This window comes from Roseobacter sp. HKCCA0882 (genome assembly GCF_037805225.1).
Classification (GTDB): domain Bacteria; phylum Pseudomonadota; class Alphaproteobacteria; order Rhodobacterales; family Rhodobacteraceae; genus M30B80.
This window is the reverse complement of the sequence record NZ_JBBLYI010000002.1, coordinates 601257-658057: the sequence shown is the minus strand read 5'-3', so window position 1 is coordinate 658057 and position 56801 is coordinate 601257. Positions and strand designations below refer to the sequence as shown.

Genomic DNA, 56801 nt, shown 5'->3' with positions numbered 1-56801 from the left:
GCAAAGGCCCTGCGCGGTCGCGGTGTTCCCGCGATTGTCATCGACACGGGGCAACGCCCAACGCGAGGGCTGGATGATCTGGCCAAGGTGATGGGCGCGGCCTATGTGCCGCTTCCGCGCGCAGATGCCAAATCCCTCAGCGCCGCTGTCGAGGCGGCACTGCCAAGCGCATGAGCGGGCTTGCGGATATTCCAAGCAACTGGCCATGGCGCGCCCATAGCCAAATCATCGCGTCACATCCGCATCGGTGGCATGTGCAGATTATGGGCACAGGCCCTGATCTGGTTTTGATCCATGGTGCAGGCGCATCTACGCATTCTTGGCGGGCCATGATGCCACTTTTGGCACAAACTCATCGCGTCATTGCGTTTGATCTGCCAGGTCAGGGCTTTAGCCGTTCTGGCACCCGCAGTCGGTCATCCCTGTCCTTGATGACGCAAGACGTTTTGCGGCTTTTGCAGGGCCAAGACATCACGCCTGAGGTGATTATTGGCCATTCTGCGGGGGCCGCGATTTCCTTGCAACTGATGCTGCTTGCGCCTGATACTGCACAAGGGGTCGTGGCGATCAACGGGGCGCTTGAGAATTTCTCTGGTGCTGCGGGTTGGCTCTTTCCGATCATGGCAAAAATGATGGCGATGAACCCGCTTACGGGGCTTTTCTTAGGCTCGGGGATGAGTGACCGCAGGCTGATTGCCATTTTGCAAACAACAGGCTCAGAACCTGACGCCGAAACCTTGGGCCATTATCACAAATTGATGCGCAGGCGCGCGCATATCGAGGCAACTTTAGCAATGATGGCGCAGTGGGATTTAGAGGCGCTGCACCGCAGCCTTCCCCAGATCACTGCGCCAATCCTGTTCTTGCATGGCGCTAAGGATCAAGCAGTTGCACTAGAGGTCGCCAAGCGCGCCCAAGGGATGGTGCCGCAGGGCACCATGAAGGTGATTTCGGATGCAGGGCATCTTTTGCCTGAATCACATCCCGCTGAGGCGGTTGCTGCGATCACCGACTTCGTGCAATCGCTTCGCAAAAAATGAAAAAGGGCAGATCAATATCTGCCCTTTTCAATGCCGTCACAAAACCATGCGGTTACTGCGCCGCAAGGCTTGCGAGATATGCATAGACGTTTTTCGCGTCTTCTTCACCACGGACACGGAACGCCATAGCGCTGCGTGCGCGGTTGTCACCGGTTGCTTCTTTCAAAAATGCGGTCGGGTCTTGCACATAGGCCACAAACGCCTCTTCCGTCCAAACAACCCCTGCTTCACCTGCTGCGGTGATAGATGGAGAATAACGGAAATCTTCGACCGAACCCGCAGGACGACCTGCAACGCCGTAAAGATTTGGGCCTGTGCGGCCATTGCGGCCTGCCAGAGTTTCACCTGCATCGTTTGCCACCACGTGGCAAGCGACACATTGATTGAAGACACGCTCACCTGCAGCCGCATCACCCGATGCGCCATGGCCATCCGCGAAGGCGGACGTTGCAGCGCATAGTCCTGCGACTGCTGCGATGATTGCAGATTTTTTCATGGTTCTCTCTCCCTCGGTTAACGGTAACCGCTCAGCAACCTAGCCCTTTTTCAAGCCGCTCCAAGGGCAATTTACAGAAAACTTGTCACATCTACGCGACTGCATGCGAAACAGCGCATTGTTTCCAGAGTGTTTTCAGGGCCAAAACGAGATATTCGATGTCCTCATCCGTGTGCAATGGGCCAGGGGTAAAGCGCAGGCGCTCGGTGCCTTTGGGAACTGTGGGGTAATTGATCGGCTGCACATAAATGCCGAATTGTTCCATCAAAATATCCGACAGCATTTTGCATTTCACGGGATCTTTCACCATCACAGGGATGATGTGGCTGGCATTGTTGACATGCGGAATGCCTTCGGCATCAAGGCGGGCGCGCAAACGGACAACTTGGCGTTGCTGCATGTCGCGCTCATAGCTTGAGTTTTTCAGATGATGAATCGAGGCGCGCGCAGCCGCCGCAACGGCAGGGGGCAGCGCCGTTGTAAAGATAAACCCGCTGGCAAAGCTGCGTATGAAATCCACCAAAGCATGGCTGCCCGTGATATAGCCACCGACCACACCATAGGCCTTGCCAAGCGTGCCTTCGATCAGGGTGATACGATCCATCAACCCTTCGCGTTCGGCCACACCGCCGCCGCGCGGGCCATACATGCCGACCGCGTGAACCTCGTCAATATAGGTCATCGCGCCATGCTTTTCCGCCACTTCAACGATCTCGCGGATCGGCGCAATGTCGCCATCCATCGAATAGACCGACTCAAACGCGACAATCTTGGTCGCATTGGCAGGCAATTCTGCCAATTGCCGATCCAAATCGGCGACATCGTTGTGCTTCCAAACCCGCTTTTCGCATCGTGCATGACGGATGCCCTCAATCATCGAGGCGTGATTCAACGCATCCGACAAAATCACCGCATTCGGAAGACGGCTGCCCAAAGTCGACAAGGCGGCCCAATTTGAAACATATCCCGAAGTGAACAGAAGGGCCGCTTCCTTGCCGTGCAGGTCAGCCAATTCCGCCTCGAGCAATTTGTGGTGATAGGCATTGCCCGAGATATTGCGCGTGCCGCCTGCACCTGTGCCGCAGGCCTCGACTGTGTCGATCATTGCCTTAATCACATCAGGGTGCTGGCCCATGCCCAAATAGTCATTCGAGCACCAAACAGTGACTTCTTCTTGACCTTCGCCGTGATTTTGGACGCGGGGGAAATCTCCACATTTGCGCTGCAATTCTGCGAAGACGCGATAATTGCCCTCTTGTTTCAGGGTGTCCAACTGGCTCTGAAAGAGTTTGTCAAAATTCATCGCACGTCCTCATTTTGCAAAATGGCGATCTGGGGGCCGTCTTGGCCATTGCTTTGGCGAGACGGAAGCATCCACCGCCACAGCCGTTCATCAGGAAGGGGCAGAACCATGAACCAATGCTCTAACAAAGCGAGCACGGTCAGGGCTGCCAATAAAGCGAAACCAATCTCTTGCGACATGGTTTGCGCGCTCCAAATCCGCTCCGTCCAACAGGCAGCGGCAAAGCTGAGGCCCGTGATCGAGAGCGGAAACAGCCAATTCATCCGCGCGGTGCGAAAGTGACTTGGCAAATGGTTCAAGGGTTCGGGAATGAATTCCACATTGATTTTTCGTACCCCAAGATAAAGGTTCAGCTTGGCGCTGATCCGCGCGAAAAACAGAATTGCGAATGTCCACATCCCAAAGGGGTTCACGGCGTCCAGACTAAACAGGATCATCGTCACCATCATGAACACCAACAGAAGCTCATGATAGGCAATGGTGCCCCATGCGCGGATAAAGCGTTCCCATTCAGGAACCCCATCCCTCAGGCGGTTGCGATTGGGGCCCGTGATTACACCCGTCAAAAAGGCAAGCTCGATCCACCCCCAAAGCGCGATGGCAGATAAAAACGCTACATAAACCCCGGCTAGGCTCTCGTCATAGCGGGATTCCAAGAACCCAACCGCCCCCAAGATCAAAAAGGGCAGGTTCATCAAAACGGCCCAAATTCGGGCCTGACGGCCTGCCTGATCTGCGCGCCGCACAACCAAAAGGATTGCCCCTGTGGAAAACCACCACAGGAACAAGGCGACCAAGGCCGCCACCCAAGGATTATGCAGCGCAGCCGCGTTCAATAGACAGGCTCCATCCGCGTGCTGACAGGCACGGCATGAGATTTCGTAGGGATCGTGAACAGGTTCACAAAGGCCAGACCCGCACGAATGCTGGCGCCAATTCGCTTGAAGAATTTGCCATGCGCCTTGGCATCGGCCAAATCCGCATTGGCGGCTTGCAACGCCGTTAGACCTTTCTGCCAACGGGGATGATCAATGTCCAAAGTGATTGGGAAAATCTGCTTTGAGATGTCACTAGTCTTGCGGAACACTTCGTGGCCATACCAATCGGTATCTACACCCAAAGCCTCGTGAAAGGCGGGGCGTTGGTGGTCGCGCACATACATCGTTGCGAAAACGGCGGTGAGGAAGAATTTGATCCACAAGACATTCACGCCGCGCGTCAGCTTGGGATCAGTTTTCATCAACAGCGCGAATGCCTCGCCATGGCTAAACTCATCATTGCACCATTCCTTGAACCATTTGAAAATCGGATGGAACCGATGTTCAGGATGCTCCTCAAGATGGCGGAAGATGGTGATATAGCGCGCATAGCCGATCTTTTCGGACAGATATGTGGCGTAATAAATGAATTTCGGCTGGAAATAGGTGTATTTCTTGGCTTGCGTCAGAAAGCCCAAATTCACCGCAATCCCAGCTTCCCGCAGCGCGTCATTGATAAAACCTGCATGGCGGGCTTCATCACGGGCCATCAACTGGAACAATGTGGTGATGTCCTCATTGCTGCCGCGCCGTTTCATTTCTTTGTAGAGAACACAGCCCGAGAATTCGGCCGTGCAGGAGGAAACAAGGAAATCAATGAATTCCTTTTTCAGCTTTGGCTCCATCCCATCCCAATCGATGTGATCCCAATCTTCGTTTTTCTTGAAATGGCCCTTATTGGGGTCGGATTTCATTTGATCAATCAGCTGATCCCAATCGCTGCGGACTGATGAAACATCAATCGCATCCAATTCGTCAAAATTGGTCGTGTAAAACCGCGGGGTCAAAAGCGTGTTTTGCATCGCAAGCGCGGTTGCGCTTTCACTGTCAACCACCGCTTGTTCGTAATTGCGTGCCGCCAAAGCGTCTTCAACGGTGGTCGCATCTGCGGAATGTTTTACTTGGACATTCATAGCGAAACCTCCTCTGAGAAACTAAATTCGCACAGTTCCATGAACTCGAAATCACCTGTCATTTTTGTCCAAAGCTGTTCGATTTTGCTGGCGCGGGTGATCGTGGCGGTGCGGGTTTCACACACCACTTCGCCATAAGGCGCCATTACCGGCGCGCCATGCACCAATACCTCGTCACCTGGATTAATGGTTGCGCCGTTCAAGAATTTCACATGCGCGTGCAGGCTTTCGAATTTGTGGCTCACCTCAACCTCGCAAGGGGCCGTTTCGGTCGTTCTGGTCATCCATCCCATGGGTCATTCCTCCATGATGCGGGCAAAAACCCGCTCGTTATCCGCGCCAAAGCCATAAAGCTCGGTGCGGAAATCCGTCAGATCATCGCGTAGGGCGAGGCGGCCATCGGCCATCCGAACCAAACGGATTGGATCGCTGCCAGATGCGCCAACAGCGCCGCGGCGGCGTTCAAGCACGCGATAAATCCCCGCGACAAAGCCACCTTCCTCTTTGCTCAAGGTGACAATCACATTGCCTTCGGTATCCATCACGCGTGCTGATCCATCCATAGAGCCGAAAATCTGGATCAACCGCTCCTCCACAACGGGCAGTTCATCCGCGGATGGGGGCATTGCCGCGAGCGGGCGATCCGTCAGCTTGGCATAGGTCACGATGACAAGAACGCTCATGCACAGCACAAACATTGCGCGCACCAGAACCTTGGGCACCATTTCGCGGTCACGTTCGACCAGTTTATCTTCAGGGCTCATTGCCATAATCAAATCCCCCTTATTCTGCCGCAACCGCGCCACTTGGCGCAGGATCACGTTTGACAACGGGTTGGCTGACCACGGTTTCTGCCGCCTCAGACAGGATCGCAGCCACGTTTTGCGCATCAGGAATGCAACGCAACGCAGGTTGGGTGTTTTTCATCACCCATGGCCGCACATGGGGCCATGTGTTCAGATAGGACAACCGCACATTGGATGGCATCAATTCCAAGGCAATCGTGCCAGTCCCATCCTTACGCAGTCCCAAATTCGCATTGGCCACCTGACGGTAGGGCAAGTTCAACGTCATCGTCAAAGCTGCACCAATCCGCATCGCAACACGGCGGTTTGTGATTGTGTAAACCGTTGCTTTGGCTTGGACATAGGCCACACCCAAAAGCAGAACCGCCACAATCGCGCCAAGCACCAAGAAGAAGGATGCAGCAATCGCACTGTCGGCCCATGAGGTGACGGCAGCCCCAGATGTGGTGCGCCAAGCGAAGAGGAATATGAAATATCCAACGACCCACCAGAAACTCAGCGCGTCTTTCGCCAGAGCAAACCAATGGGGTGCGCCCTGCCAAAGAATTTCTTCTCCAGCAGGGGGCTTTTCGGGCAAACCACGAACAGGCTCGGTCTGAAAGTCGTCATGTGGCATGGGTCGTCCTCCTTTAGAGGTGGTGAGAAATTACAAAAGCGGGTCTGTCCGCTCTTGGGAGGCGTAGAGCGTGCCGCCACCGTAGAAGCCTGAGATTTTATCTTCCTCAAGCAAGGTCACTTGATTGGGTGACTTGGTGACAGGAACTTTGGTGAAATGTTCTGCAAAGATCGAATTGACGACAACGCGGTCAGATTTGATCTTGGCCATCTGGATCGGAACCAAGCGAGCGGTTCCATCAGCAACTTCAACCTCAAGATACCGCACCAATTGCTCAGGCGCATCGACCCACATATCGGTCACAGTGCCCGCCGCAGCGCCATCCCCCGCGATAACCGTAAGGCCACGCGGATCACGACCCGCTGAAACGCGGTAATCATCCATCTGCCCCATAGGGACAATTTTCGGATGACCATGGCCGTCCAATTCGGGCAGGTCACGGCGCTTTGCCCAGCTTGCGGGGCCAACACCATCAACCATTGGATCGCCAGTGGGCTCAAACGGATAGCCATTCGCAGCATTGGTCTGACGCAGGGCCAGATTGTCACGCGCTTGCACATCCTTGCCTGGAACAGTGACCTCACCGCGGCCATGCATCAGTTTGAATGTCTTTTCCTTTGGCAAAGGAAAAGGCCCCTGATTGGCGGCAACGCTGCCATCATCATTTTCCAGCGGATAACCTTCCCGCATATTTTCAGTTTGCAGATAGTAAATCAGTAGGGCGAAGAAGATCCAAAACAGCCAAATAGACAGGCTGGCCAGATCAAAATTGCCGAAAAATGCATTTTCCATGGATTTTATCCTCCTAGGTTCGGCGGTTACGTGGGCAGGTCGGCGAGCCCGATCTTGCCGGCCTCCCCGCGCGAGTATGTGCTTTGCGTCCGCACAAGCGGGCCCAAAGCGACAAGAGTGAAAAACAGAAGCAAAATTTCAAAATGATAGACGACCGAATAGCCCGTAGCGGGGCTATTCAACGCCTCGCCCAAGCCGCCAGAGATGGCGATCTGGTTAATCGTGTCACGCAGGCCACCGCCAATTGCGATGGACAGACCTGCGGCCGTTGCCTGAGCCGCGCCCCATGCGCCAAGCGCCAAGCCACGGCCCGCGCTGCCCTCGGCGGGCATGGTCATTGCGGCGGTGAGCGTTGAAACTGAAAACAAGCCGCCGCCAAAACCAATGAGGCAGGCGCCCAAGAAGAACATAAATTCAGACGCCATCGGATTTGCAAAAATCACAGCGGAAAACGCGGCAAGCCCCGCCAAAATCCCGCGCGCGCCCATCCGATAGGGGTTGATACCGTCTGACAGCCAACGCGCGGCCAACGCGAAACCAACCAAGGCCCCCGCTGACCATGTCGCGGTCAAAAGCGTTGTTTTCGATACGCTCAACCCAAGGATTTCGCCGCCATAGGGTTCGAGCAAGACATCCTGCATATTGAAGGCCATGGTGCCAAGGAACACCACAACCAAAAGCCTGCCCGCAGGGCCGCCGCGCGCAAAATCGCGCCATGCGTCGCCAAAACTTGGCGCAGGCTCTTCCCGCTCGACCTTGGTCATCGGACGGACTTTTTCCTGCTTCCAAAGGGCAATCATATTCAGCACCAAGGTCGCAACAGCCGCGCCTTGCACGACACGGATCAGGGTCAAGCCCGAGAAATCGCGCAGCAGCCAGCCAATCACGAGGGCTGAAACCGCCATGCCCACCAAATACATGACATAGAGCAGCGCCACGACCCGTGGCCGTGTGTCCTCGGTCGCGCGATCTGCAGCCAAAGCAAGCCCTGCGGTTTGGGTCATATGCATCCCCAACCCCGTCATGACAAAGGCAAGCCCTGCAAGAACCTCACCCGCAAAGGGCACCTCGTGCACAACATCACCGCCCAAAACCAACAGGCTTGCAGGCATGATCGCGAGACCACCAAACTGCCACAGCGTGCCAAACCACAAATAAGGTATCCGCTTCCACCCCAACGCGCTGCGATGGTGATCCGATTTGTGACCCAAAAAGGCACGAAACGGCGCAATCAACACAGGCAAGGCGACCATGATCGCCACCAATGTTGCAGGCAATGACAGCTCTACGATCATCACGCGGTTCAGCGTGCCCAAAAGCATGACCCCCGCCATCCCAACTGAGATCTGAAACAGGGACAAGCGCAGCAATTGTGCCAAAGGCAACGCGTCACTCGCGGCATCTGCAAAGGGCAAGAATTTTGTGGAGATGCGAGACAAGGCGCTCATTTCACATACTCCAAACAAGAGGAGATATAAAACCCGCGCGAGACCCGCGCGACCTCGGAAATCGAGCCTGTTGCCCCTGTTTGTGACGTATGATGACGCAGATATTTCGCCGTGTGCGGGATCATCACAGGCGAGCGATCTGAGCGCGGGAACAATTTTCCCAAACCCCAAAAGGCCATCAAAAACGCTGTGCGCGGCGCAACGGTGAACACCACCTTAGCAGAAACGCGCGGACAGAGCTGCGCCAAGGCGCGGCCCAAATCTGGCGCCTCGTAATAGATCATCGAGTCCATCGCGATCACATGATCAAAGCTGCCCAAATCAGGGGATAGCATATCGCCTGCGCGAAACTCGACCTGAGATTGCAAAGTTTCTGGAAGGCGCTTTTTCGCGATTTCAACCAAAGAGGGCGAGATATCAATCGCGACTACATATGCACCCCGCGCAGCCAGTTCAGCGGTCATCTGCCCCGCACCACAGCCCGCATCCAAAATGCGCAATCCCGTCAAATCCTCAGGCAATTGCCCAAGCATTATCGCGCGCATCTGATCACGCCCTTCGCGCACAGTTTGGCGCACGCGCGAGACAGGCGCGTCCGAGGTCAGCCGTTCCCATGTTTTGGTAGCGGTTCTGTCGAAATATTCTTCAACACGGGCGCGGGTCGCGCCATATGTCGGCGTTGCGACCATCAATCAAACCCTAGCAATTCGAAGATACGCCGATCCTCCAAGGGTTCAGGCGCAAGTGGTTCTGTGCCAGCCCAAAGCGTTTCAGCCAAACGGATATATTCTGCACGGCATTGCACGATATCCTCGTCATCGGGCATCTCGAACAATGTCTTTTTCTTGAGGCGGGAACGGCGAATGGCATCCACATCAGGCATATGGCCAATGCGGCGGAACCCGACCTCTGAACAGTAACGATCCACCTCATCGGTGTCGCGCGAGCGGTTCGCGACACACCCCGCAAGGCGGACGTTGTAATTCTTGGATTTGGCCTGCACTGCCGCAATGATGCGGTTCATCGCATAGATACTGTCAAAATCATTCGCCGTGACGATCAAGGCACGATCTGCGTGCTGCAAAGGGGCTGCAAAACCGCCGCAGACCACATCGCCCAGAACATCAAACAAGACGACATCCGTATCGTCTAACATGTGGTGCTGTTTCAGCAGTTTCACTGTTTGACCCACAACATAACCGCCGCAGCCCGTGCCAGCGGGGGGGCCGCCCGCCTCGACACACATCACGCCATTGTAACCCGTGGTCACGAAATCCTCGGGGCGCAGTTCTTCGGCGTGAAAATCGACATCCTTCAAGATATCAATCACAGTCGGCTGCAAATGCCCCGTCAGGGTAAATGTGCTGTCATGTTTTGGATCACAGCCGATTTGCAGAACACGCTTGCCCAATTTGCTGAACGCAGCAGATAGGTTTGAGGAGGTTGTGGATTTGCCAATCCCGCCCTTGCCATAAACCGCAAAGACCTGCGCGCCTTCGATCTTCAGGCTTGCATCCTGATGCACCTGCACAGAGCCATCCCCATCCTCGCCCTTGCGCAAAATTGGGGGGGTGGCCAAGCCCCGCTTGGCCAGTCCTTCGGCCTCTCGCGCGTTCGCGCGGGCGGCTGGGGGATTTTTATGGTCAAGCATCGTGGTCTCTCCTATTCCGCTGCAACATCCAGGCCTTCGAGTCGGTCTTCCAACTCATCGGCACTGGCCTGAAGCGCGGCCAAAGTTTCATCATCGGGCTGCCAGTAATTGCGTTCAAACGCCTCAAGAAGGCGGTTTGCCATCCGCACAGAAGCCTGCGGGTTCAGCGCCGACAAACGCCGCCGCATCTCTTCATCCAGCACAAATGTTTCGGACAGGCGTTGATACACCCAAGGTTCGACCTGTCCTGTGGTCGCCGACCACCCAAGCGTGTTGGTCACTTGCGCTTCAATCTGGCGCACGCCTTCGTGGCCGTGTTTCAACATCCCTTCGAACCATTTCGGGTTCAGACTGCGCGACCGCGTCTCAAGCGCCACTTGGTCTTGCAGGCTGCGCACGATGCCCGCACCGCGGGTTTGATCGCCGATGAACACGGGCGCATCGCTGCCTTTTGCGCGTTTAACAGCACGCGAAATACCGCCCAAAGTGTCGAAGTAGTGATCAACCGTGGTGACCCCCAATTCGACCGATTCAAGGTTCTGATAGGCCAAATCAACATCGCCCAAAGCGGCCTGAAGGAGGCTTGCGTTTTTCTTGGCTTTCCCGTCACGGCCATAGGCAAAACTTTTGCGGGCCTCATAGGCATCGGCCAGTTCGTCCTCTTCACCCCATGCGCCACTATCGACCAAGGCGTTGACATTCGACCCATAGGCCCCTTCGGCGTTTGAGAACACGCGCAAGGCAGCGTCTTCGATATCGCAGCCCATTTTCTGCGCATAATCGAGGGCATGGGCGCGGATGAAATTTTCTGCGCAAGGTTCATCCGCCGTTGCGGCCTTATAGGCCGCCTCTGCCAACATCCGTGTCTGAAGGGGAAGAAGATCGCGGAAGATACCCGACAACGTCATCACAACGTCAATGCGCGGACGGCCCAATTCGGCAAGCGGGATCAAATCAGCCCCACAGAGGCGCCCATATCCATCAAATCGGGGGGCAGCGCCCATCAGCGCCATCGCCTGCGCAATCGGCCCACCATCAGATTTAATGTTATCAGACCCCCAAAGAACAATCGCCACCGAACGGGGTAAATCACCCGCCGCATCGAGCAAACGCTGCGCTTGTTTCGCACCGTCCTGCATCGCAAACGCGGTGGGCATACGGAACGGATCAAAGGCGTGAATATTGCGCCCCGTTGGCAAAACATCAGGGCTGCGGATGAGGTCGCCACCTGCAACAGGCGCGATATAGCGCGCCGATAGGGCGCGCATCAGCGCAGGCAATTCGTGATCCTCTTGCAGCAATTGATCGACCCGAGCCAGCGTTTCAGGGTCTGTTTCGGCCATCACGCGCAAATGTTCCGCCCGCTCCGCATCCGCCATGGGGCGGCCCATGACATGCAAGCCGTCTGGGATCAGCGCCGTTTCCGTTTCAAGCAGGGTCAACCACAGATGACCGGGGTCGCTACCATCCAAATCGACCGCTTCGGCCTGCATCGCAATCAGCGCGGCAAGGTCGGCGCGCTCATGCGCATCAGGGGCAAGACTGCGATAGCGCGACAGGCTGTCTTTTAGCTCGGACAGGCCCTTATACAGACCCGAAGCCGCCAAAGGTGGGGTCAAATGCGTGACTGTAACGGCATTAGAACGCCGCTTGGCCAAAGTTGCCTCGGACGGGTTATTTGACGCATAAAGATAAATATTCGGCACTTCGCCAATTAAACGATCAGGCCAATCACGCGCACCAAGCCCCGCCTGTTTTCCAGGCATGAACTCAAGCGCGCCATGCATGCCAAAATGCAAAATCGCATCTGTCTTAAACGTGTTGCGCAACCAAAGATAAAATTGCGCAAAAGCATGGGTGGGCGCAAAACCTGTCTCAAACAACAGGCGCATTGGATCACCTTCATAGCCAAAGGTGGGCTGCACACCGACAAAGACATTGCCGAAATGGGCACCTAAAATGAACACACCGCGGCCGTTTGACTGCACCTTACCAGGCGCGGGGCCCCACGCCGCTTCAATCGCGGCCAAGGGGGGCGTGTTGCGCAAGATCGTGTCTGCATCAACAATATCGGCTACATTGGCCTCTTGCCCATATTGCGCCGCGTTGCCCTTAAGAACCGCGGCGCGCAGATCATCAACCGAGGCGGGCAGGTCGACCTGATAGCCTTCGGATTTCAGGGTCGAAAGCGTGTTATAGAGACTTTCAAAGACACTGAGATAGGCCGCAGTTCCCACAGCGCCCGCATTGGGCGGAAAACCAAAGAGAACAACCGAAATCCGTTTATCGCGGTTCGCTTTGCGCCGCAAAACCGCCAGACGTGCAGTTTTTTCCACCAGTGACGCGATACGCTCGTGGCACGGGGCCATCGCCTTTTGACAGGCACTGGCTTGGCACATATGGCTGCACCCTTGGCAGCCTTCCACACCATGACGACCACCAAAAACAGTGGGATTTGTCGCGCCATCAATCTCGGGCAGCGCGACCAACATCGTAGTCTCAACTGGGCCAAGCCCACCACCTGATGCGGCCCATTGACCCAAAGTCTGAAACTCAATCGGATGCGCGGCGATATAGGGCAAATCGAGATCGCGCAGCACCTCAACCGCCGCCGCGCTGTCATTATAGGCGGGGCCACCAATGAGGCTAAAGCCCGTCAACGACACCATCGCATCAACGCGGTCATTCGTGAAATACTCGGAAATTGCGGGACGGCCATCCAACCCACCCGCAAAGGCGGGAACCACGGCCAAGCCTGCGGCCTGCATTTGACGGATCACGCCATCATAATGGGCGGTGTCAGACGCCAGAATGTAAGAGCGCATCATCAACAAACCGACAGTCGCAATCGGATTTTCAGGCTGGGGCAAATCAGCGAAATCGGTGGTGATGCCATTATGCGGCAAGTCAGGGTGATAGAGCCCAAGTTCTGGGTAATCAATCGGCGCTTCAGCCTCCGCACCATGAAGATCAGATTGGCTGGAATAGCGACCCACCAAGAAGCGGATCATTTGCTCGACATTATCATCCGAGCCGCCCAACCAATATTGCATCGTCAAAAACCATGCGCGCAAATCCTGCGCCTTGCCGGGAATAAAGCGCAGAATTTTCGGCAATCGGCGCAGCATGGTCATCTGCTTATGCCCAGAATTGGCGTTTGGTTTGGATGAGCCACGCAGCTTTTTCAAAAGCTTCATCGCGCCTGATGCGGGCTTGAGCATATCCAACTCGCCCATACGGGTCAGCGATACGACCTCTTTGGCCGAGATCACCCCAATCATCGCATCACAGGCATCACGGCGGGCCTGCAAGTCGGGTAAGATTGCGGTGATATGTTCTTCAATGAACAAAAGATTGGCGACAATGATATCGCCATGGCGCACAGCCAAACGCGCCTCTTCCAAGGCGGCGGGGTTCTCGGCCCATTCGGCGCTGGCATGGACGGAGACAGACAGCCCTGGAAACTCGCCCGACAACCGTTCGCTGACGCGGGCGGCAGGGCCTGCGGCGTGGCTATCCAACGTGACGATGACCACGCGATAGCCGGGGATATTATCACCATCACCGCGCATAATGGGCCTTCGCCTCATAAAGCGTATCTACGCTGATCTCAGACATGCCGCGCTCGGCTGCGAATTTTTCGGTATTCCGTTTGGCCTTACCCCGCACAAAAAACGGGATTTTCTTTAATTCTTTTTCCGCACAAGCAAGCCAAATCATGACATCAGAGCCCGTGTCTTCGGCGCGCTCTTGGGGCTCGCGCGGTGTGGCAGCAATGGGGGCCACAGCCTTACCCCCGTGGTGACTGGCGCCTGCGTCATCATGGAATTCGAAATCTTCGCGGAACATGGTCAGCAAATGTTCCTCAAGACCCATCACAAGCGGGTGGATCCATGTATCGAAAATGACATTTGCGCCTTCCCATCCCATTTGGGGCGAATAGCGGGCAGGGAAATCTTGCACATGAACAGGGGCCGAGATCACGGCGCAGGGAATACCCAAACGTTTGCCGATATGACGCTCCATCTGCGTGCCAAGGATCATCTCGGGCGCGGCTTCTTCGATGGCTTGCTCAACGGCCAGATAATCGTCACTGATCAGGGCCTCTAGACCAAACTCTTTGGCCAAGGCACGGATGGGGCGGGCATATTCGCGATTGTAGCAGCCAAGCCCAACCACCTCGAACCCCATCTCATCACGGGCAATGCGGGCGGCGGCCTGCACATGGGTCGCATCCCCGAATAGAAACACGCGCTTGCCCGTCAGATAGGTGCTATCGACTGACTTGCTCCACCAAGGTTGGCGCAGGCGGGTTGTGTCGATTTTTGGCTCTACACTGCAGATTTGGGCCAGTTCATTCACGAAATCATGGGTCGCGCCTACGCCAATCGGCACAGTTTTTGTGTAAGGTTGATCACAGGCCCGCTCAAGATGCCGTGCAGCAGCCTCAGCATGTTCTGGATACATCAGGATATTGGCATGGGCCGCGCCCAATCGCGCGATATCCTCAGGCGTTGCACCAAATGGGGCAACAACATTCACGGCAATGCCCATCTGTGCCAGAAGATGTTTGATTTCTTCAATATCGTCTCGATGCCGAAACCCAAGCGCCAAGGGGCCAAGAAGATTGACCGAAACCTCTGCACTGCGCGGCATGGGTTTGGCCAAGGCTTTTACGATTTGAAAGAACGTCTCATCGGTGCCGAAGTTTTCTTTGCGCTGATAAGACGGCAGTTCCAATGGGATCACAGGGATAGGCAAACCCATGGTTTCAGCCAAACCGCCTGGATCATCTTGGATCAATTCCGCGGTACAAGAGGCCCCCACGATCATGGCTTGAGGCACAAACCGCTCATAGGCCGCGCGGCAGGTGTCGCGGAAGATACCCGCAGTATCTGCGCCCAAGTCGCGCCCCTCAAATGTTGTATATGTGACAGGCGGGCGGTGGTCGCGCCGCTCAATCATCGTGAATAACAAATCCGCATAGGTGTCACCTTGCGGCGCGTGCAGTACATAATGCAGACCGCGCATCGCGGTCGCGACACGCATGGCCCCAACATGGGGTGGGCCTTCATATGTCCAGACGGTCAATTTCATCGCGCGGCCCCCTGCTCGAGGATCGCGCGGCGGCGCAAGGGGCGTGAAAAGAGCCCTGCCAAATCCCCCGCCTGTTCGTAGAAATGGACGGGGGTAAAGACCAGCTCAATCGCCCATTTTGTGCTAAGACCTTCGGCCTCAAGGGGATTTGCCAAACCCAGACCGCAAACCGTCAAATCGGGCCGCGCAGCGCGCACGCGGTCAAGTTGGACATCAACATCCTGCCCTTCTGAAATGCGCGGCCCCTCAGGGATCAACGCCAAATCAGGGCCAACCAAGCCACGATGGATATAGGGTGCGCCGATCTCAACGGCCTCCATTCCACATTCACGGGTCAAGAACCGCGCGAGTGGGATTTCCAACTGGCTGTCGGGCATGAAGAACACGGATTTCCCACGCAAAGCCGCGCTTGCATTCTCAATGGCCTTGCGGGCGCGCGCGCGCGGGGCATCCGTAACACGGGCAAATGTAGCATCATCTACGCCAAATTCATCGGCTATGGCGCGCAGCCATAGGGTTGTGCCTTCCTCCCCAAAGGGAAACGGCGCCGTAATCCGCCGCGCGCCGCGCCGCTCAAGTGCGGCTGTCGTGTCACCCAAAAACGGTTGGAGGCACGCAAAGACGGTATTTTCACCAATCTCGGGCGCACCCTCAGCACGCGAGGACGGCAAAACACGGATCGAGCCAATTCCCATCTCCGACAAAAGCGTGATGGCCTGATCTTCGACCACATCGGGCAAGGCGCCAACCAAGACCAATTCCCGCGCTTTGCTATCCTTCAGAACGGGCACCATTGCGGCAAGGCATGCATCCTCGCCTTGGGTAAATGTGGTTTCAATCCCGCTGCCCGAATAATTCAGCACCCGCACATGGGGGGCGTGGGCGGTCGTCAGACGCTCGGCCGCACGGGCGAGATCCAGCTTGATCACCTCAGAAGGACAAGATCCCACAAGGAAAAGCTGCTTGATATCAGGACGGCGCGACAACAGCCGTGCAACCTCGCGATCCAATTCGTCATTGGCATCTGCCATGCCCGCCAAATCGGTTTCTTCGAGGATTGCTGTGCCAAAACGGGGTTCGGCAAAAATCATCACACCCGCGGCAGATTGCAAAAGATGCGCGCAGGTGCGGCTGCCGACAACGAGGAAAAACGCATCCTGCATTTTACGGTGAAGCCAGATGATTCCCGTGAGGCCGCAGAATACCTCGCGCTGTCCGCGCTCTTTTAGAACGGGCGCATCGGCGCAGCTTTGGGCCTTGATCGGTGCAGGGGTGTTCATCTGTCCCCCTCCAGCCGTGCTTGGCGCAGCTTATAGAGGAACTGCGCCGCGTTGATCACATAGGCCGCATAGGCCGCGAGCGCGATCCACATCTGCTGAACCGCAGGCACCCCTTGAATCAAAGCCGCCACATAGGCCAAATGCAATGCGATCACGAGAAAGCTTACCACATCCTCCCAAAAGAATGCGGGGGCGAAAAGATATTGGCCAAACACCACTTTTTCCCAAATCGCGCCTGTCACCATGATGGTCAAAAGCACCGCTGTTTTGGCAATGATGGAATATGTGGCGAGGTCATAGCCCAAGCCCGTGATCAAGAATCGTCCGACCAGCGCAAGCGATACAAGAAAGACAACAAACTGAATCGGCGCAAGAATCCCCTGAACCAATGTCCAGATGGTTGCGTCACGCCTTGCGCGCTCATCCACGCTGTAAAGCTTGCGTGACGGGCTTGCTGTCAGACTATCCGATGGCATTTGTCTTTGATTCCAGTCTGTCAATTAAGGAAAGGCTAGCCCTCAAAGGGGTAAAGTGTCAATTAAAACTTACAGTCTTGAACTTGACAGTCGCCAGTTTTGCAAGGGCGATGGCCCTGTGACACGAGCGCTAATTTCCCAATATTTTTAGCATCCAAGGCGCCCATCGGCGCTTTGGCGCTTGTTGACGCAAGGGAATTGTCAATTTTCTTTGACAGATGCGGTCGTTTGCGAGACACTTGCAAGCGAAACAACTACCCTTGAGACAGGGCAGCGGTTGTGCAACACACGCGGCAGACAGATGACGGGCCGCGACTATAGCGGCCAATACAAGGAAAAAGATCGCCCCGATCTTTTAATGCAGGCCAGCAAGACTGCCTTCTCTTCAGTCTTGTTGGTGGTGAGGAGCCGAATGACCCAAGACGGTGACGCTACGTCCCGCAAAGGGACGGAAAAACGCACGGCAGAAATTACTTCGCTGGCCAAGGCCGCGATTTCTGTTTTGGCGCGTCAATCAGCACCCACCCCCGAGGGCCTCGCGCGCCGCCTTGAAACCTTATCAGAGGCATTCATCTCGCCCGACGAGGCGCATCGTCACGATGCCCTCACCAAGCTGGCCCAAGAAGGTGTCAGCATCGAGGATACCATCGACTATGTCATTCCCGCGACCGCCCGTTTGATGGGGTTCCGATGGGCCAATGACAGTTTGAGCTTTGCCGAGGTTTCCATCGGCTCTGCCCGATTGCAAGAAACAGTGCGTGGACTGACCACGCAGCAACGCCGCGAAATTGTTAAAAACCGCGGCACGATTCTATTGGTTGTTCCGTATCCTGAGCATCATACGCTCGGTGTATTTGTTTTTGCCGATCAGCTTAGACGGCGTGGTTACGATGTTCATATTTCCGTGTCTCAACACGCACGGCAGGTTGCCGAGCGGGTGAAGCGTTTTAAGTATGACATGATAGGTGTCACGGCGGCTGGACGCAGAACGCTTGCATCCGTAAAGGATTTGGTGGAAATAATAAAGCAGAGCGTTCCTCGTATAACGCCCGTCATCGTGGGGGGGTCTATTATAGACTCTGGCCTCGATACGGTCGGCATCACAGGGGCGGACTTCGCGACCGCTGATATCGAAGCTGCGCTTGAATTTTGTGGGCTTACAAAAACAGACGTTGAGCCCGCAGAAGCGTTGCAAGGCACTGAACGAAACGATGCGACCGAGAACAGGTAACGGAAACGGACGGAACGTCGTATGAACACGCGCGGAACAGATTTTTGGGATCAGCCCGCAGGCCCGCCTATCGCGCCTGAGCATTTTAACGATATTGTCGCGACTGCGGCGGATTTAGCGATTGTGCTAGACACGTCTGGTCTTGTCCGTTCGGTTATCACCAATCCCCTGAACCCCAGTTTGGGCCGTCTCGACCATTGGAAAGACCGCGATATTCGCGAATTCATGGCCGAAGATTCGCTATCCAAACTAGAGGCACAGCTCGAGGCCTATCGGGGCGGCAAGAAAAACAAAGTCGACGCGATTGAGGTCAATCACTACGACAATGCCAGTTGGGAATTCCCAATTCGCTACACGCTCCACAAAACGGGGCGGGATGATATTATTCTCATGCTTGGCCGCGATCTGCGCCCAATTGCGGAATTGCAGCACCGCTTGGTTAAAGCACAGCTTGCGCTTGAAAAAGATTACGAAACCCACCGCGATTACGAAACACGCTACCGCGTGATCATGGAAGCCGCGCGCGATGCGCTTATTTTGGTGGATGTGAATTCTGGTCGGATCACCGATCTTAACACCGCCGCCGCGCAGGCGCTGGGTGGCACAGCTGATAGTCTAACTGGCCTCACCTTTGCCACTGAATTTGAAGGCAAACGGCGGGTTGAATTCATCGAAACCTTGGTGGCGCGTGCAGGCGACAGCATCGGTGGGCCAATGATTGTCACGACCAAGCGACAGAATAAATCTCTATCGCTTTATCCATCGCTGTTCCGTGCTGCGGGCGACAATACATTGCTCTGTCGGATTGAAGTTGATGGCAATTCTGAGGTGATCGCTGCCGAGCTGTCTGAGGCGATGGCAATCCTCTATCAACATGGTGCAGATGCGATTGTCTTTACAGATAACCACGGCACCATAAAATCTGCGAATGACGCTTTCCTTGGCCTCTGCGATACTGCGCGGCTGAGCGATATTCGGGGAAAATCCCTCAGTGAGTTTTTGATCCGCGGCAGCGTTGACATGAAAGTGTTGATCGACAACGCCTCGCGCGCGGGGAAAATGCGGGTTTATTCCACGCGGCTTGAGGGCAGCTATGGCTCACAGCTTTCGGTCGAGATTTCTGCAACCCACATGATGGGTCAATCCATGGGCGGTTTTGCCTTTGTGATCCGTGACACATCTCGAATGGAAGTTGTGCGCGAGCCAAGCTCACCGCTTCCTGCAGGCGCGCCTGTGGGTGATGATGCGATGCGCAATGTGATGGACTTGGTGGGTTCCGCACCCCTCAAAGAAATTGTCGCAGCAACCACCGATGTGGTTGAGAAGATGTGCATCGAAACCGCCGTAGAATTGACGGATAACAACCGCGTTGCAGCCGCCGAGATGTTAGGCCTGTCGCGTCAGTCACTCTATGTGAAACTGCGCAAATACGGGCTTTTGAGCAAGAACGGCCAGTAAATCCCCCGTAAAACTTGGGCATCGCGCGTCCTTTGGCGCGCGCGTCAAGTATAGTTTACACTTGCCGAGTCGCTTGCTGTCAGTATAAATTGACAGTATGAGCGTAACGACCGACACGCATACCCGCCAGACCCCGCGTGCCTTTCCCGAACCACGCGCCGTCTTGACGCTCCTTAAACCCATTACATGGTTTCCCCCAATGTGGGCTTATCTTTGCGGCGCAATTTCTACAGGAGCGGCAACTTCAGGCCATTGGTTGGGCTTGGCTTTGGGTATTATCTTGGCGGGGCCGATTGTCTGCGGGATGAGCCAAGCAGCCAATGATTGGTGCGACCGACATGTGGACGCGATCAACGAACCCTATCGCCCCATCCCTTCGGGGCGCATCCCTGGGAAATGGGGATTGTGGATTGCAATTTTCATGTCAGGCGCCGCCGCCATCATCGGGCTTGCGCTTGGCCCTTGGGGATTTGGCGCAACGCTTGTGGCGATCACCGCTGCTTGGGCCTACTCCGCCGAGCCTGTGCGCCTGAAAAGATCTGGCATTTTGGGGCCTGGATTGGTTGGTCTGTCCTATGAAAGCTTGCCTTGGTTCACGGGCGCTGCGGTTTTATCGGCAGGTGCGCCGTCTTGGCCCATCGTGATAACGGCGCTTCTGTACGGGATTGGCGCGCATGGGATCATGACGCTCAACGATTTTAAGGCCTTGGAAGGCGACCGCCAAATGGGCGTGAATTCGCTGCCCGTAACCCTTGGCCCACGCCGCGCCGCATTGGTGGCGGCATGGGTGATGGCCATTCCCCAATTCATCGTCATTCTTTTGATGTTCCACTGGGACAGGCCTTGGTTCGGCTTTTTCATAACGGCCTCGCTGTTGGCGCAAATCGCCGCGATGCAGGTTTTAATGCAGAACCCAAAAGAACGCGCGCCTTGGTATAATGCCACAGGCGTCTCGCTTTATGTCTCGGGCATGATGATCGCGGCCTTTGGCCTGCGCGGCTTTGGGGGGATAGCGGCATGAGCCTGACATGGGTGCAGATTATTCGACTTGGGTTTATTCAGCTGTGCCTTGGCGCAATTGTGGTTTTAACAACCTCGACCCTAAACCGCCTAATGGTTGTGGAATTGGCCCTGCCTGCGATCCTGCCCGGCCTCTTGGTTGGGTTGCATTACGCCATTCAAATCACTCGACCCCAATGGGGTTATCGCTCCGATACAGGCCGGTCACGTAGCCGTTGGATCATCGGGGGCATGGCTATTTTGGCGAGCGGCGCAGTTTTGGCGGCCTATGCGCTGTCGCTTTTTGCAAGCCATTACATGCTCGGCCTATCTGTCTCCATCTTGGCCTATGTGATGATCGGTGTTGGGGTTGGGGCATCTGGCACATCACTTTTGGCGCTTTTGGCAACCGCAACCGACCCTGCGCGCCGTCCTGCTGCGGCCACCATCACATGGCTTTTGATGATATTCGGCATTGCCGTAACCGCTGGGGTCGCTGGTCAATTCCTCGACCCCTATAGCCATACGCGACTGATGGCTGTGGTCAGCGTGGTATCATTTGGCGCGGTGGGTCTGACAATTTTGTCGATCTGGGGTATTGAAGCGACGGTCACCGCCCGCGCCGAAGAACAATCCGCGCCCTTTTTGGAGGGCTTGCGCGAAATTTGGGCCGAGCGCAAAGCGCGCCATTTCACGATCTTTGTGTTCCTCAGCATGTCTGCCTATTTCATGCAGGAATTGATCCTAGAACCCTATTCGGGCCTCGTGTTTCACTTCACCCCAGGTCAATCAACCTCCCTCTCTGGCGCACAAAATGGCGGCGTGTTTTTGGGTATGGTCTTAGTGGGCGTTGCGGGAACCGCGCTGCGCCTTGGCAGCCTCCGCCAATGGGTGGTGGGGGGGTGTTTAGGGTCTGCTGCCGCGCTCCTCGTGATTGCATGGCTTGGTCAAATCGGGCCAAGCGCACCGCTTTTGCCCGCTGTGGTGGCCATGGGGTTTTTCAACGGCGTTTTCGCTGTTGCGGCCATCGGATCTATGATGGCGCTTGCAGGCGAAGGCCGCACCGCCCGCGAAGGCACAAGAATGGGCCTTTGGGGGGCAGCCCAAGCAATTGCCGCAGGGTTTGGTGGTCTGATCGGCGCCGCCCTTGTTGATCTGGCCCGCCCTGTGATGGGCGATGCCGATGGGTTTGCCACCGTGTTTTTATTCGAGGCCGCGCTTTATATCGCATCCGCCCTTATGGCGGCACGCGTGATTACAGGGCCCGCGCAACCAAGACTTTCCACGCCCCTTTCAGTGCCAGGAGAATAAAATGGATTATGATGTTGTAGTCGTAGGGGGTGGCCCATCAGGGGCGACCGCCGCACATGATCTGGCGCTGTCTGGCCATCGTGTTGCTTTGTTGGATCGCGCAGGACGGATCAAGCCCTGCGGCGGCGCAATCCCACCCCGCTTAATCGCTGATTTCGACATTCCAGACGCGCAGATCGTTGCGAAGATCACAACGGCGCGGATGATCTCACCAACAGGGCGCAAAGTGGATATCCCGATTGAAAACGGCTTTGTTGGCATGGTGGATCGGGAAAATTTCGATGAATTTCTGCGTGTCCGCGCCGCCGACGCAGGGGCCGAGCGTTTAACAGGCACCTACACAAAGATCGAACGCGATGCACAAGGCACACATGTCATCTATCGCGACAAAGAAACAGGCGACACCCGCCGTTTGACCTGTGCGGTGGTCATTGGGGCAGATGGCGCGCGCTCGAACGTAGCGCGGGACGAGGTCAAGGGCGGTGATCGCATTCCTTACGTCATTGCCTATCACGAAATTGTCGAAGCTCCCGAAGGCGGCACCGATGCTTATGACCCGGATCGTTGTGATGTGGTCTATGACGGACGGATCAGCCCTGACTTCTATGGTTGGGTTTTCCCACATGGGAAATCCGCATCCATTGGTATGGGGTCGATGGATAAAGAGGTTGATTTGAAAAAAGCCACCGCTGATTTGCGCGCGTTTTCACATCTGGCCAATTGTAAAACCATTCGCCGCGAGGGGGCGCCTATTCCCCTCAAACCGCTCGACCGTTGGGACAATGGGCGCGATGTCGTTCTTGCGGGCGATGCAGCAGGGGTGGTTGCCCCCTCTTCGGGCGAGGGAATTTATTATGCCATGGTGGGTGGCCGTGTGGCGGCCACAGCCGCCACAGCAAAGCTGCAATCAGGCCGTATCAAAGACCTAGATCTGGCGCGGCGGTTGTTCATGCGCGAACATAGGGGCGTGTTCAAAGTTTTGGGTGCGATGCAAAACGCCTATTACCGATCCGATGAGCGGCGTGAGCGGTTTGTCAGCCTGTGTCACGATATTGATGTGCAGCGCCTGACCTTCGAGGCCTATATGAACAAGAAACTGGTCAAAGCGCGGCCTTTGGCGCATATCAAGATCGGTGTTAAAAATCTGGCCCATTTGACGGGTTTAATTTCTGCGACACGTGTGTAGCGATGGATGATGTCATGATCCCTGCATGGATCGGGGATGAGCTAAAACCCGTAGACAAGCTGTTGGCGCATCAGCGCGGACTGCGTCATAAGGCGATTTCCGTCTTTCTGATGCGCGGGACAAAGGTATTGATGCAGCGGCGCGCCTTGTCCAAATACCATACACCTGGACTTTGGACGAACACCTGCTGCACCCACCCACATTGGAACGAAGATGCACTTAGCTGTGCGCAACGCCGATTGGGCGAGGAACTGGGCCTACCCATCATTGCGTTGGAAAAACGCGATCGCGTGGAATACCGCGCGGATGTTGGCGGCGGGCTCATCGAGCATGAACTTGTCGATATATTTGTCGGCGCGTTGCCCCCTCAGATTGAGCCAACACCCAATCCCGATGAGGTGATCGATATTGCTTGGATGGATCTCGATGGTCTATCCGCCCGCGTCAAAGCAGCGCCGCAGAGCTTTACCCCTTGGCTCAGGATCTATCTTGAGGAACACGCGGCAAAGATTTTTGGCGCTGACGCAAAGGTCTAGCGTTTCAATTTTGCGACTTTGCTGTCTTGCTCAAAATTCGGCGCGGCAATGCCAAGCGCGGCCAAGCCTGCGCGCATAATATCATCAGCCGCCAATCCCGCATCGCGATACATCGCCTTGGGGCTTGCATGTTCAATGAACCGATCAGGCAGATGCATGGTGCGGATAGACACGCCACCATCCAAACAGCCTGTGGCGGCAAGATGATGTAAAACCAAGGCACCAAACCCGAGTGCAGAGCCTTGTTCAACAGTGACAATAGCCTTGTGATGGGCGACCAGATCATTCACCAAATCTGTATCCAGCGGCTTGGCAAATCTTGCATCCGCGATGGTGACAGAGATGCCGCGCGCGGCCAAGGCGGCGGCAGCTTCCTGCACTTCGGACAAATGCGCCCCAAGGCTCAGCAGAGCAATATCACTGCCTTCTTGCAGAATGCGACCCTTACCAATTTCCAATATCTGCCCGTTTTCAGGCATGGCAACGCCAGTGCCCTCACCGCGCGGATAACGCAGCGCAATTGGCCCATCGTCATAGGCGACAGCAGTCGCGATCATATCGACCAACTCCGCCTCATCCGCACAAGCCATCACCACCATATTGGGCAGGGCCGCGAGGTAATTGATGTCAAATGCGCCTGCATGTGTCGGGCCATCGGCGCCCACCAATCCTGCGCGATCAATCATAAAGCGCACAGGTAAATTTTGCAGCGCCACATCATGCACAATCTGATCATAACCGCGCTGAAGGAAGCTAGAATAAATCGCACAAAATGGCTTGAGGCCACCTGCGGCCAAAGCGGCGGAAAATGTCACCGCATGTTGTTCAGCAATACCCACATCGAAAATACGATGTGGCATGGCCTGCTGCATTACGTTCAGACCAGTGCCGCCTGGCATGGCCGCTGTGACACCAACGACTTTGGGGTCATTTTGCGCCTCAGCCAAAAGGCGTTTGCCAAAGACGCCCGTATAACTAGGCGCATTGGCGGTAGCCTTTTGCTGAACACCAGTTTTCGGGTCAAATTTCGCCACACCATGATAGCAATCATCCGCCATTTCGGCAGGCGCATATCCCTTGCCCTTTACTGTCACCGCATGGATTAAAACAGGGCCAGTGGCATGGGTTTTCGCATGGCGCAGCGTCTCTAGGAGCGCACCCATATCATGACCATCAATCGGGCCGATATAGTCAAAACCCAAATGCTCAAACAGGTTTTCCCCATGCGGCAGATCGCCAATTTGCGCTTTTACCAATTCTCGCGCACGGGTTGCGCCCGCACGAAATGGCTCGGGCAAAAGGGGCACCATGCCATCGGCAATATCCTTTAATGCCGAAAGCGGCGAATGTTTCGCCAAATCTTGCAGATAGCGGGACATAGCCCCAACTGGGGGCGCAATGCTCATATCATTGTCATTCAGGATCACGAATAAGCGCCGCCCTAAATCGCCCGCGTTGTTCATGGCCTCATAGGCCATACCTGCGGAAATCGATCCATCGCCGATGACGGCAATAGCGTCTCCAGTGGCCTCACCCAATTCACGCGCCATGGCAAAGCCCAGCGCAGCAGAAATTGAGGTGGAGCTATGTGCCGCACCAAACGGGTCAAAAGCCGATTCACTGCGTTTTGTAAAACCCGACAAACCACCCTCTTGGCGCAAGGTGCGGATGCGATCACGCCGACCTGTCAGGATCTTATGCGGATAGCATTGATGCCCGACATCCCAGATTAGCTTGTCATAGGGAGTGTTGAACACCGCGTGGATTGCCACAGTGATCTCAACGACACCAAGGCTTGATCCCAGATGGCCACCCGTTTCCGACACAGCGGAGATCGTCTCAGCGCGCAACTCATCCGCAAGGCGGGCCAATTCGTCATCGCTCATGCGGCGCAAATCTGCGGGACTATGAATGCGGTTTAGAAGCTCGGTCGTTGGTCGTGTCATCTTTCCAGCCCTCCCAAGCCAGAAAAAACCACGGGTGGGTAAACCCCAAACCCGTGGCAAGGCGCACCTACGAAGGGACGATAGGTGAGTTCTGATGGTCTGATCTGTTCTGCGATATAGTATCTATACCGCAGAACAGGGTTTTATTTTGGCCGCAGCCAAACATCACTGAAAGGCCGAATAGTCAGGCTCGCCTGATGTTGTGGCAAGCTCAGGCCAATTCGCGATCACGTTCAAGCCACGCAGTGGACGCTGCTGCCCTTGGTGACAGGTGCGACAGGCCAGTTTAGGCACATCACCATGCACAGGCCCAAGTCGTTCTGCAGGCAGAACATCAGCCAATGGCAGGACGTAAAGGTCAAGCGCCTCTTGCACCATCTGAATGCCAAGCGTTGCGGTCGCCCATTGTGGGGTGACCTGTGCCGCATCGTAAAAGGCCCGCGTGTTGTGACAGAAGGTGCAGTTCACGCCCAAAGAATTCGCAATGTAATTCATGAAGGCATAAGTGCGTTCTGCATGTTGGATCAGCGGATCCCCGTCCATCTGCTGCACGCGCGAAGCTAGATCATGCACACCGATGCGGTTATACTGACCATCTTCGTTCAAGAGCAGGTAGGTTTCCAGATAATCCGAGGGCAATGATGTCGAGTTTGACACCATCGTCACGCGGTTCTGGTTTGCTGACCAACCGCCTGCGTTTTCATTCACAGGCGACACTTCGAACCAGATATTATTTGGCACGGGCTGACCACGGTGACAGGTGTAGCAGGTGACACCTACTTCCGCATTGGCGTTAACGTGACCCCCCCAGAATTCATTAATATTCTGGGTCATCTCGATCATGTTCCGCGCCACCACAGTTTGGTAGTTTTCCTCGCCTGCAAAGAGGTCGGGGATACCTGTCCAAATACGCATTGCCTCGACCAATCGATCATAATTCTCAGGTGTCAAATAACCCAAGTTTGGCTCTGCATCTGCACGCACGATACGGATCGGACGCGCATTAGCTTCGGGAACAATTGGCTCGGTGGTGTAGAAATTATCCGCGTCAGGATAAGAGGCCGCCAAGTCAGCTTGGAATTCAGGCACACCCATCCCTGTCCCGCGCGGGCCAGTTTGCAGCGTGTCTGTTTTGAACGGCTGACCGAAATTCACCAGCATTGCTGCTACAAAGACCGCAGCTCCGGCCGCACCAACTAAAATGGCAGGGCCAAATACATTAGTTGGATTTTTCTCGTTCCATTCGTTGAACCATTTAGGCAACATCTTAGTTTCCTCCCGTGGTTTGACCAAGGAAGCCCTCGTAGCTACCGTAAGCTTCATAACCATAGGGCGCGAGATACTCTGGTGCAAAATTATGCTCCTGCGCCCAGATGAACCAATTATCCACTACGGTTCCTGTCAAAAGGATGCCGATGCCACCTGTGATCGGGGTTAAGACCGCAAACCACCAAGCCCAACGGTGAATCCCCTCCATTGTGGCGTTAAAGCCCATCGTCCAGCGCCAGAACAAAGCGGCGCGTTCGGATGCCGTGCCACGATCATAGATCTGTTCCAATTCACGGTCGCCACCAAAGCGCGACACCGCCAGAATGGTCGCGCCATGCATCGCAAAGAGCAGAACCGAGCCATAAAGAAACACAATCGAAAGTGCGTGGAACGGATTATAATAGAGGTTCCCATAGCGGATTGAGAAGGCTGTCGTCCAATCTAGGTGTGGGAAAATGCCATAAGGCACCGCCTCACTCCACTGGCCCATCAAAACGGGGCGGAACAGACCCAACACAAGGAACAACCAAATCGCTGCCAAAAAGGCCCAAGCGATATGTTTGCCCATCTTATGCTGTTCAGCCAAAAGATAGGTGCGCAACCACCATGACATTACCGAAACAAGTAGAAAGAAGCTTGCGATTATATACCAGCCGCCTTCGTTTAGCGGTGGAATGCTCAGACCATATTCAGGCCCAGGAGGTTCAAGCGCCAACCAGAACAGTTGACGAATAAACTCGGGGATCGACCAACCCACTTGGGACAGCATGTTGAGGCCAACGATATTGAACCACAGCAAACCTGTCGCCAAGCTGATGGTCCCTGCCCAACCCAGATATACGGGGCCAAGCTGCGCGTTGCCGATCAAACCTGCAAGGGTCGAGAAGGAGGCCGACTTAGTGCGCTCAGCCGCCAGATTGTTTTCATTGTCCATCCCCATCTCGGGACGGCCTTGCACCTGCACCTGCGTGAAGATGTTTTGATATTCGAAATACGCCATGGTTTACATCCCTCCCGAAACCGCGTGGATCGGGCTTGGATCTGGCCAGATCGGCAGTGTCAGCCACCAATTCCACCATTCAGGCCAACCGCTTGTCCAAACGGGGCCAGAGATCACGATACAAACCGCGCTCCAGAAACCAGCATTCAAAGCCAGCAACAGACCCAAGCGGTGTATCCCTAAAGTGCCAATAGAATAGCCGATGAAATCACGGAAGAACGTATCTTCATGATCAGGGCTTTTCGCTTCTTCACCTTTTTCAGGATTCGCCGCGGATAGGATCAAACCACCATGCAGCGCCAATGCGAGGGTCGTGGTGAAGAAGAAGGTCACCGCAATCATATGGGCTGGGTTATAGTGGAAATGCAGATAGGAATACCCAACGTTGGATACCCAATCGAGGTGGCTAAAGATACCGTAAGGGAAGCCATGGCCCCATGCGCCAAGCAACAAGGGGCGCACAACAACCAATGTAACATAAGCCAAAATCGCGAAGCTAAAGGCAAATGGAACATGATAGCCCATGCCAAGCTTTCGACTGATTTCAACTTCTCTTAAGGCCCAGGATACAAAGGCGCCAACGGCACAAATCGTTATGATTTGCCAAAGGCCGCCTTCGAGCAGCGGGGCCATGCCCAACCCGTAAGAGAGATCAGGTGGGGCAATATTGATCGTCCAAGGGTTGAACGTGCCTTGCATGGCCGCCCCCCAGAAGATCAGGATGGTTCCAAGGGCAGCGAAGAAGATCGTAGTCACCCCAAAGAAGCCCACATAGAAAGGGCCAACCCAGAAGTCGAACAGATCGCCGCCAATCAGCGTCCCTCCGCGGACGCGATATTTTCTTTCGAAGCTTAGCAAAGCCATGCGTCTGTCTCCGCGTTTGGCGGCTTTGGATCATCTCCACTTAGCCGTCCGTTATTGGTCGGTTAGCTGCGGGCGGGCAGCCCGCCCGCAGCGATGTCATAAGGCATATCAGGCGCGCCGCAGGCGGCAGGCCTAACTCTTACATGCCTGCTGCAGCTGCACTCTCAAACCAGTTGAGACCCGAGCTCAGAACCACCAAGTGGATCATTGCAGCGAGCAAGAAGAGAAAGACGCCCTGAGCCACGAAGACGCGGCGCGGGTCGAAGATCAGCCAGATTTTGTAAAATTTGGACATGTCTTACTCCTCAGCCGAACCACGGGCGCCAGATATACGTGGCGATATGAGCAAGCAGGGCGATACCTGCGAACAGCCAAAGGCCGCTCATATACACCGAGTGGAGCTCTTGCGCCTGCTCGTCGGTCAGACCTGTAAAGGACAGATCGGTGTTACCAGCCATGAACTTTCCTCCGGAACGTTTGACTAGTGCCGCACACCCTGCGGCCGGGCCCCGACAAAACCTCATTGTCTTGTCGGCATTCCACCCACGCGGGTAGTCAACCCGCATTGGCGAACCTGTGTCGGCTCCGGTCGTCACGCCGAAAATTTTATCGTCTCACCTATGTGCCTCGACCGGGTCTAATCGGTCTCGAACGGCGGCTTAGCGAGAGGATCAGGCCGAAAAAATCATCGGCGTGATAATCCGCGCTTGGCTCCAAGCGCGCTTTACGGGGCCTTTTTCCGTCAAGCTTCCTGTGCGCAGCGCAGCCAAGCCCCAAGTGAGCGTGGCAAGCGGCAAGGTCGCGAGAAAAATGATCCCGAAGTAAATCATGAACTCCGTTTTGGGCGGCTTTGACCGCGCAATCTGGGTGTTGGAGCTAATATCTGTCATTATACGCCTCCCTCGTTCAGCGTCTCAAAACGGCGCGGCGCGAGTTGCTCCACCGTTTCTTTCACGACCCGCTCAGCCCCGTTTTCAAGCGCGGCTTTTTCTGCGGCATCGCGTAAGGTTTTGGCCGCCGAAATCCGTGTCAAAACGGGGTGTTCGGCAACAATTTTATCAAGCAACGCCTGCGCATCAGCGTCCCATGGGAAATCGCGGCGCAGTGTTGTCGGGGTTGCTTTGGCGCTGTCCATCTCGCTGCCAAGCGGAAGAATATGGAACAGGGCATCAAACAGACTGTTGCAGATTTCCTGCAAAAGATAAGTCGCGCCTGCATATCCCATGAAGGGCGTGCCTGTGGCGCGGCGGATCGCGGCGCCAGGGAAACTTGCAGGGATGAAAGACGGGCGAGGGCCATGGCCCGCGCTCATTTCCGCGAGATACATCTTCTCGTTGATGGATCCCATCAAGACCAAGGGACGCTTTGCAGAAATCAGGCTGCGCACTTCGTCATTGTTGGTTTTTTTGCCTGCTGTGCGTGCCACCGCAAAGGCACAGGGCAGACCAAGATCACTTTCAAGGAAATGCCGAATGCCACGGGTATAGGTTTCATTCGCCACGATGCCAAAATTGGCCGTTGCAAAGAAATCTTGCGTGACCGACCGCCACAGATCCCAAACAGGCTTGAGGGTCGAATGCTTTTCGCGGGTGATAAAAGGCTCGGGATCTAGGCCCAGCATCTCGCCCAATTGTCGCAGGAATTTCGTGGTCGACTCAACCCCAATGGGCGCTTGCAAATAGGGCTTGCCCAAAACCTCGGCCAAACCGCGCCCAAATTCGCGATACATCACGATATTGGCATCGGCATTAACCAAGTTGCGCATTTCGGCCAAATGGCTGCCCAATGGCATGACCATATTCACTTCGGCCCCGATACCTTCCACAAGGCGGCGAATTTCATGCAGATCAGAGGCCATATTAAAGGTGCCATACATCGGCCCAAGAATATTGACCCGCGGCGCAGAACCTTCTTCACGCTGTTTCTCGGGCGGCATACGCCCCTTGGTCATGCCAAATTCCGTGAAAATCCACGTCATGGCACGATCTGCGGCCTCCCATTGATCTTCATCAATGGTGCGCGGCAAAAAGCGTTGAATATTGGTGCCTTGCGGTGTGACCCCCCCGCCAATCATCTCGGCAATCGAGCCCGTGACAACAACGGCAGGAAGCGCGGGGTCTAGCGTGCCCCAAGCGCGTTTCATCGCGCCCTCAGTGCCATCACGGCCCAATTCTTCCTCGCCAAGACCCGTGGTCACAATCGGCAATTCATGGGGTGGCAACGCATCGGTGTAATGCAGAACCGATGTGACGGGCAGGTTTTCACAACCCACTGGGCCATCGATGACCACCTGCAATCCTTTGACGGCGGTAAAGGCGTAAACCGCCCCCCAATATCCGCCCGCGCGATCATGATCTTGGATCAACATCAGATCATCTCCTGCGCTTTGGCGGCACGGGCCGCTTTGTCGAGTTTTTTCTGATGCGTGGCGCGGAAATCAGGCCGCTCATTTGGGCTGCCTTCCCAAATGCCTGCCGTATCCGCGTGACCGACACCTTCAAAGAAGGCGCGCATATGATCCATGCGATCTTTGTTGGACATGGCAGCGTTGACCACCTGCGCCAAAGACCCCGCACCCGCTGGCCCCATCAAAGGACGCGCGGAAATCAAATTGGTGAAATACAGGCTTGGGATGCCAAGCTCTTTGCCCTTCTGCACAACAGGGGTCGTGCCGATGGCAAGATCAGGTTTGATTGCTTCCATCGCGGCGCAGTCATCTTCGAGACTTGCGCGGAATTTAACCTTAACACCCTTGGCTGTTAGCCAGTCCAAATCAGGCTCTGACCAAGGTGTTTTCGGGCAGGCCGTGCCAACATAGGGCACATCGGCCCCACTCTCGATCAACAGGCGCGCGACCAAAAGCTCTGACCCCTCATAGCCCGACAAGGTGATCGTTCCGTTGATCTTTTGGGCGGCAAGCGCACCCTTGATCGCGGGCAAAAAGGCGTTTTGCGCAGCAGCAATCTGATCCGCCGCAACACCATAAGCCGCACCAATCGCAGACAGCCATGCGGCTGTTCCGTCATATCCAACGGGGGCGCTGCCAATAATCGTGCGGCCTGCGGCCTGAAATTCTCGGATGGCGGATGTGTAAAACGGGTGGATTGCTGCCACCACTTCGCTATCCAAGGCAGAATAGAGCTCGCGCCACTCACGGCAGGGAACGACCGGACCTGCCGCCAGACCGAGCGGCGCGAGCATCCCACCAATCCCAATGGGATCGGCTGGGAACATCTCGCCCAACAGGGTCACTGTCGGGCGATCTGATTTGCCCGAAACAGGGGCTTGGACGGGGCCAGCCTCCACCTCTTTACGGGCATAATTCAACATAGCGCCTGCAAGCACATCTTTGGCTTCGGCATGGGTGGGAATTCCAAATCCTGGCACATCAATGCCCACGATCCGAACACCGTTAATCTCCTGCGGCAGGAGACGCAGCGGAACACCAGAGGCGGTCGGAACGCAAAGATTGGTCACCACAATCGCATCATAGCGCGCGGGATCTGCCATCTCGTGAACAGCATCCCGAATATCCTCGAAGAGTTTGCCCGTAACCAAACTTTCCGAGTTGAAAGGCACATAGCCGACTGAACGGCGCGCGCCATAAAAATGGCTGACAAAGCTGAGGCCATAGACACAGCAGGCCGAGCCAGACAAAACCGATGCCACGCGGCGCATCCGCAACCCTACGCGCAAACTGCCAAAGGCAGGGCACATGCTTTGGGGTTTGTCATGCGGCCCCTGCGGGTAATCGCGGGCATATTGATCAAGGATTTCGGATTTCCCCGCCATGCGTGCGGCGGCTTCCATTTCGGCCGCCCCTGCGTGGCAACCCATACCCTGCCCCAATTCGGGCGGAGTCTGCCCATCCGAAGCGGCAGATGCATCAGCGCGATCTTGGCCGAGGATTACCTCGGCCTCATCGGCAGCATCATATCTCACTTCTTCGGACATTCTTCCTCAGACCTCGTCATAAATTACTTCAAGCGACTTTTTCGGCGCGGCGTTCTTGCCGCGCATATCGGCTTCGGTTGCAGGCTCTAGGACAACGCCCGCACCTGTATCCTTGCCATCGAAAAGGCCGATCAATTCATCTTGGCTCAGTGCCGTTGGTCGTAACGGCGGCGCTTCGCCGACATTTTCACCCAAAGCCGCAAAGAGCGCACCCCATTGGCTTTGGTTCGTCCCAACGATTTGGTAATTCGCAGATTTCTTGCGCAGATCATCATCCGCAGGGATCGAGGCCAAAACGGGTATATTCACCGCATTGGCAAAGGCCTGAGCCTCGCCAGTGCCGTCATCTTTGTTGATGACCAAACCCGCGACACCTACATTGCCGCCCATTTTGCGGAAATATTCCACCGCCGAGCAAACATTATTCGCCACATACAGAGATTGCAGATCATTTGATCCAACCAGAATCACCTTCTGCGCCATATCACGGGCAATCGGCAGGCCAAACCCGCCGCAGACCACATCGCCCAAGAAGTCGAGCAGGACATAGTCAAAATCCCAGTCATGGAAGCCCAGCTTCTCAAGCAGCTCAAAGCCGTGGATGATCCCACGCCCACCACAGCCGCGGCCAACTTCTGGCCCGCCAAGCTCCATCGCGTAGACACCGCCACGCTTAAAGCAGACATCCCCAATTTTCACCTCCTCGCCCGCCAATTTCTTTTTGGTCGAGGTTTCGATGATCGTTGGGCAGGCTTTGCCGCCAAAAAGTAGGCTGGTCGTATCGGATTTCGGATCACAACCAATCAACAGAACCCGCTTTCCTTGCTCGGCCATGATATGGCTGAGATTGGCAAGGGTGAAACTTTTACCGATGCCGCCTTTCCCATAAATCGCAATGATCTGCGTTTTCTTAGTGGGTTCGCCCTGAGGCACTTCGAGGGTCGGCTCTTGCTGCGCCTCATCGCGCAGGCGGGCATCGAAATCCTTAAGATTGGGAACATCGAGGGTCATTCTGGCTTCTCCCAATTCAAAATCATTTTCAGGCAAGCGGCATCTTTAAAGGCTTGAGGATAAGCGAGGCTTGCCTCTGCGGCGGGCAGTTGATGCGTGATCAAACCACCAAGGCTGAGCTGTCCCGCTTCGATCAAATCGCGGGTGGCAACCAAGTCGGCGCGCGTCCATTCCGCCGCGATCCGCAGCCGCGCTTCACGCATGAAGGCAGGCGGAAAGGCGAATTCGAGAGATTCGGGATAGAAACCTGCCAAGACGACTTCACCGCCCTTGGTCAGGCGCCCGATCATTTCATCCAAAAACGCCGCCACGCCCGAAGCATCGTAGATGCAGCGATAATCACGGCGCGTATCATCGGTGGAATTGGTAACGAGATATCCCTCTGCGCCTGAAACCCGGGCAGGATTAACCTCCCATACAGTCGGGGCAGGGCCGCCCAGCGCCAAAGTAAGACGCGCCAAGAGACGACCAAAGACGCCATGACCCACGATTAAATCAGGCAAGTCATGGCCCGCGAGCGCATGATAGGCTGTGGCAGCCAAAGCCAAAAGCGCGCCTTCAGGGCCGCTGGCACGATCAATGCGCACGGCGCGCTCTGGCGCTGTAACCAACATGGAAGACGCGCCGCCAAACAGGCCACGCACATCGCCATAGCAATTCGCGCCCGGTACAAAAACATGGTCACCAACTGAAAATTCGCAATTTTTCGGTGCTGAAACGACCTCACCAGCGGCTTCATAGCCCGGGATGAGGGGGTAACCCATGCCTGGGAAGGGCGGCATGCGGCCAGACCAGAACAGTTTTTCGGTTCCAGTGGAAATGCCAGAGTGACACACGCGCACAACCATATCCTCTGGCGAAGGCGCCACGAGGCTAACCTGTCCGAGCCCTATTTTCTTTGGCCCTTCGAGTATGACGGCGGTCGCGTGCACGGTCGCACTTCCCCTTAGTTTTCGGATCAAATCGCGCCTCAAGGCGCAATGAGATTCCACTGTGAGTCATGTGTCAGTTTAATATTACAGCACTGTATGTCAATTAAAATGGACAGTTTATACAAAAAGATTGTCAGCTTTTGTTGACAGTCTTTTCAGCTGTAACGATCCGCGTCACAAATGGACGCCCCGTTTTGACGGGCGAAGCCCGCGCAAACCCTGCTTTCGACAATAATTCGCCGATTTGGGCGGCACTGCGGACTGTGCCTGTGCCCATCGCCATACAATAGAGCGCGAAATACGCATCCGCGCTGCGATCTGGCACTTCCCCGCCCGACATCGGCTCGGCGATGACGATCTTACCGCCTTCAGGCAAAGCGGCGTGAACCGATTTCAGCAATCGAAGGACGGTTTCATCTTCGTGATCGTAAAGAACGCGGATGAGGGTAATAAGATCTGGCCCAAGTGGCAAAGGATCATCGCGGAAACTGCCCGAGACAATCGTGGCCCGCGCGGCAATGCCTGCGCGCTCAAACCGATCTTGGGCCAGTGCCGCCACCTGCGGCAAATCAAAAAGGGTCACCTGAACATCTGGATGCGCCTTGGCACAGGCCGCCAAAAACACACCCGTGCCACCCCCGATATCCATGACATTCTGCGCCTTCCCAAAGGACAGGCTTGAGAGGATTTCGTCACTTACAAGATTTTGCGTCTCTGACATCAAATGCGAATAGCGCTCTGCCGTAGCAGGATCTTCCGCGGCGGCGGCCCCAAAAACATAAGGCCAAAACCGTGCAAGGTCTGGGTCTGTTTCCCCCCGAAAAAACCCTTCGGCAGGGCCCAAATCGCGATATAGAATATCGTGGTGCAAGATCATGTCGCGCAGGCCACCCACGCCATTGATCGCTGCGCCTAACCGCGCCAAAGCATAGCGCCCATCCCGCAAACGGGTCAAAAGCCCAAGACTGGCTGCGGCCTGACATAAGACAGAAATCCGTCTTTCGGGCGCATCAATCTTTGCGGCCAATTCAGAAGGATAGGCAGGGCGGGCGCGCAAATGGCGTTGCAGATCAAGCGCAACAAAAGCCTGCAAAATCTGGCTATAAGTAAAGCCTGCCACCAAATCAAAGAGCCGCTCGCCATCCCGTTTTGCAGTCCCACGCGTAAAGAGGGAACGCGCGGCCCATGATTGAAATGCAGCCGTACCCACCAAATCCAGATAGCGCGCGCGCCATTTATCCCAAAATTTTGGGCGCGGTTCGTCACTTGGGGAAATAGCGGCCATATCTCATTCGGCCGCGTGATGTGCGGGCAAAACAGGCGTAAGCCGCTCTGCATATACGCGCACCATATCACACAGCGCCGCTTCACCCGCACAAGACGGGATCGAGGCAATCGCGCCAGATAAAATATCCTCCAACCGCGAAACAGCGCCGCGCACGCCCAGTTGTGAAACAGCATTGGGTCGCCCGTTGAGATCATCCTGACCCACAGGCTTACCCAAGGTTTTTTCATCGTAAAGCGCATCACGCAGATCATCGGCAACTTGGAATGCTTCGCCAATCCGAGCGCCCAGTTCTGTCCAAGGTTCGGGATCTTCCCCCGCAGCAGCGGCACCCATTTTGGTGGCGGCAACAAACAGCGCGCCTGTTTTCGACCGATGATAGGCGGACAGGTCTATCTTATCTTCGCTTTCCCAGCCTTGGCCTGCGCAAATTCCATTGGGCATGCCTGTGGCTTGGCTTAGGATTTTGATCATCTCAACTGCCCGCAATGGATCATCCACCGCGGCACGAGCCAAGACCTCAAAGGCCAAAACAATCAGCGTATCACCTGCGAGAACCGCAATGGGTTGCGAATAAGCGATATGCACCGTGGGCTTTCCGCGCCGCAAATCCGCATTGTCAAAACAGGGCAGGTCATCATGAACGAGGCTCGCGCAGTGGATAAGCTCAATCGCCGCGCATGCCGCATTGGAAAGATTCGGCTTATCATCCCCACAGGCCTTCGCCACAGAAAGGGAGATTGTCGGCCTAATCCGCGCACCGCCCGGATTGACGGCATGATCCAAGGCTTGCGCCAATTTGCGCGGTGCAGGCTCTTTCATGGCTAAAGAGAGGGCAGAAGAGATCGCTGATTCTATGCGGGCGGACAGGGACATGGTCACTCAGCCTTAATCGAGGTTTGCGCGGAGGATCCCACGCATATGTAAATTAGACTGGACAGTTTACGGGAATATGTCAACAATATCTGACATAATCTCGAGAGTGGCCCTAATGAAAGACGCAACACTGTGACCCGCCCTATTGCACCTGTCAGGCCCCGCGCCGTGGTGATCGGTGCAGGTATGGGCGGTCTTTCAACCGCGCTGCGCCTCGCGCATGCGGGATGTCAGGTCGCAGTCTTTGATGCGATGCCCCATGTCGGCGGCAAAATGCGGCAAGTGCCATCTGCTGCGGGGCCGATCGATGCGGGGCCAACAGTGGTGACGATGCGCCATGTGTTTGACGAGCTGTTTCAAACATTAGGTTTGAGGCTTGAGGATCATGTGACCCTAACACAGGATGACATCCTTGCCCGCCATTTCTGGCCAGATGGCAGCGAGTTAGATTTTCATGCTAATCTCGAAGAAACGCTTACAGCTATTGATCACTTTTCAGGTTCCAAGGCGCGCGGCGAGTTTCTCAAATTCCACCAAGATACGGCCGCGCTTTTTTCAGCATTCGAGGGGCCAATGATGCTGCGCGCTCATCCGCGACAAACGGATTTGACGCTCACGGTCTTGAAATCACCCCATCTGATGCGCGCAATGGCCCCGCACCAAACTTTGGCGCAAGCGGTTTTTAAGCGGTTCAGCGATCCCCGTTTGGCACAAGTTTTTGCGCGCTATTCCACTTATGTCGGCGGCAACCCTTATCTTAGCCCCGCGCTGCTTTCGCTGATTTGGCAATCCGAGGCGGCGGGTGTGTGGCGGGTCAAAGGCGGCGTGCATCAACTGGCCCGCGCGATGCAAAATATCGGGCAATCCATGGGTATCGAGTTTCAGCTTGGGCAATCCATCGAGGCCGTTACAAAAGATGCGGATCATGTCACTGGCGTCACCCTTTCAGATGGTCGGCATGTTGCGGCAGATATTGTGGTGTTTAATGGTGACCCGCGCGCGATTCATATTGGGCTTTTGGGCCAAGACCACGCGCCGCGTGTCACCCGCGCACAGGTCGAACCGCGCAGCCTATCTGCCTATGTTTGGAGTTTCGCCTCCCGCGCTTGGGGCAAGACCCTGGCCCATCACAACGTATTTTTTGGTGATGACCAACGCAGCGAATTTGACCCTATCGAAAATGGTGCGCTGCCGCGTGATCCAACACTTTATATCTGCGCTCAGGATTCTGGGCTCAACTCTAACACAGATACGGCGCTGCAAAGATTTGAAATTATCATGAACGGCGCGCCGACCGAGGCCCCAACAGAAAGGGAGGTGGCCGCATGTCGTCATCTGACATTCCAAACATTAGCGCATCGCGGGTTGATCTTTCCCGACCCGATCCCCGACAGCGCATTGATGACACCACAGGATTTCGCAACGATGTTTCCCGCCTCGCGCGGATCCCTTTACGGGCTGAGCCCACATGGAATGACGGCAGCATTGAAACGGCCACGGGCGCGGACCTCTCTCAAGGGTCTATACTTGGCGGGGGGGGGCACCCATCCGGGGGCGGGAATTCCGATGGCCTGCCTCTCAGGACGGCACGCGGCCGAGGCGATCTTGACGGACCATGCTTTAACCTTGCCGTCCCGCCCAACGGCTATGCGTGGTGGTATATCGACGGCATAAGCGATGACGGAACCAAGGCTATTTCGATCATCGCCTTCATCGGTTCAGTTTTCTCGCCGTGGTATCGTTGGTCGGGGCGCAAAGACCCCGAAGATCATTGCTGCTTGAATGTTGTCACCTATGGCAAAGGCGGCCGTTGGACGATGACAGATCGGGGCCGAGATGCGCTAGAGCTTTCGGAAACAGAAATGAAAATAGGCCCTAGTCACCTGTCTTGGGACGGTTCAGCCCTCACCATTCATATTGATGAACGCACAACACCACATGGCGGGCGGTTGCGCGGCAAAGTGACACTAACCCCACGCGCAGTGACGAATGTGGAATTGCCGCTCTGCGATGATGGTGCGCATATTTGGCGCCCTTTCGCACCCGTTGCCGATATCCAGGTTCGTCTCGATAATGCAGGTTGGTCATGGTCTGGGCATGGATATTTTGATGCCAATTTTGGCACTCGCGCCTTAGAGGAAGATTTTGATTACTGGACATGGGGCCGCTTTCCAACGCGAGAGGGCGCTTGTTGCTTCTATGATGCAACGCGCTGCGATGGCAGCAATCTTGCGGCCGCCATCGCCTTTGATGAAACGGGCAAGGCATCACCCGTTGATGCGCCGCGCACTGCAAGGTTTAAATCCGCATTTTGGGGGGTGCGCCGTGAAACACGCGCAGATCCAGATTTTGCCCCACATGAGGTTCGGCCCATGTTGGACGCCCCATTTTACAACCGTGCTATGGTGCGAACCAAAATCAGTGGTGAGACCGTGACAGGGGTTCATGAATCGCTTGATCTTAATAGATTTCGCAAAGCATGGATGATGCCGATGCTGGCCTTTCGTGTGCCCCGCCGCAAAAATTGGCCGAAGCGGTGGTTGTGATCTGATCGTGCCGCTTCCATATTGGGCGGAACATGAAAGGGTAAACATGTCGAATAGTTTTCCAGATTGGCATGGCACAACCATTATCGGTGTGCGCAAGGGTAACGAGGTTGTGGTTGCAGGTGATGGTCAAGTCAGTCTTGGCCAAACCGTGATCAAAGGCACAGCACGCAAAGTCCGCCGCCTTTCCCCGGGCGGGTATGAGGTGGTCGCAGGATTTGCAGGGTCGACAGCAGATGCGTTTACCCTGCTTGAGCGTCTCGAAACAAAGCTTGAGGCAACACCAGGCCAATTACAGCGCGCCAGTGTTGAATTGGCGAAAGATTGGCGCACGGATAAGTATTTACAAAAGCTCGAGGCGATGTTGATCGTCACAGATGGATCCGAGCTCTATGTCATCACGGGCGCGGGCGATGTTTTAGAACCAGAACACGGGATTGCCGCGATTGGGTCGGGCGGAAATTACGCATTGGCCGCGGCCCGCGCGATGATGGATAGCGATAAGTCCGCCGAAGATGTGGCCCGCCGCGCAATGGAAATTGCGGCTGATATTTGCGTCTATACCAATGGCAACCTCACAGTAGAGCGGATCACAAAATGACCGACCTGACCCCCCGCGAAATCGTATCGGAATTGGATCGTTTCATCATTGGGCAAGCCGATGCAAAGCGCGCGGTGGCGGTTGCCCTGCGCAATCGGTGGCGGCGCAAGCAACTTGGGGATGATTTGCGTGATGAAGTTTACCCAAAAAATATTCTAATGATCGGGCCGACTGGGGTGGGTAAAACAGAAATCAGCCGCCGTTTGGCGAAACTGGCCCGCGCCCCGTTTCTCAAAGTTGAGGCGACAAAATTTACAGAGGTGGGCTATGTCGGTCGTGATGTCGAGCAGATCATCCGTGATCTGGTCGATGCCGCGCAAATTATGGTGCGCGACCATATGCGCGAAGAAGTTACCGCCAAAGCGAACAAAGCCGCCGAAGATCGTGTGATCGAGGCGCTTGCGGGCACCGATGCGCGCGACCAAACCCGCGAGATGTTCCGCAAAAAACTTCGCTCAGGGGAATTGGACGACACTGTCATTGAATTGGAAGTTGCGGATCAATCCAACCCAATGGCCATGTTTGAAGTTCCAGGCCAGCCGCAAATGGGGCCAATGGGCGGCGGCATGAACCTTGGCGATATATTCGGCAAGGCCTTTGGCGGGCGGAAAATCCGCAAGAAGATGACTGTGGCGGCGAGCTATGAAATCCTTATCGGTGAAGAAGCTGATAAGCTTTTGGATCAAGAAACAGTCACGAAAGAGGCCATTCGGGCCGTTGAAGAAAATGGCATCGTCTTTATTGACGAAATTGACAAGGTCGCCGCGCGCGCGGAAACCCGCGGGGCGGATGTCAGCCGCGAAGGGGTGCAGCGTGATCTATTGCCTCTGATTGAAGGGACAACAGTCTCGACAAAACATGGGCCAGTGAAAACAGACCATATCCTGTTCATTGCCTCTGGCGCATTTCACATCGCAAAACCCTCTGACCTGTTGCCAGAACTTCAGGGGCGTTTGCCCATACGGGTGGAATTGCAGGCACTGACTGAGGATGATTTCACCCGCATTTTGACAGAAACCGATAATGCCCTGACCCGCCAATATTCCGCTTTGATGGCGACCGAAAACGTGACTGTTGAGTTCACCGAAGATGGGATAAAAGCCTTGGCCAAAATCGCGGCAGATGTGAATAAATCGGTCGAGAATATCGGTGCGCGGCGCCTTTATACCGTGCTGGAGCGTGTTTTCGAGGAGCTGAGCTTTACCGCGCCTGACAGAAGCGGCGAAAGCGTGGTCGTTGATGAAAAATATGTGCAAACCTATCTCGCCGACTTGGCAGGTAAGGCCGATCTTAGCCGCTATGTGCTATAGTCTCTATTTCCTGAGATAGACATAGAGCGCACCCGCCCCGCCATGGCGAATATGCGCCTCACGAATATCAAGAATATAGCCCGCGATTGACGGGTGGCGCAGCCACTGTGGCACGTTTTGCCGCAATACCCCACGGGCGGGCGCAATCGGGTCATAATGGGGGCCGCTAGACAGATTGCCCTTACCCGTAATCACAAGGGCCAAACGATATCCACGCGCATGGCAGTCAAGGATAAATCGCTGCAACGCAGGATGGGCTTGGGCCTGTGTCATGCCGTGAAGGTCAATTTTCGCCTCTGGCTGCAACTTTCCCCGCACCATGCGGCCATGCAATTTTTTATCCATACGAACGGGGCGCTTTTCAGGCGGGTTTTGCGGTTTCTCAGATGGGGCTGTCAGCCCAATGTCAAAGTCACTGAGATCCAACTTTGGCATAAAATCGATAATCTCACGCGGGGGAATGGCCGCCGTGTCGGGTTTTGCAAGATAGAAATTGGCGGCGGCACGTTTCAATGGCTTAGCACTGCGTGCAACGCGATCCCATAAAACGCGGTCTTCGCTGCTTAGGTTTTTTGGTTTTTTTGCCATGGCTTATCCTGCCCATCCATTGGGCAAATCATGACCCTTGGGCCAAAGCACGGTCAAGCTGGCGGGTTCATTTATTGCGCCCGCACTCCTGCCCGCAGCATCACCTGATCCACAGAAAATATCGGCCCGCTGCGCGCCTTTAATGGCAGAACCACAATCTTGGGCAAAATAAATCCGCGCCGCACACGTCTCGCCCGCAACCATGACGGGCAGACCATAAGGGATATATGCGGGATCAATCGCAAGCGAGCGGTTCGCGGTCAAAACCTGCCCTGTGGCACCGACCGCGCCATTTTTGTGACGCGGTTCAAAGAAGATATAGGAGGGGTTTTTCTGTAAAAGCGCGTCCATTTGGTCGGGATGGTGCCTCAGCCAATCTTTGACCCAGTCTGCGGTGATCTGTTTCGCACTGATTTCGCCCATCGCGACCAATTCAGCCCCAATGGAACGATAGGGATGTCCGTTTTTTGCCGAAAACCCAAAGCGGCGCGTCTCACCATCTGGGTAGGTCACGGCAACAGATCCTTGGATATGGCAAAAATACTGGTCTATGCGCGAGTTGAGATATACCAGTTCCAATCCTTGCGCCGAAAGCAAATTGCCCGCTTCGATTTCGGCGCGTGTCGCCCAAATCTCCGGCATATCTTTTGGGGCGGCGTAGAGCGGGAACCTGTATTCAGCATCTGGCGCGGCGCGGGCGGGCAAAACGGGTTCGTAATATCCCGTGATATGTCCTGCAAAGGCGGGGCCAAGTCTGAGAGGCTGAAAATTTGATTGAAAAAATGCGCGGGCCTGTGAGGGGCGAACACTGCGGGCGGCTGTCACAAGATCAGCTATCGCCAAATCCGTTTGAGATTGGAAAATTGAAAGGATTTCGGCGTAATCCTCGTCATCCCAACCCAAAAGATCGGAAAATCCTATGGGTTGGGGATAAGTCACCACGCAGTCCTTACGCTAGGATCAGCCGCCTGTGGCAACCAAAACCCAATTTGGATTGCGGCTGCCCATTTCGCGGGCGAAGGTCCAAACGTCCCGCTGGCGTTTGATTTCGGTTGCGCTGCCTTCGACAATTTCGCCATCGGAGTTGCGCACCACAGAGGTCAGTTCTGCAGCGAAGCGAACCGTGACCTCACCCTCGCGCGAGGTGACGTCAAACTGGGCTTCTTGAACAGCGATATCATTGAGGCCCACAAAGTTTGCTTCAATCTCAAGACCTTGCGCACGGCGCGCTTCGATAACCTCGTCAAAGCTCTCGGCAACCTCGGGGGATAGGAAATCGCGCACTTCCGAAATATCGCCACGTTCAAACGCCATGAGAATCATTTCATAGGCGCCGCGCGCACCAGTCAAAAATTCTCCGACCGCGAAACTGGGCTCTGCGGATTTCATCGCGGCCAAGGCACGGGCGCTTTCTGATCCTTCGGGAACATGATCGGTGATATCCCGATCAGGGCCGCCCTCGATCACCTCAAAATTACGGGATTGTGCAGATTTTGAGGTTTTTACGACTTCGGGCGATTTCTCAAACCCCTCACGCGTGCCAAGAACGGCACGCAACCGCAGGATCAAAAAGATCGCGATTGCCGCGAGAACCAAAAGGGAAAGAAATGATGAGTTCATGTGGGTCTCAATCCAATTTTGATACAGGCTAATGTTGCCGCAGGGGTTTTAGACTGCGCTTGAGGTTCATATGTAGGGAGGGAAGGGGGCCAAGTCCATGAAGCTGGGCGCGGTTTTACCGACTATCTGCGGGAAAGGCTGAAAAAATGTGGTTATTTGTTCTTTTTCTAGCGATTCCGCTGATTGAGATTGGCTTGTTCATACAAATTGGCGGATTTATTGGGTTATGGCCAACCTTGGCTGTGGTCGTTTTAACGGCAATTTTGGGGACATGGTTGGTCAGATCACAAGGATCACTGGCGCTGTCGCAAATCCGCACCAGCTTTAACGAATTAAATGACCCAACCGAGCCGCTGGCCCATGGGGCGATGATCCTAATTGCGGGCGCCCTGTTGCTAACACCTGGATTTTTCACCGATGCGATTGGATTTTCCTTGTTGGTGCCGCCCGTTCGACAATTTTTGATCCTTCAGATCAAATCACACATAAAAACCACCAGTTTTCAAAGCCAAGCCAATTTTCGCAGCCAATCTGGCACACTCATAGATGAAGATGGCGAGATCTTAGATACAGACCCGCATGGCCCATCGGGGTGGACACGGCATTGAGGCTTTTGGATCGGGCTGTTAAGACGCCTTAAACATTTGCCTTTGGGAGATGAAAGATGGCGAAAAAAGATGCGGATGCAGCGCAGGACAGCGCAGCACAACAACAACCCGTAATGCCGCAAATGAAAATCTTGGGACAATTCGTGCGAGATTTGTCGTTTGAGAACATCGCAGCGCAAAAATCGGTTCAAGGCGCGGGTCAGCCCGACATTCAATTGCGTGTCGCGCTCGATGGCGGAAAGCGGCCCACGGAAAAGCAGTATGACGTCATCGTAAAAGTGACGATTGAAGCGAAAACCAAAGGGGACGCCCCTGAACCAATCTTTCGCGTCGACCTTGATTATGCTGGCATTTTCCACATCGACAACGTGCCCGAAGAACAGCTCCACCCGTATCTGATGATCGAATGCCCTCGGATGCTTTTCCCGTTCATCCGCCGCATCGTTTCAGACGTCACGCGGGACGGTGGGTATTTGCCGCTGAACCTCGACACGATTGATTTTGTTGCGCTTTATCGCAATGAATTGGCGCGCAAAATGACCGAACAAAAGGCAGATGCCTAAGCGTTAACGCATCCAAACAGCCTTGTCGCCCATCTCGGAGATAAAGTCTTGATGGGCGGCGGTTTCCTCATCTGTTAAACGCGGCTTAAGGGGTTCTGGCCGCGCCGAGGCGCGCCGCATTGGCCGCACAACATCACGATCTTTGTCCTGATCATCTGGCGAGAGGGCAAAGTCAGGCTGCTTGCCCCCGATCAACTCGAGATAGACCTCGGCCAAGATTTCCGAATCCAAAAGCGCGCCGTGTTTTTCGCGCATAGAATTATCGACACCAAAACGGCGACATAGGGAATCAAGACTTGCGGGTGATCCAGGGAATTTGCGCCGCGCTATAGCCAACGTGTCGATCGCCTGATCATTTGGCAAAAGCGGTTTGTTCACCCATCCAAGTTCTGCATTCAAAAACTTCATATCGAAGCTTGCATTGTGAATGACCAGCTTTGCATCACCGACAAAATCCAGAAAATCTTGCGCAATGGCGGCAAAAACTGGTTTATCGGCTAAAAACTCATCGCCCAATCCATGCACGTTAAACGCCTCTTGCGGCATCGCGCGTTCGGGGTTGATGTATTGGTGGTATGTCTTGCCTGTTGGCAGGTGGTTCCACAATTCAACCGCGCCAATTTCGACAATGCGGTGGCCTTCGGACGGCTCAAACCCTGTGGTTTCGGTGTCCAGAACAATCTCGCGCATCACGTTGCCCTTGCCGTTAAATCGTTGATCAAATCATGCACGGCTTTGCGCGCGCCCTCAAAGCTATTTGTTTCTATCACATAATCCGCGCGGGCAATTTTTTCAGAACTTGGCATCTGGCGCACAAGAATTTGATCAAATAGCTCAGGATCCATTCCCGCCCGTGCCATGACGCGGGCTTTCTGCGTTTGGGCATCAGTGGTCACAACCAAAACGGCATCCAGCCATTGATCCGCACCTGTTTCATAAAGAAGCGGAATGTCACAAACAATCAGGGACTGATCTGCATGGTCGTCAATGAATTTGGCTCGATCTGCGGCGACGAGGGGGTGAATATGAGATTCAAGCCAATTGAGCGCGTTCGGGTCTGTTTTGACCCAATTTTTCAATGCTACACGATCCACCGCGTCATTTTGGATCAACCCCATATTCAACGCTGAAAGCGGTGCCACCGCAGCGCCACCTTTGGCATATAGTTTGGCCACTGTCGCATCGGCATCCCACACAGGAACACCCACCTCACGAAACATATCTGCGGTGGTGCTTTTGCCCATCCCGATTGAGCCCGTAAGACCAAGAAGAAAACTCATTTCGCTAAAACCGCGCGGCGCAGATCATCGGTCACAGCGGGCTCTTTTCCGAACCATTTCGCAAAACCAGGCGCGGCTTGGTGCAACAGCATCCCCAAACCATCAACTGCGACTGCGCCCATGGCGCGCGCTTGTTTTAAGAGATCCGTTTTAAGAGGGGCATAAACGATATCGTTCACAACGGCGGTTTTTGGTAAATTACTCAAATCCGCCGCAAGGGGTGGCTGGCCTATCATGCCCAGGGATGTGCTGTTCACCAGAAGGTTACAATCCCCAAGAAGGTTTGGAAGATCTGACACCTCATGCACAGAAACACGATCCCCAAATCGGGCAGATAGGTTTTTCGCACGATCAAGATTACGGTTCAGCACCCGCACCTGCGGTGCGCCTGCCTCTAGCAAAGCATAGGTGACCGCCTTTGCCGCCCCGCCCGCGCCAAGAATAACAGCAGGGCCAACCTTTGCATCGAATGCGGGCGCGTTTTGTTGAATATTGGCAAGAAATCCGTAGCCATCGGTGTTATCAGCCTCGATTTTGCCATCTTTGTGAAAGGTTAGGGTATTGGCGGCGCCAATCGCACGCGCGCGATCAGTGACAATATCGGCCAAATCCAAAACGGTTTCTTTATGGGGAATCGTCACATTTGCGCCAACAAACCCCATCCGCGGCATCGCAGCCAGAACCTGTTCTAAGTCGGCAGATGTTACATGCAGCGGCACATAATGGCCTGAAATCTGATAGGCCCGCAGCCAAAACCCATGCAACACGGGGGATTTGCTATGACCAATTGGGTCACCAATAACGGCCGCAAGTGGCACCGATGCTGTCATCTTTCTATAAAACCTCGCAGTGCCAAGAAGTTCAAAACCTCGGTGAGTGGCAGGCCCAGAACATCAAAATAGCTGCCCTCGATCCGAGAAAACAGGCGAATGCCCTCGGATTCAAGCATATAAGCGCCAACTGCCTGTGCGATATCGGGCCAATTGCGGGAAAGGTAGGCGTCAAGATAGCTGTCACTAAATTCTGCCATAAAGAGACGCACGACGCCAATATGGCGCCAAATTGGCTGAGCCTCGTGATAGATCACCGCGGCGGACATAAGTTTGTGCGATTTTCCACGGAGCATCGTCAATTGCGCGCGCGCGTCCTCCATACTGTCTGGTTTTGATAGAACATTACCCTCAAATTCCAAAATCTGATCGCAGCCAATAACAACAGCGTCAGAATTTTTTCGCGCAAGTTTGGCGGCTTTCGCCTCGGCCAATTGATCTACCAAATCGCGTGGCGGGGCACCTTCGGCCAACAATGAAGTCTTTAATAACGATTCATCGATTCGCGCATTTTCGGCGATAAATGACACCCCAGCGTTCTGCAAAAGCTGCTGTCGGATTGCCGATTGGGACGCCAAGATGATTTTTTGCATTGGATAATTCCGTGGGAAGTCTTGGGGATAACCCTTTGGATCAAGTGATGACATAGTCGCATGCGCCGCTTCAACCACAGGTCATTGCTGCGAGGCGAAAAATTATCTTTCGGTTATCCACGGGTGTAATTTCTATCCTAGTGGATCGGAGAAAATGCTACAGACACGGACATATCCCAATTTTTTCCACAGCTTTTCATTCGCATTTTTTTGCTAACTAACTAATACTATTTATTTTTATAGAATTTAGATTTGTGGGGGTAAATATCATACCCAACGGAGAGCTTGTTGATAAGATAATGATAACTAAGTTTCCAAAGTTTTGCACCACACAACTAAATCATCACCCTTTTCTTAAAATTATTATTTTCTTTTTGAACATTGGCAAAATTCTACGCGCTGAGCTACGATTGACTTGAGTTCCATCTGTGCGTAGAAGACAGGCTAAGCGGTCGTCCGATCTCTATCCTTCCCAATTGTGCAAGAGCCCTTAAACGCGATGCGTCTCAAAAGGCATATGGAACTCTCATGACAGTTAACTCTCTCAACCTTGCTGATCTAAAGGCAAAATCACCTAAAGATCTCCTATCTATGGCAGAAGAGCTGGAGATCGAGAACGCCTCGACCATGCGCAAAGGCGACATGATGTTCGCTATTCTCAAAGAGCGCGCTGAAGAAGGGTGGGATGTTTACGGCGATGGTGTTCTGGAAGTTTTGCAAGACGGGTTCGGGTTCTTACGCTCACCCGAGGCCAATTATCTCCCAGGCCCGGACGATATTTACGTATCGCCTGACATGATCCGTCAGCACAGCTTGCGCACGGGTGACACAGTCGAGGGTGTGATTGCTGCACCACGCGAGACAGAGAATTACTTTGGCCTCACCAAAGTTTCCAAGATCAATTTTGAGGTGCCAGAAAGGGCGCGCCATAAGGTTGCCTTTGATAACTTGACGCCGCTTTATCCTGATGAGCGGTTGAAGATGGAGATTGAAGATCCAACAATCAAAGATCGTTCTGCACGCATCATTGATTTGGTATCGCCCATCGGTAAAGGCCAGCGTGCCTTGATTGTTGCCCCGCCACGCACGGGTAAAACCGTGCTTTTGCAGAACATTGCGCATTCTATCGAAACGAACCATCCAGAGTGCTATTTGATTGTTTTGCTGATTGATGAACGCCCCGAGGAAGTGACGGATATGCAGCGGTCGGTTAAGGGTGAGGTTGTATCGTCAACCTTTGACGAACCTGCAACGCGTCACGTTGCGGTGGCGGAAATGGTCATCGAAAAAGCAAAGCGGCTTGTCGAGCATAAACGCGATGTTGTTATTTTGCTCGATTCTATTACCCGTTTGGGGCGCGCGTATAACACTGTTGTCCCATCATCAGGCAAGGTTTTGACAGGCGGCGTTGACGCGAACGCCCTGCAACGCCCTAAGCGTTTCTTTGGTGCGGCGCGTAACATCGAAGAAGGTGGATCGCTGACAATTATCGCAACCGCCTTGATCGATACGGGCAGCCGTATGGATGAAGTAATCTTTGAAGAATTTAAGGGCACGGGTAACTCGGAAATCGTGCTGGATCGTAAAGTGGCGGATAAGCGGGTCTTCCCAGCTATGGATATCTTGAAATCTGGCACCCGTAAGGAAGACCTTTTGGTCGATAAGGGCGATTTGCAAAAGACCTATGTCTTGCGCCGCATCTTGAACCCAATGGGCACTACAGACGCGATTGAATTCCTGATTTCTAAATTGAAACAGACTAAAACGAACTCGGAATTCTTCGACTCCATGAACACCTAAGATGTCAGGCTTCATTGCGGATACCATTTTCGCGCTCGCCTCGGCCAATGGTCGGGCGGGCGTTTCCGTTATTCGTGTATCGGGTGCGGATGCTGTCGATTTATGCTCAAAATTTCTTGGCGGCCTTCCAGATGTTGGTCAATTTCGGCTTCGACCTTTCAAGAATAAAGACCAGATTATTGACCATGTTTTGGCGTTGCGATTTCAGGCCCCGCATAGCTTTACAGGCGAAGATGTGATTGAGCTGCATTGCCATGGCAGCCCCGCTGTCGTGAAAGCCGTTCTTGCGGCTTTGTCAGAAACTGACCGCGCCCGTATGGCCGAAGCTGGCGAGTTTACCCGCCGCGCCCTTGAAAATAATAAGCTTGATCTTGCTCAGGTTGAAGGCCTGGGTGATCTCATCAATGCAGAAACAGAGGCACAAAGACGCCAAGCCAACCGCGTTTTTTCGGGACATTTGGGAAAATTGGTTGAGGCGTGGCGGCAGTATTTGTTGCGCGCGACAGCACTCATCGAAGTGACGATCGATTTCGCGGATGAGGAAGTGCCCACTGACGTGACCCCTGAGGTGCAGGGCCTTATCACGCAAGTGGTGCAGAGTTTGGATGTCGAAATTGCAGGCAGTTTGGTGGCTGAGCGCATCCGTGACGGGTTTGAGGTCGCTATAATCGGTGCGCCAAACGCAGGGAAATCCACGCTTTTGAACGCTATTTCTGGGCGGGACATCGCCATCACCTCAGAAATCGCGGGAACAACCCGCGATGTGATTGAGGTGCGCCTTGATCTCGGTGGTCTGCCTGTGACGCTGCTCGATACCGCTGGCATCCGTGACAGCATGGATATGATTGAATCCATCGGTGTTGAGCGGGCGATAGATCGCGCAAAATCCGCAGATTTGCGGGTTTTTCTGAAATCTAATCCAAAGGAACAGCCGCCCTTTGATCTGGATGTTGATGATATATCCATATTGGGTAAGGCCGACATGCAGATCGGCAGCGGGATTGCCGTGTCAGGACAGACAGGTCAGGGCGTGGATGAGTTGATCGCGTTAATTTCAGCGCGCCTATCGGATCGCGCGGCCAATGTTGCCACCGCAACCCATATGCGCCATCGCCAAGCGATGCTTGATGCGCGGCAAGGTCTGGATGATGCGCTGATTGCGCTTGCAAAAGGCGACAGTCACACAGACATAGCTGCGGAATATGTGCGATATGCTATAAGAAAGCTGGATTCGCTGATTGGCCGTGTCGATGTTGAAATGGTCTTGGGCGAAATCTTTTCGCAGTTTTGCCTCGGTAAATAAGAAAAGCGGAGTGTTTCACGTGAAACATCATGATTTCGATGTTGTTGTGATTGGGGGTGGCCATGCAGGTGCAGAGGCCGCTCATACAGCCGCGCGGGCGGGCGCAAAAACGGCGCTTGTCACATTATCCTTCGATAATATTGGCGTTATGTCCTGTAATCCAGCCATTGGCGGCTTGGGTAAAGGCCATCTGGTGCGTGAGATTGATGCCCTAGGGGGTGTTATGGGTTTGGCTGCGGATCGATCAGGTATTCAGTTTCGCTTGCTGAATCGCCGCAAAGGCCCCGCGGTTCAGGGCCCGCGCACGCAATCTGACCGCAAACTATACCGCGCTGCGATGCAAGATCTGCTCGCCAGAACAGAGAATTTGTCAATTATTGCGGGCGAGGTAGCCGATTTTTTTGGCACTGACGAGGCCGTGTCAGGCGTTGTTTTGGCGGATGGTGCCGAGATTTCAGCGAAATCGGTGGTTTTGACAACAGGCACATTCCTACGTGGGGTTATCCATATTGGCGACAAAAGCATGCCTGGTGGGCGAATGGGTGATAAGCCTTCGGTGAAATTGGCGCAGCGGATCGACAGTTTTGCCCTGCCACTTGGCCGCTTGAAGACAGGCACGCCCCCGCGTTTGGATGGGCGCACGATTAATTGGGATATTTTGGAAACCCAACCCGCGGATGATGATCCTGTCCTATTCTCTTTCCTATCGGATAAGCCACATGTGCGCCAAATTGCCTGCGGTATTACGCATACCAATGAAAAAACGCATGAGATTATCCGTAACAATCTTGGCCGCTCCGCGATGTATGGCGGGCATATTGAGGGGATCGGGCCCCGGTATTGCCCCTCTATTGAAGATAAGATTGTGCGCTTTGCCGATAAAACCTCGCATCAAGTGTTCCTTGAGCCTGAAGGGTTAGAGGATCACACTATCTATCCAAACGGGATTTCAACCTCGCTTCCCGCTGATGTTCAGGTGGACTATGTCCGCTCGATGGTTGGGTTAGAGGCGGTTGAGATCCTTCAACCAGGATATGCGATTGAATATGACTTTGTAGACCCCCGCGCGCTTGGGGCTGATTTGCAGGTTAAGACTGTAAAAAACCTCTATTTCGCTGGGCAAATCAATGGCACAACGGGATATGAAGAGGCGGCCGCGCAGGGGTTTGTGGCGGGTGTTAATGCAGCGCGTTCCGCGCAGGGGCGGGATGTTGTGATATTCTCGCGCCGTGAAAGCTATATCGGCGTGATGATTGATGACTTGGTGACCCGCGGTGTCAGCGAACCCTATCGCATGTTCACCTCGCGCGCCGAATTTCGTCTTTCTTTGCGCGCGGACAATGCGGATCAGCGTCTTACACCGCTTGGTATTGGTCTCGGCACAGTGGACGAGACGCGCAAGCGTTTATTCGAAGACAAGATGGCCCAGATTGACGCGTGCTACACCGTCCTGCGGAACCATAATCTGACGCCATCTGAGGGAAAGAAGCACGGGCTAAATATGAACCAAGATGGTCAGCGCCGTAACGGTGTCGAGCTTTTGGCCTTCCCCGACATAGAATTTTCCGATCTTGAGGCCATTTGGCCCGAATTGATCGACCACAGCGCGGCGACAAAGATGCAGATTAACCGAGAGGCGCAATATGCCGCCTATATAGAACGCCAAGAGCGCGATGTTCAGGCGCTTAAGCGGGACGAGGCGCAATTAATCCCCGAAACCCTTAATTTTATGGAGATCGAGGGTCTATCAACAGAATTGCGGCAGAAATTGACCAAGGTGCAGCCACGTGATTTGGGGCAGGCGGGCCGAATTGATGGCATGACCCCAGCCGCCTTGACGTTGATCCTGACAAAACTGCGTCAAATTCAACGGAAATCCGCATGACCGAAGGCGAAGCGCAGGCATATCTTAGCACCTTTGTTTCACGTGAAACATTGGATCGATTGCAGATTTACGTTGATATGTTGGTGAAATGGCAAAAGGCGATCAATTTGGTCGCCCCTGCAACATTACCTGATGCCTGGTCGCGTCATATCGTAGATTCTGCACAAATCTTTCCATTGGCGGCAAAATCCAGTGGAAAATGGCTAGATATGGGCAGTGGCGGCGGTTTTCCTGGATTGGTTTGCGCAATTATTGCAGCAGAAAAATCCCCAGATATTAGCTTTCATTTCATAGAATCTGATTTGCGCAAATGCGCGTTCTTGCGGGATGTCGCGCGTCAGGTCGGGATATCTATAAATGTGATGTCCCGCAGGATCGAAGACGCGCCGCCCCAAAATGCTGACATCATTTCTGCCCGCGCGCTTAGCGATTTGTCCAAGCTTTGCACGCTATCCTATCGCCATTTAGCAACAGATGGGCAATGTTTGTTTTTAAAGGGCCAATCTGCCCCGCAAGAAATCGACACCGCAAAGGAATCGTGGCAGATGTCGATCAAGACTCATCCGAGCGTAACCAGTGACGACGGTCAAATCATAGAAATAAAGGAATTACGCCGTGTCTGAACGCGCCTCTCCACGAATTATCGCGATTGCCAACCAAAAGGGCGGGGTTGGAAAAACAACCACAACAATCAATCTTGGCGCTGCATTGGCCGCAATGGGCAAACGTGTGTTGCTGATTGACCTTGACCCACAGGGCAATGCCTCGACCGGGTTGGGTGTCGAAGATCGTGATCTCTCAAGCTATGATCTGCTGATTGAGGGCGCGAAACTTGCGGATGTGACCCACAAAACCAAGGTTGATGGCATCGATGTTGTCCCCGCGACAACCGATCTCAGCTCGGCGGATGTTGAACTCAGCGATAATGAAAAACGTATTATCCTATTGCGTAATGCATTTAGCGCGGCGGATTTGCGCGCCTATGATTATGTTTTCATGGATTGCCCGCCATCCTTAAGCCTTCTGACAGTTAACGCCTTGGTCGCTGCGGATTCTGTCTTGGTGCCGCTTCAGGCTGAATTTTTCGCATTGGAAGGTTTGTCACAGCTCATTTTGACAGTGCGCCAAGTGCGTGAAGGTGCAAATTCGGAGCTGCGCATCGAAGGTGTGGTTTTGACGATGTATGATCTTCGGAATAACCTTTCAAAATTGGTTGAAGATGATGCACGGCAAACCTTGGGGGAATTGGTTTATGAAACCAAAATCCCGCGCAATGTTCGCCTGTCCGAAGCGCCATCCTTTGCGCAAACTGTTTTGGATTATGATGCAGCCTCAACGGGCGCTCTGGCCTATAAGGCGCTTGCAGAAGAAATCGTGGCGCGCCACGATGCGGTAAAGTCGCGCTAGGAGAAGATAATGAGTAAACGGGATAAACGCGGTTTGGGGCGTGGTCTGTCTGCATTAATGCAAGACATTGATGTGGGGACGAGCCCAGCCGTGAATGCCGCGCCAGCGCAAGATATCGAGGGATCGCAACCCGTCCCAGTGCGCCGTGCGGATACCAAATTGCCGATTGAGCATATTCGCCCCAATCCCGAACAGCCGCGCCGTAATTTCACCCCAGAAGCGCTGGAGGAGCTTGCCGCATCGATTAAAGAAAAGGGCATTATTCAGCCCCTCATCGTGCGCGCGGATCCAAACCACGATGGTGATTATCAGATTGTTGCTGGCGAACGCCGTTGGCGCGCCTCGCAACTGGCGCAATTGCATGAATTGCCCGTCATTATTCGGGATTTTACAGATGTTGAGGTTCTCGAGATTGCGATTATCGAGAATATTCAGCGCGCTGATCTCAATCCAATCGAAGAAGCGAGGGGGTATCGGCAGCTGATTGATCGTTTTGGCCATACCCAAGAAAAACTGGCTGAGGCGATGGGGAAAAGCCGCAGCCATATTGCAAACTTAATGCGTCTTTTGCAGTTGCCTGATGATGTGCAGGCCATGCTGTGCGAAGGGCGCCTGTCAGCGGGTCACGCGCGTGCCCTGATCACAACGCCTAATGCCTTGGAACTGGCACGCGGGATCATTGCCAAAGGGTTATCGGTGCGCGAGGCGGAAAAACTGGCAAGCGCGGCAGGCGATAAATCTAAATCTCCGCGCCCAACAGCACCAAATAAAGACGCTGATACCCGCGCGATTGAGGCGGATTTGTCAGCCGCCTTGGGGATGAAGGTGGATATCAGTCATGATTCAGGGTCTGGGGCTGGTAAGATCTCAATCAGCTATAAAGATCTCGAAGCCTTGGATGAGCTGATGCGCCGTTTGGGGGGCGGGGCCTAGGCCAATAAGCCGCGCAACACGCCATTCAGCACGGGCCGTCCAGACGCAGTGCAACTCAGCCTGTCGCCACTTAGGTCGATTAATCCTAAATCTTTAAATTCATTCAACTTTTCTAAATTAACTGCTACATTTGATAGGTTTTTGATCCGTGCAAGAGATACGCCTTCACTGAGGCGTAACCCCATCATTAACGCCTCAACAGCTTGATCATACGAGGAAATTTCTTCCCGTGCGGTTTCACCTGAACCCGCTCGGTTCACTTGATCCAGCCACAGATTTGGCGAAAGCGGTGTCGCTGTCGCGTATTTCACGCCGCCGAGCGTTAAACGCCCATGGGCCCCAGGCCCTATGCCGAGATAATCGCCGTAGCGCCAATAAACCAAGTTATGCCGAGACTGCGCCAAATCGCTGGCATGGTTGGACACCTCATATGCCGGCAATCCCGCACTATCGCAGAGTTCTTGGGTCACATCATACATATCAACGGCCAAGTCTTCAGTGGGTAGGCCATCTAGCTTGCCGATCTTGGCACGTGCGCCAAAGGCGGTGTCCTCTTCGATTGTGAGCTGATAGGCGGATAAGTGATCTAACCCTAAAGAGAGGGCGCGGCGCAACTCCGTGCGCCAATCCTCTAGGCTTTGATGCTGCCGCGCATAGATCAAATCAAAACTGACACGGGGAAAGATGCCGCGCGCAATGTCAAAGGCGCGCAAGGCTTCCTCGGCGCCATGCAGGCGACCAAGTGCTTTGAGATCAGGGTCATTTAGGGCCTGGATGCCCATAGACAGTCTCGAAACGCCCGCTTCGTGATACTGTTTAAATCGACTTGCCTCCGCAGAGGTCGGATTGGCCTCTAGGGTAATCTCTAGATCATTTGCCGCGGGCCAGTGCTGTAAAATCCGCGCGACAATGGCGTTGACCAGATCCCCATCCATCAAAGATGGCGTGCCGCCGCCAAAAAACACCGACTTTAGAACGCGCCCGCCGCATTCAGCGGCCAATCGATCAATTTCACTCAGATAGGCATGTTTCCAGCGTGATTGATCAATGGACTGCGATACATGCGAGTTAAAATCGCAATAGGGGCATTTGGCCTGACAGAAGGGCCAGTGGATATAAATCCCAAAGCCGCCATTTTCCCAATCTTCACGCTTGTTCAAACAGGCTCACCAATTTCGTAAATGCATCAGCGCGGTGACTGATTTTGTTTTTTTCCCAACGATCCATCTCACCAAAGGTGATGTCATAGCCTTCGGGTTGGAAAATCGGGTCATAGCCGTGTCCTTGGTCACCCCGCATTGGCCAAACCACCTGACCCGCCATAACGCCTTCGAATATCTCGTCATGGCCATCGGGCCATGCAAGGACAAGCGTGCAGCAAAACCGCGCGAGGCGTGGATGTGGGGCGTTTGCAGCCTCTAGCTCATCATGGGCGCGCTGCATGGCAATTACAAAATCGCGCCCGTTCGGGGTTTCGGCCCAATCAGCCGTGTAAACACCGGGTGTATTTCCAAGCGCGTCAATTTCAATACCGCTGTCATCGGCCAAAGCGGGTAGACCTGTTGCCTTGGCGGCAGCATGGGCCTTGATCCGCGCGTTCTCGATAAAAGTTGTGCCTGTTTCTTCGGGTTCGGGCAGATCGTGATCCTTGGCGGACACGGTCTTGATGCCAAATGGCGTCAAAAGCGCAGATATTTCCTCAAGTTTGCCTTGATTATGGGTGGCCACAAGCAAAGTGTTTGAGGTGAATTTCCGCATCACGCAACCGCCGCGTTTTGCGCCAAAACAAGCTCTGCAACGCCTTTCTGAGCAAGTTTTTGCAATTCTGCGAATTCATCCAAGGAAAAAGTCGCTGACTCTGCGCTGGCTTGAATCTCGATCAGCTTACCTGCGCCGGTCATAACAAAGTTACTATCGGTTCCAGCCTCTGAATCTTCGGGGTAATCGAGATCAAGAACAGGTTGGCCCGCGTAAATGCCGCAAGAGACGGCGGCGACATTATCCAAAATCGGGTCAGATGTAATGGCGCCAGAGGCAAGCAGCTTATTCACAGCAAGTCGCAATGCGACCCAACCCCCTGTGATAGAGGCGCAGCGCGTTCCACCATCCGCCTGCATAAC

At 54.5% G+C, this 56801-nt stretch carries 58 protein-coding genes (2 of these 58 cut by a window edge); 20 read left to right on the top strand and 38 right to left on the bottom strand.

The features are described 5' to 3' along the window. Window positions 1-174, top strand: the final stretch of a protein-coding gene (locus tag AAC622_RS11545) for a magnesium chelatase subunit D (protein WP_340262698.1). It extends 1536 nt beyond the left edge of the window; only the last 174 of its 1710 coding nucleotides appear in the window; the start codon falls outside the window, past its left edge; it ends in the stop codon at window positions 172-174. Further along, window positions 171-1040 carry an alpha/beta fold hydrolase BchO gene (bchO, locus tag AAC622_RS11540; RefSeq protein ID WP_340262696.1) on the top strand — a complete coding sequence of 290 codons (870 nt, stop codon included), beginning with the start codon at window positions 171-173 and terminating at the stop codon, window positions 1038-1040. The genes AAC622_RS11545 and bchO overlap by 4 nt, the downstream gene beginning before the upstream one ends. A gap of 52 nt (window positions 1041-1092) precedes the next feature. On the opposite strand, the gene AAC622_RS11535 is transcribed toward bchO, so the two are convergent. The 15 genes from AAC622_RS11535 to bchF form a co-directional block, all read right to left on the bottom strand. Continuing rightward, on the bottom strand, window positions 1093-1536 hold the full coding sequence (locus AAC622_RS11535) for a c-type cytochrome (RefSeq protein ID WP_340262694.1): 444 nt from the start codon (window positions 1534-1536) through the stop codon (window positions 1093-1095). A 91-nt stretch (window positions 1537-1627) separates the two neighbouring features. Further along, window positions 1628-2839 carry a 5-aminolevulinate synthase gene (gene hemA / locus AAC622_RS11530; RefSeq protein WP_340262692.1) on the bottom strand — a complete coding sequence of 404 codons (1212 nt, stop codon included), beginning with the start codon at window positions 2837-2839 and terminating at the stop codon, window positions 1628-1630. Then, entirely contained in the window at window positions 2836-3675 is an 840-nt protein-coding gene (puhE, locus tag AAC622_RS11525) for a putative photosynthetic complex assembly protein PuhE (RefSeq protein WP_340262690.1), read from the bottom strand. Before puhE ends, hemA begins: the two co-directional genes overlap by 4 nt. Continuing rightward, window positions 3672-4790: a magnesium-protoporphyrin IX monomethyl ester (oxidative) cyclase gene (gene acsF, locus AAC622_RS11520; protein ID WP_340262687.1), complete on the bottom strand. Its 1119-nt coding sequence runs from the start codon at window positions 4788-4790 to the stop codon at window positions 3672-3674. Before acsF ends, puhE begins: the two co-directional genes overlap by 4 nt. Continuing rightward, window positions 4787-5083 carry a hypothetical protein gene (locus tag AAC622_RS11515; RefSeq protein WP_317657116.1) on the bottom strand — a complete coding sequence of 99 codons (297 nt, stop codon included), beginning with the start codon at window positions 5081-5083 and terminating at the stop codon, window positions 4787-4789. Before AAC622_RS11515 ends, acsF begins: the two co-directional genes overlap by 4 nt. Window positions 5084-5086: 3 nt before the next feature. Continuing rightward, window positions 5087-5560 carry a photosynthetic complex assembly protein PuhC gene (gene puhC, locus AAC622_RS11510; RefSeq protein ID WP_340243912.1) on the bottom strand — a complete coding sequence of 158 codons (474 nt, stop codon included), beginning with the start codon at window positions 5558-5560 and terminating at the stop codon, window positions 5087-5089. A gap of 13 nt (window positions 5561-5573) precedes the next feature. Further along, window positions 5574-6212: a photosynthetic complex putative assembly protein PuhB gene (gene puhB, locus AAC622_RS11505; RefSeq protein ID WP_340253569.1), complete on the bottom strand. Its 639-nt coding sequence runs from the start codon at window positions 6210-6212 to the stop codon at window positions 5574-5576. Window positions 6213-6242: 30 nt separating this feature from the next. Beyond that, the gene (gene puhA, locus AAC622_RS11500; RefSeq protein ID WP_340253566.1) at window positions 6243-7004 is read right to left on the bottom strand and encodes a photosynthetic reaction center subunit H; all 762 of its coding nucleotides are present in this window, start codon (window positions 7002-7004) and stop codon (window positions 6243-6245) included. Window positions 7005-7030: 26 nt separating this feature from the next. After that, a complete protein-coding gene (locus AAC622_RS11495) occupies window positions 7031-8452 on the bottom strand; it encodes a PucC family protein (RefSeq protein ID WP_340262683.1) in 1422 nt (473 codons plus the stop codon). Beyond that, window positions 8449-9141, bottom strand: coding sequence for a magnesium protoporphyrin IX methyltransferase (bchM, locus tag AAC622_RS11490; RefSeq protein ID WP_340262681.1), 693 nt, complete (start codon window positions 9139-9141; stop codon window positions 8449-8451). The genes AAC622_RS11495 and bchM overlap by 4 nt, the downstream gene beginning before the upstream one ends. Next, the gene (gene bchL / locus AAC622_RS11485; protein WP_317657109.1) at window positions 9141-10103 is read right to left on the bottom strand and encodes a ferredoxin:protochlorophyllide reductase (ATP-dependent) iron-sulfur ATP-binding protein; all 963 of its coding nucleotides are present in this window, start codon (window positions 10101-10103) and stop codon (window positions 9141-9143) included. The genes bchM and bchL overlap by 1 nt, the downstream gene beginning before the upstream one ends. An 11-nt stretch (window positions 10104-10114) precedes the next feature. After that, window positions 10115-13675, bottom strand: coding sequence for a magnesium chelatase subunit H (locus tag AAC622_RS11480; RefSeq protein WP_340262679.1), 3561 nt, complete (start codon window positions 13673-13675; stop codon window positions 10115-10117). Next, window positions 13665-15200 (bottom strand): ferredoxin:protochlorophyllide reductase (ATP-dependent) subunit B, encoded by a 1536-nt coding sequence (bchB, locus tag AAC622_RS11475; protein WP_340262676.1) that lies wholly within the window; start codon window positions 15198-15200, stop codon window positions 13665-13667. The genes AAC622_RS11480 and bchB overlap by 11 nt, the downstream gene beginning before the upstream one ends. After that, entirely contained in the window at window positions 15197-16480 is a 1284-nt protein-coding gene (locus tag AAC622_RS11470) for a ferredoxin:protochlorophyllide reductase (ATP-dependent) subunit N (RefSeq protein ID WP_340262674.1), read from the bottom strand. Before AAC622_RS11470 ends, bchB begins: the two co-directional genes overlap by 4 nt. Then, a complete protein-coding gene (gene bchF, locus AAC622_RS11465; protein ID WP_340262672.1) occupies window positions 16477-16956 on the bottom strand; it encodes a 2-vinyl bacteriochlorophyllide hydratase in 480 nt (159 codons plus the stop codon). The genes AAC622_RS11470 and bchF overlap by 4 nt, the downstream gene beginning before the upstream one ends. 301 nt (window positions 16957-17257) lie before the next feature. Between bchF and AAC622_RS11460 the strand changes: the two genes are divergently transcribed. The 6 genes from AAC622_RS11460 to idi all read left to right on the top strand — a co-directional run bounded on the left by AAC622_RS11460 (window position 17258) and on the right by idi (window position 23677). Next, on the top strand, window positions 17258-18187 hold the full coding sequence (locus tag AAC622_RS11460) for a cobalamin B12-binding domain-containing protein (RefSeq protein WP_340262669.1): 930 nt from the start codon (window positions 17258-17260) through the stop codon (window positions 18185-18187). A 21-nt stretch (window positions 18188-18208) separates the two neighbouring features. Further along, window positions 18209-19645: a transcriptional regulator PpsR gene (gene ppsR / locus AAC622_RS11455; protein WP_340262667.1), complete on the top strand. Its 1437-nt coding sequence runs from the start codon at window positions 18209-18211 to the stop codon at window positions 19643-19645. 97 nt (window positions 19646-19742) lie between these two features. Continuing rightward, window positions 19743-20666 (top strand): chlorophyll synthase ChlG, encoded by a 924-nt coding sequence (gene chlG / locus AAC622_RS11450; protein WP_340262665.1) that lies wholly within the window; start codon window positions 19743-19745, stop codon window positions 20664-20666. After that, window positions 20663-21955, top strand: coding sequence for a BCD family MFS transporter (locus tag AAC622_RS11445; RefSeq protein ID WP_340262663.1), 1293 nt, complete (start codon window positions 20663-20665; stop codon window positions 21953-21955). Before chlG ends, AAC622_RS11445 begins: the two co-directional genes overlap by 4 nt. Window position 21956: 1 nt before the next feature. Further along, the gene (locus AAC622_RS11440) at window positions 21957-23141 is read left to right on the top strand and encodes a geranylgeranyl diphosphate reductase (RefSeq protein ID WP_340262662.1); all 1185 of its coding nucleotides are present in this window, start codon (window positions 21957-21959) and stop codon (window positions 23139-23141) included. 14 nt (window positions 23142-23155) lie between these two features. Next, window positions 23156-23677, top strand: coding sequence for an isopentenyl-diphosphate Delta-isomerase (gene idi / locus AAC622_RS11435; protein ID WP_340262660.1), 522 nt, complete (start codon window positions 23156-23158; stop codon window positions 23675-23677). Here idi and dxs read toward each other — a convergent pair. From dxs to AAC622_RS11370, 13 genes are all read right to left on the bottom strand, one after another. After that, window positions 23674-25623 (bottom strand): 1-deoxy-D-xylulose-5-phosphate synthase, encoded by a 1950-nt coding sequence (dxs, locus tag AAC622_RS11430; RefSeq protein ID WP_340262658.1) that lies wholly within the window; start codon window positions 25621-25623, stop codon window positions 23674-23676. The two genes, idi and dxs, sit on opposite strands and share 4 nt — an antisense overlap. 165 nt (window positions 25624-25788) lie before the next feature. Then, the gene (gene pufC / locus AAC622_RS11425; RefSeq protein WP_340262656.1) at window positions 25789-26889 is read right to left on the bottom strand and encodes a photosynthetic reaction center cytochrome PufC; all 1101 of its coding nucleotides are present in this window, start codon (window positions 26887-26889) and stop codon (window positions 25789-25791) included. A gap of 1 nt (window position 26890) precedes the next feature. Continuing rightward, window positions 26891-27892: a photosynthetic reaction center subunit M gene (gene pufM / locus AAC622_RS11420; protein WP_340262654.1), complete on the bottom strand. Its 1002-nt coding sequence runs from the start codon at window positions 27890-27892 to the stop codon at window positions 26891-26893. Between the two features lie 3 nt (window positions 27893-27895). After that, the gene (gene pufL, locus AAC622_RS11415) at window positions 27896-28756 is read right to left on the bottom strand and encodes a photosynthetic reaction center subunit L (protein WP_317657095.1); all 861 of its coding nucleotides are present in this window, start codon (window positions 28754-28756) and stop codon (window positions 27896-27898) included. 139 nt (window positions 28757-28895) lie between these two features. Further along, a complete protein-coding gene (pufA, locus tag AAC622_RS11410; RefSeq protein WP_340262652.1) occupies window positions 28896-29051 on the bottom strand; it encodes a light-harvesting antenna LH1, alpha subunit in 156 nt (51 codons plus the stop codon). A gap of 10 nt (window positions 29052-29061) precedes the next feature. Further along, window positions 29062-29214, bottom strand: a complete 153-nt coding sequence (gene pufB / locus AAC622_RS11405; RefSeq protein ID WP_213674587.1) for a light-harvesting antenna LH1, beta subunit — start codon at window positions 29212-29214, stop codon at window positions 29062-29064. A 213-nt stretch (window positions 29215-29427) separates the two neighbouring features. After that, window positions 29428-29646, bottom strand: a complete 219-nt coding sequence (gene pufQ, locus AAC622_RS11400; RefSeq protein ID WP_317657094.1) for a cytochrome PufQ — start codon at window positions 29644-29646, stop codon at window positions 29428-29430. After that, the gene (gene bchZ / locus AAC622_RS11395) at window positions 29646-31124 is read right to left on the bottom strand and encodes a chlorophyllide a reductase subunit Z (protein WP_340262649.1); all 1479 of its coding nucleotides are present in this window, start codon (window positions 31122-31124) and stop codon (window positions 29646-29648) included. The genes pufQ and bchZ overlap by 1 nt, the downstream gene beginning before the upstream one ends. Beyond that, window positions 31124-32710, bottom strand: a complete 1587-nt coding sequence (gene bchY / locus AAC622_RS11390; RefSeq protein WP_317657091.1) for a chlorophyllide a reductase subunit Y — start codon at window positions 32708-32710, stop codon at window positions 31124-31126. The genes bchZ and bchY overlap by 1 nt, the downstream gene beginning before the upstream one ends. A 6-nt stretch (window positions 32711-32716) precedes the next feature. Next, window positions 32717-33721, bottom strand: a complete 1005-nt coding sequence (locus AAC622_RS11385; RefSeq protein WP_340262646.1) for a chlorophyllide a reductase iron protein subunit X — start codon at window positions 33719-33721, stop codon at window positions 32717-32719. Further along, window positions 33718-34653, bottom strand: coding sequence for a chlorophyll synthesis pathway protein BchC (bchC, locus tag AAC622_RS11380; protein WP_340262644.1), 936 nt, complete (start codon window positions 34651-34653; stop codon window positions 33718-33720). The genes AAC622_RS11385 and bchC overlap by 4 nt, the downstream gene beginning before the upstream one ends. 133 nt (window positions 34654-34786) lie before the next feature. After that, window positions 34787-35938 (bottom strand): methyltransferase, encoded by a 1152-nt coding sequence (locus tag AAC622_RS11375; RefSeq protein ID WP_340262642.1) that lies wholly within the window; start codon window positions 35936-35938, stop codon window positions 34787-34789. A gap of 3 nt (window positions 35939-35941) precedes the next feature. Next, window positions 35942-36814, bottom strand: coding sequence for a polyprenyl synthetase family protein (locus tag AAC622_RS11370; RefSeq protein ID WP_340262640.1), 873 nt, complete (start codon window positions 36812-36814; stop codon window positions 35942-35944). A 132-nt stretch (window positions 36815-36946) separates the two neighbouring features. Between AAC622_RS11370 and crtD the strand changes: the two genes are divergently transcribed. From crtD to hslU, 4 genes are read left to right on the top strand one after another with little or no spacing between them, the layout of a single operon-like run. Further along, window positions 36947-38488: a 1-hydroxycarotenoid 3,4-desaturase CrtD gene (gene crtD / locus AAC622_RS11365; RefSeq protein ID WP_340262638.1), complete on the top strand. Its 1542-nt coding sequence runs from the start codon at window positions 36947-36949 to the stop codon at window positions 38486-38488. After that, window positions 38485-39360 carry a carotenoid 1,2-hydratase gene (gene crtC, locus AAC622_RS11360; protein WP_340263057.1) on the top strand — a complete coding sequence of 292 codons (876 nt, stop codon included), beginning with the start codon at window positions 38485-38487 and terminating at the stop codon, window positions 39358-39360. Before crtD ends, crtC begins: the two co-directional genes overlap by 4 nt. 46 nt (window positions 39361-39406) lie before the next feature. Further along, on the top strand, window positions 39407-39961 hold the full coding sequence (gene hslV, locus AAC622_RS11355) for an ATP-dependent protease subunit HslV (protein WP_340262636.1): 555 nt from the start codon (window positions 39407-39409) through the stop codon (window positions 39959-39961). Continuing rightward, window positions 39958-41271: an ATP-dependent protease ATPase subunit HslU gene (hslU, locus tag AAC622_RS11350; protein WP_340262634.1), complete on the top strand. Its 1314-nt coding sequence runs from the start codon at window positions 39958-39960 to the stop codon at window positions 41269-41271. Before hslV ends, hslU begins: the two co-directional genes overlap by 4 nt. Before the next feature lie 3 nt (window positions 41272-41274). Here the strand turns inward: hslU and AAC622_RS11345 are convergent, their stop codons facing one another. From AAC622_RS11345 to AAC622_RS11335, 3 genes are read right to left on the bottom strand one after another with little or no spacing between them, the layout of a single operon-like run. Continuing rightward, complete coding sequence (locus tag AAC622_RS11345) at window positions 41275-41859, bottom strand: Smr/MutS family protein (protein ID WP_340262631.1); 585 nt, start codon at window positions 41857-41859, stop codon at window positions 41275-41277. 3 nt (window positions 41860-41862) lie between these two features. Continuing rightward, window positions 41863-42798 carry a murein transglycosylase A gene (gene mltA / locus AAC622_RS11340; protein WP_340262629.1) on the bottom strand — a complete coding sequence of 312 codons (936 nt, stop codon included), beginning with the start codon at window positions 42796-42798 and terminating at the stop codon, window positions 41863-41865. Between the two features lie 21 nt (window positions 42799-42819). Continuing rightward, a complete protein-coding gene (locus AAC622_RS11335) occupies window positions 42820-43479 on the bottom strand; it encodes a Tim44/TimA family putative adaptor protein (RefSeq protein ID WP_340262627.1) in 660 nt (219 codons plus the stop codon). Between the two features lie 146 nt (window positions 43480-43625). Between AAC622_RS11335 and AAC622_RS11330 the strand changes: the two genes are divergently transcribed. Together AAC622_RS11330 and secB are read left to right on the top strand one after the other, a co-directional pair. Continuing rightward, a complete protein-coding gene (locus tag AAC622_RS11330) occupies window positions 43626-44087 on the top strand; it encodes an FxsA family protein (RefSeq protein WP_340262625.1) in 462 nt (153 codons plus the stop codon). Between the two features lie 56 nt (window positions 44088-44143). After that, the gene (secB, locus tag AAC622_RS11325) at window positions 44144-44650 is read left to right on the top strand and encodes a protein-export chaperone SecB (protein WP_340262623.1); all 507 of its coding nucleotides are present in this window, start codon (window positions 44144-44146) and stop codon (window positions 44648-44650) included. Window positions 44651-44653: 3 nt separating this feature from the next. Here secB and dnaQ read toward each other — a convergent pair whose 3' ends face one another. From dnaQ to AAC622_RS11305, 4 genes are read right to left on the bottom strand one after another with little or no spacing between them, the layout of a single operon-like run. Continuing rightward, window positions 44654-45340 carry a DNA polymerase III subunit epsilon gene (dnaQ, locus tag AAC622_RS11320; RefSeq protein ID WP_340262621.1) on the bottom strand — a complete coding sequence of 229 codons (687 nt, stop codon included), beginning with the start codon at window positions 45338-45340 and terminating at the stop codon, window positions 44654-44656. Continuing rightward, complete coding sequence (gene coaE, locus AAC622_RS11315; protein WP_340262619.1) at window positions 45340-45930, bottom strand: dephospho-CoA kinase; 591 nt, start codon at window positions 45928-45930, stop codon at window positions 45340-45342. The genes dnaQ and coaE overlap by 1 nt, the downstream gene beginning before the upstream one ends. Next, complete coding sequence (locus tag AAC622_RS11310) at window positions 45927-46760, bottom strand: shikimate dehydrogenase (RefSeq protein WP_340262617.1); 834 nt, start codon at window positions 46758-46760, stop codon at window positions 45927-45929. Before AAC622_RS11310 ends, coaE begins: the two co-directional genes overlap by 4 nt. Continuing rightward, window positions 46757-47353, bottom strand: a complete 597-nt coding sequence (locus tag AAC622_RS11305) for a Maf family protein (RefSeq protein WP_340262615.1) — start codon at window positions 47351-47353, stop codon at window positions 46757-46759. The genes AAC622_RS11310 and AAC622_RS11305 overlap by 4 nt, the downstream gene beginning before the upstream one ends. 528 nt (window positions 47354-47881) lie before the next feature. Between AAC622_RS11305 and rho the strand changes: the two genes are divergently transcribed. From rho to AAC622_RS11275, 6 genes are read left to right on the top strand one after another with little or no spacing between them, the layout of a single operon-like run. After that, on the top strand, window positions 47882-49153 hold the full coding sequence (gene rho, locus AAC622_RS11300) for a transcription termination factor Rho (protein ID WP_340262613.1): 1272 nt from the start codon (window positions 47882-47884) through the stop codon (window positions 49151-49153). Between the two features lies 1 nt (window position 49154). Further along, on the top strand, window positions 49155-50456 hold the full coding sequence (mnmE, locus tag AAC622_RS11295) for a tRNA uridine-5-carboxymethylaminomethyl(34) synthesis GTPase MnmE (RefSeq protein WP_340262612.1): 1302 nt from the start codon (window positions 49155-49157) through the stop codon (window positions 50454-50456). Between the two features lie 10 nt (window positions 50457-50466). Continuing rightward, window positions 50467-52341, top strand: a complete 1875-nt coding sequence (mnmG, locus tag AAC622_RS11290) for a tRNA uridine-5-carboxymethylaminomethyl(34) synthesis enzyme MnmG (RefSeq protein WP_445322627.1) — start codon at window positions 50467-50469, stop codon at window positions 52339-52341. After that, complete coding sequence (rsmG, locus tag AAC622_RS11285; RefSeq protein WP_340262608.1) at window positions 52338-52964, top strand: 16S rRNA (guanine(527)-N(7))-methyltransferase RsmG; 627 nt, start codon at window positions 52338-52340, stop codon at window positions 52962-52964. The genes mnmG and rsmG overlap by 4 nt, the downstream gene beginning before the upstream one ends. Continuing rightward, the gene (locus AAC622_RS11280; protein WP_340262605.1) at window positions 52957-53748 is read left to right on the top strand and encodes a ParA family protein; all 792 of its coding nucleotides are present in this window, start codon (window positions 52957-52959) and stop codon (window positions 53746-53748) included. Before rsmG ends, AAC622_RS11280 begins: the two co-directional genes overlap by 8 nt. A gap of 9 nt (window positions 53749-53757) precedes the next feature. Then, a complete protein-coding gene (locus AAC622_RS11275) occupies window positions 53758-54681 on the top strand; it encodes a ParB/RepB/Spo0J family partition protein (protein ID WP_340262603.1) in 924 nt (307 codons plus the stop codon). Here the strand turns inward: AAC622_RS11275 and hemW are convergent. The 3 genes in view from hemW to rph are tightly spaced (each overlapping or abutting the next) and all read right to left on the bottom strand, a layout consistent with a single transcriptional unit that may run on beyond the window. After that, entirely contained in the window at window positions 54678-55841 is a 1164-nt protein-coding gene (gene hemW / locus AAC622_RS11270) for a radical SAM family heme chaperone HemW (protein ID WP_340262601.1), read from the bottom strand. The genes AAC622_RS11275 and hemW overlap by 4 nt on opposite strands. Then, the gene (rdgB, locus tag AAC622_RS11265) at window positions 55828-56439 is read right to left on the bottom strand and encodes an RdgB/HAM1 family non-canonical purine NTP pyrophosphatase (protein ID WP_340262599.1); all 612 of its coding nucleotides are present in this window, start codon (window positions 56437-56439) and stop codon (window positions 55828-55830) included. The genes hemW and rdgB overlap by 14 nt, the downstream gene beginning before the upstream one ends. After that, a protein-coding gene (gene rph, locus AAC622_RS11260) for a ribonuclease PH (RefSeq protein ID WP_340262597.1) crosses the window boundary here: on the bottom strand, window positions 56439-56801 show its 3' portion. The gene runs 351 nt beyond the window's last position; 363 of the gene's 714 nt are visible here — the last part of the coding sequence; its start codon lies off the right edge, out of view; it ends in the stop codon at window positions 56439-56441. The genes rdgB and rph overlap by 1 nt, the downstream gene beginning before the upstream one ends.

What these genes read in the sequence shown, in the direction of transcription:
- bchO (WP_340262696.1), top strand. Translation starts at nt 171, where the DNA reads ATGAGCGGGCTTGCGGATATTCCAAGCAACTGGCCATGGCGCGCCCAT.
- AAC622_RS11535 (WP_340262694.1), bottom strand. Translation starts at nt 1,536, where the DNA reads ATGAAAAAATCTGCAATCATCGCAGCAGTCGCAGGACTATGCGCTGCA.
- hemA (WP_340262692.1), bottom strand. Translation starts at nt 2,839, where the DNA reads ATGAATTTTGACAAACTCTTTCAGAGCCAGTTGGACACCCTGAAACAA.
- acsF (WP_340262687.1), bottom strand. Translation starts at nt 4,790, where the DNA reads ATGAATGTCCAAGTAAAACATTCCGCAGATGCGACCACCGTTGAAGAC.
- AAC622_RS11515 (WP_317657116.1), bottom strand. Translation starts at nt 5,083, where the DNA reads ATGGGATGGATGACCAGAACGACCGAAACGGCCCCTTGCGAGGTTGAG.
- puhC (WP_340243912.1), bottom strand. Translation starts at nt 5,560, where the DNA reads ATGGCAATGAGCCCTGAAGATAAACTGGTCGAACGTGACCGCGAAATG.
- puhB (WP_340253569.1), bottom strand. Translation starts at nt 6,212, where the DNA reads ATGCCACATGACGACTTTCAGACCGAGCCTGTTCGTGGTTTGCCCGAA.
- puhA (WP_340253566.1), bottom strand. Translation starts at nt 7,004, where the DNA reads ATGGAAAATGCATTTTTCGGCAATTTTGATCTGGCCAGCCTGTCTATT.
- AAC622_RS11495 (WP_340262683.1), bottom strand. Translation starts at nt 8,452, where the DNA reads ATGAGCGCCTTGTCTCGCATCTCCACAAAATTCTTGCCCTTTGCAGAT.
- bchM (WP_340262681.1), bottom strand. Translation starts at nt 9,141, where the DNA reads ATGGTCGCAACGCCGACATATGGCGCGACCCGCGCCCGTGTTGAAGAA.
- bchL (WP_317657109.1), bottom strand. Translation starts at nt 10,103, where the DNA reads ATGCTTGACCATAAAAATCCCCCAGCCGCCCGCGCGAACGCGCGAGAG.
- AAC622_RS11480 (WP_340262679.1), bottom strand. Translation starts at nt 13,675, where the DNA reads ATGCGCGGTGATGGTGATAATATCCCCGGCTATCGCGTGGTCATCGTC.
- bchB (WP_340262676.1), bottom strand. Translation starts at nt 15,200, where the DNA reads ATGAAATTGACCGTCTGGACATATGAAGGCCCACCCCATGTTGGGGCC.
- AAC622_RS11470 (WP_340262674.1), bottom strand. Translation starts at nt 16,480, where the DNA reads ATGAACACCCCTGCACCGATCAAGGCCCAAAGCTGCGCCGATGCGCCC.
- bchF (WP_340262672.1), bottom strand. Translation starts at nt 16,956, where the DNA reads ATGCCATCGGATAGTCTGACAGCAAGCCCGTCACGCAAGCTTTACAGC.
- AAC622_RS11460 (WP_340262669.1), top strand. Translation starts at nt 17,258, where the DNA reads ATGACGGGCCGCGACTATAGCGGCCAATACAAGGAAAAAGATCGCCCC.
- ppsR (WP_340262667.1), top strand. Translation starts at nt 18,209, where the DNA reads ATGAACACGCGCGGAACAGATTTTTGGGATCAGCCCGCAGGCCCGCCT.
- chlG (WP_340262665.1), top strand. Translation starts at nt 19,743, where the DNA reads ATGAGCGTAACGACCGACACGCATACCCGCCAGACCCCGCGTGCCTTT.
- AAC622_RS11445 (WP_340262663.1), top strand. Translation starts at nt 20,663, where the DNA reads ATGAGCCTGACATGGGTGCAGATTATTCGACTTGGGTTTATTCAGCTG.
- AAC622_RS11440 (WP_340262662.1), top strand. Translation starts at nt 21,957, where the DNA reads ATGGATTATGATGTTGTAGTCGTAGGGGGTGGCCCATCAGGGGCGACC.
- idi (WP_340262660.1), top strand. Translation starts at nt 23,156, where the DNA reads ATGATCCCTGCATGGATCGGGGATGAGCTAAAACCCGTAGACAAGCTG.
- dxs (WP_340262658.1), bottom strand. Translation starts at nt 25,623, where the DNA reads ATGACACGACCAACGACCGAGCTTCTAAACCGCATTCATAGTCCCGCA.
- pufC (WP_340262656.1), bottom strand. Translation starts at nt 26,889, where the DNA reads ATGTTGCCTAAATGGTTCAACGAATGGAACGAGAAAAATCCAACTAAT.
- pufM (WP_340262654.1), bottom strand. Translation starts at nt 27,892, where the DNA reads ATGGCGTATTTCGAATATCAAAACATCTTCACGCAGGTGCAGGTGCAA.
- pufL (WP_317657095.1), bottom strand. Translation starts at nt 28,756, where the DNA reads ATGGCTTTGCTAAGCTTCGAAAGAAAATATCGCGTCCGCGGAGGGACG.
- pufA (WP_340262652.1), bottom strand. Translation starts at nt 29,051, where the DNA reads ATGTCCAAATTTTACAAAATCTGGCTGATCTTCGACCCGCGCCGCGTC.
- pufB (WP_213674587.1), bottom strand. Translation starts at nt 29,214, where the DNA reads ATGGCTGGTAACACCGATCTGTCCTTTACAGGTCTGACCGACGAGCAG.
- pufQ (WP_317657094.1), bottom strand. Translation starts at nt 29,646, where the DNA reads ATGACAGATATTAGCTCCAACACCCAGATTGCGCGGTCAAAGCCGCCC.
- bchZ (WP_340262649.1), bottom strand. Translation starts at nt 31,124, where the DNA reads ATGTTGATCCAAGATCATGATCGCGCGGGCGGATATTGGGGGGCGGTT.
- bchY (WP_317657091.1), bottom strand. Translation starts at nt 32,710, where the DNA reads ATGTCCGAAGAAGTGAGATATGATGCTGCCGATGAGGCCGAGGTAATC.
- AAC622_RS11385 (WP_340262646.1), bottom strand. Translation starts at nt 33,721, where the DNA reads ATGACCCTCGATGTTCCCAATCTTAAGGATTTCGATGCCCGCCTGCGC.
- AAC622_RS11375 (WP_340262642.1), bottom strand. Translation starts at nt 35,938, where the DNA reads ATGGCCGCTATTTCCCCAAGTGACGAACCGCGCCCAAAATTTTGGGAT.
- AAC622_RS11370 (WP_340262640.1), bottom strand. Translation starts at nt 36,814, where the DNA reads ATGTCCCTGTCCGCCCGCATAGAATCAGCGATCTCTTCTGCCCTCTCT.
- hslV (WP_340262636.1), top strand. Translation starts at nt 39,407, where the DNA reads ATGTCGAATAGTTTTCCAGATTGGCATGGCACAACCATTATCGGTGTG.
- hslU (WP_340262634.1), top strand. Translation starts at nt 39,958, where the DNA reads ATGACCGACCTGACCCCCCGCGAAATCGTATCGGAATTGGATCGTTTC.
- AAC622_RS11345 (WP_340262631.1), bottom strand. Translation starts at nt 41,859, where the DNA reads ATGGCAAAAAAACCAAAAAACCTAAGCAGCGAAGACCGCGTTTTATGG.
- AAC622_RS11335 (WP_340262627.1), bottom strand. Translation starts at nt 43,479, where the DNA reads ATGAACTCATCATTTCTTTCCCTTTTGGTTCTCGCGGCAATCGCGATC.
- AAC622_RS11330 (WP_340262625.1), top strand. Translation starts at nt 43,626, where the DNA reads ATGTGGTTATTTGTTCTTTTTCTAGCGATTCCGCTGATTGAGATTGGC.
- secB (WP_340262623.1), top strand. Translation starts at nt 44,144, where the DNA reads ATGGCGAAAAAAGATGCGGATGCAGCGCAGGACAGCGCAGCACAACAA.
- dnaQ (WP_340262621.1), bottom strand. Translation starts at nt 45,340, where the DNA reads ATGCGCGAGATTGTTCTGGACACCGAAACCACAGGGTTTGAGCCGTCC.
- coaE (WP_340262619.1), bottom strand. Translation starts at nt 45,930, where the DNA reads ATGAGTTTTCTTCTTGGTCTTACGGGCTCAATCGGGATGGGCAAAAGC.
- AAC622_RS11310 (WP_340262617.1), bottom strand. Translation starts at nt 46,760, where the DNA reads ATGACAGCATCGGTGCCACTTGCGGCCGTTATTGGTGACCCAATTGGT.
- AAC622_RS11305 (WP_340262615.1), bottom strand. Translation starts at nt 47,353, where the DNA reads ATGCAAAAAATCATCTTGGCGTCCCAATCGGCAATCCGACAGCAGCTT.
- rho (WP_340262613.1), top strand. Translation starts at nt 47,882, where the DNA reads ATGACAGTTAACTCTCTCAACCTTGCTGATCTAAAGGCAAAATCACCT.
- mnmE (WP_340262612.1), top strand. Translation starts at nt 49,155, where the DNA reads ATGTCAGGCTTCATTGCGGATACCATTTTCGCGCTCGCCTCGGCCAAT.
- rsmG (WP_340262608.1), top strand. Translation starts at nt 52,338, where the DNA reads ATGACCGAAGGCGAAGCGCAGGCATATCTTAGCACCTTTGTTTCACGT.
- AAC622_RS11275 (WP_340262603.1), top strand. Translation starts at nt 53,758, where the DNA reads ATGAGTAAACGGGATAAACGCGGTTTGGGGCGTGGTCTGTCTGCATTA.
- rdgB (WP_340262599.1), bottom strand. Translation starts at nt 56,439, where the DNA reads ATGCGGAAATTCACCTCAAACACTTTGCTTGTGGCCACCCATAATCAA.